The sequence below is a fragment of the Pseudidiomarina taiwanensis genome, assembly GCF_003987435.1.
Lineage (GTDB): Bacteria > Pseudomonadota > Gammaproteobacteria > Enterobacterales > Alteromonadaceae > Pseudidiomarina > Pseudidiomarina taiwanensis.
Map to the genome: position 1 here is coordinate 57238 of NZ_PIQG01000003.1, position 57290 is coordinate 114527.

Genomic DNA, 57290 nt, shown 5'->3' on the forward strand with positions numbered 1-57290 from the left:
AACGGTGATCACTAACTTTTGGTTCAAGTCGTCTTGGTGAATCCGCAGTCGCACATAACCCGAATCCGTATATTTAAATGCGTTACTGATCAAATTATTAAGGATTTGATTCACCCGCTGCGGGTCCGTCACAATGGTTTGGTTCACATTGTTAGAGACCGCGACCGTCCAAGTAAGGTGCTGTTGCTCAGCTAACGACTGATAGAGTCGCTCGGTTGCCTGAGCCTGTTGGCGGATGTTCACTTCTTCAATGTTCAATTTAAACTTACCGAAGTCCAGCGCGGATAAATCGAGCAAGTCATTCAGTAGGTCCATCAACTGTCGAGCTGAAGTCGCAATAATTTCTAATTTCTCATCAAACTCGGGCTCTTTGTTATAGATCCGCAGCACATCAGTCAGACCAATAATCGCGTGCAGCGGGGTGCGAATCTCATGGCTCATATTGGCGAAGAACTGTGCTTTCGCATCACTCGCTTCCTTTACTTTTTCGAGCGCATCGTTCAGATCTTGAGTGCGCTCTAATACCCGCTGTTCGAGTTCTTGATTGACTTGAGTCAATTTACTATTGAGGCGTTTATTGTGATCTGCCGTAAGGGTCAGGTTTGACATGGTGCGAACAATTACTTCCGCAAAGCTAATAAAGTCTTGCTCGAGCTGGCGCAGTTCGACCACATAAGTTGCTGAACCTGGTTTAACATTTTGCAGCTCTTTAAAGGCATTACGCTCGATTGTGCCACGCAAACGTTCTTGAAAGTTGCTTAGTGGAAGTAAGAACCAGCGCGACAAACTTGAGACTAAAAGTACCCCCACGACGAGCATGAAGGCGAGGATCACAAATGAGACCGAGACATATTGGTTAAGCTGTTGCTCATAGCTGGAAGCTGATTGTAAAACTAGAATTCGCCAATTAAGGCCGTCTAGCTGAGCCTGTTCAATGATGACTAAATCGTCGCCGTAATCACTAAAGCGTTCACCGCCGCTGACTTGGTTAATGCTGGTAATCGGATAGTCCCGCGCTTGCGCAAGACTTGGAATTTGCATCTGTGGGCTAGCAAAAACGATCGTGTCATTAGCGTCGATGATCATGTAGCGCGCTTCAGGGCTCGGTAAACGATCAGACAAACCTGAGAGCTTCTGTAAATTCAGTGAACCTTCCAAGATCCCCGCAAGTTGACCTTGCCGATAGTAAGGCACGGATAGCGCAACAATTGGATGGGTCCCGAATCCGCGCCCGCGAAAAGCACCGGAGATAAAACTCGGCTCGCCGGCCATAATCTGCCAAAAGTACTCGCGATCAGCGACATTGAAACTATCGGTGCCAACCGGGGCTTGCTCCAGCAAACTTGCTGGGCTTGCTGAGAGCACATTACCGCGCGTGTCGGTGGCGAGCAAAGTCGCAAAATTATCGTACTGCAAATGAACTGCCTTGAGCGCGCGTTGCAGATCGTCGTTACTTACGTCTGCTGCAAATTGCGCTGAGGCTTGTTGCAAGGCAGTTAGATGCGATTGTAAAAAGCCATTGAGTTCGTTTTGCAATCCTGCCGCAGCACTTGCAACGCTCTTGCGGGCCGAATCATAAAGGGACGTATTCACAGACTGCAGCCAAAAATAGGTCAGTATCGAGGCGGGGAATAAAATACAAACCAAACCGAAGTTATACAAAATGGTTTTGACACTATTACTGAAATGAACTCTTGGCTCGATGCGAAAGGCGCGCAGCAGATGGAATACTGAAAACGCGAGAATCGTATTAAAAAGGCCATTCAGCAAATATTTAATGGTAATGCCTTGCACCAATTCTTCGGCATAACCAAGCCCAACAAAATTATAAATCGCATAGACCAGTGGCCAGCCCAAAGATAGCCAATAAATCATCGGCCACAATAAGATGCTGCGTTGGCGGCGCAAGGCGATATAGAAAATAGCGACTTCAAGCGCAAAAATTGGAACGACCAGAAAATGTTCGAAGTTTAAATAGGTGAGGCTATTTGCCGTGACCGACACGAGCAAACCGAATGGCAAGCCATAAATCAGTGCTGCGACGATGGCGAAGGCATTGCCAACATAAATTTGATCTGGGTCGAAAAAAGGTAGCGGGAACAAGTTCGCAATAATGGCAAGCGCCCACAGGCTTGCCATCACCCAATAGCGAGGTTGACGTTCCCGATTTACGATCCGTTTCATAAACTTAAATCACCCAGTAACAATTTGTTTAGTATAGAGATACCTAGGGTGAAGTTCGAGTTATTTAAGCTTCTGCTGCCATCATATAGTTCAGCGGCATTTGAATGCGTGCAACGCCAGACGCCACCGCGGCCTCTGCAACAGCTTTCGCAACCCGAGGTTTCAAACGTGGATCAAGTGGTTTTGGAATAATGTACTCACGGCCAAACTCGAGCTTTTCAACCCCTGCTGCCACTAATACCGCTTCGGGTACAGGCTCTTTTGCTAGGGTGCGAATGGCCTCGACCGCTGCTAACTTCATCTCGTCGTTAATCATGCGAGCGCGTACATCAAGTGCACCACGGAAGATAAACGGAAAACACAGCACATTATTGACTTGGTTTGGGTAGTCCGAACGCCCGGTAGCGATGATCACATCATCACGCGTCGCTCGGGCAAGTTCCGGTTTGATCTCCGGATCAGGATTCGAGCAGGCAAACACCACAGGGTTGGGGGCCATCCGCGCGAGCAAATCTGCTGGCAGTAAGTCAGGTCCAGAGACGCCAATAAAGACATCCGCTTCATCGATAACATCGGCAAGTGTGCGTTTGTCTGTGTTATTGGCAAACAAAGCTTTGTAAGCATTAAGGTCGTCACGGCGGGTGTGAATCACGCCTTTGGAATCGAGCATGTAAATATGCTCGCGTTGAGCCCCGCATTTGATCAGCAATTCCATACACGCAATTGCCGCAGCGCCAGCACCTAAGCAGACGATTTGTGCTTTGGCAATATCTTTACCTTGCACTTCAAGTGCATTTAACAAACCGGCTGCGGTGACAATTGCGGTGCCATGCTGGTCATCATGAAAAATCGGGACTTGGCACCGTTCAATCAACTTTTGTTCAATTTCAAAACAGTCTGGTGCTTTGATGTCTTCAAGGTTAATGCCGCCAAAGCTGTCGGCAATATTGGCAACGGTATTAATAAATTCCGCGGTCGTGGTGTGCGTCACTTCAATATCAATCGAATCGATATCAGCAAAGCGTTTAAACAGCAGTGCTTTCCCTTCCATCACAGGTTTGGACGCCATCGGACCAAGATTGCCAAGCCCCAAAATTGCGGTGCCATTTGAAATGACCGCGACGAGATTTCCTTTTGCGGTGTATTTGTAGACATCATCGGGATTTTCGGCGATCGCGCGAACAGGTTCGGCCACTCCGGGACTATAAGCAAGAGCCAAATCTTTATGGGTTTCAGCTGGGGTGCTGATCTCAATGGTGATTTTCCCAGGCGTTGGGAGGGCGTGGTAATCCAGTGCCTGTTGACGAAAGTCTGACATGAAAATTGGCGTCCTTTTTTCTACAAACGAATCTACGAGAGTGAAATAAACATAGCAGTATAGCGAATATCACGCTACTGAATAATCGCTATTGTAGCGCTTCTTCGGCGATCAACAGATCATACCTGCTTGATATCATCATTAATCGTTATTATAGGCTTTATCGAACCCAAGATATTTTCAATTGTGTGAATTGCCACCATCGATAAATTCAATAAAAATCGGGGTGATAGAGATGTAGGCCATAAAAAAAGGCGCCTTTTGGCGCCTTTTTTAAAATTCGGTGTAAAGAGTCTTATTTTATTAAGACTTTTTCTTACCCAACACGCTGAAACGCTTGTTGAATTTGTCAACGCGACCACCGGTGTCCATGATACGCTGTTTACCAGTGTAGAATGGGTGACACTCTGAACAGACGTCCAAGTGCAATTCGCCGCCGCGAGTTGAGTGAGTGACGAAAGAGTGGCCACATGAGCAGCTAACTTTCATCTCTGAATAATTAGGATGAATACCTTGTTTCATTTGGGGTTACCTCAGTTAGGCCGTATCGCCATCCGACCCGAAGTCGAACACCATACGTGGTTAGTCGAAAAATAGGCGCGCATATTAGCCTAAAGCGCGCCACTGATCAAGCTTGCGTGAACTGAGTTCGCACCGCACAATAGCCGATCATGACCAAAGCACAGCACGCCAACCTAGACTATCGAGTTTCTGTGGCACTTCCGGTCCCGCTTTATCGCTGTTTCGATTACACGGCAAGCGAGCGGCCGCAGGTGGGTGCGCGCGTGCTCGTACCCTTTGGACGGCGGCAAATGGTTGGGGTTTGTATTGCCGTTGAGCGTTATCAACAGCGCGCCGATGAAACCTTTGCGTTAAAGCCAATTGTTGAAATTCTAGATGACGCGTCACTCTGGCCGAAACCCTTATGGGCGATTTTGGAGTGGGCTGCGGATTACTACCAGCATCCTACCGGGGATGTGTTACAGCAAGCGATGCCGGTACTGTTACGACAAGGGGCAGCGGCCAGCTATCAAACCACCACGCGCTATACGCCCACGGTAAGTGGGCAACAGCTCGCATTAGATGAATTAAAGCGGGCGCCAAAACAACAACAGTTATTGGCTGCGTTGCAACAGCGCCCGCTGCTGCGGCGCGACTTGGTGGCGGCGGAATATTCGTTGTCGGCACTGAAAGCATTGCAAGATAAAGGTCTGGTTGATGGGATTGAGCATGAGCCCGCAGCGAAAGATTGGCGCTTTCAAATCGGTGCTGAGCCGCTGCGCTTAAACGCCGAGCAAGCGATCGCATTAGCAGCCATCGCCGCAGCTCCTAAACCCCAAACCTATTTACTGGATGGGGTGACCGGCTCGGGTAAAACCGAAGTTTATTTACAAGCCATGGCGCAAGTGCTGCGCCAGGGTAAGCAGGTGTTGGTGTTGGTGCCTGAGATTGGCTTGACCCCACAAACCTTACGCCGTTTTCAAAAGCGTTTTGCGGTGCCGATTGTGATGCTGCACTCTGCCTTGACGGATCGCGAGCGCCTCGATGCCTGGCTTGATGCGCGTAACGGCAGCGCCGCCATCATTATTGGAACACGATCGGCAATTTTCACACCGTGCGAGCAACTTGGCATGATCATCGTTGATGAAGAGCACGATAGCTCGCTCAAGCAACATGAAGGGTTCCGTTATCATGCGCGTGACCTTGCGGTAGTGAGAGGCCAACATGAGCATGTGCCCGTTATTTTAGGCAGTGCCACCCCCTCTTTTGAGACCTTAAGTAATGCCCAGCGCCAACGTTATGCTTGGTTGCGGTTACAAAAGCGGGCTGGCGCCGCCAAGCCTGCTCGCCATGTGGTCCTCGATATTAAAGGCTTGGCCTTGCAAGCGGGGTTATCGCAACCCTTACTGAAATTAGTCGAGGCCGAACTCGAGCAAGGCAACCAAGTTTTGCTCTTTTTAAATCGGCGCGGGTTTGCTCCAGCGCTGCTTTGTCATGAGTGTGGTTGGTTGGCCGAATGTAAGCGCTGCAGCGCACACTACACAGTGCATCAGGGGCGCGGCCAATTAATTTGTCATCACTGTGGCAGTGAGCAGCGCATTCCAGCGCAATGTCATGACTGTGGTTCAACTCAACTGATCGGCCGTGGAGTGGGGACAGAACAACTTGAGCAGGTTCTGGCTGAGCGTTTTCCTGACTATCCGGTACTTAGAATTGATCGCGATAGCACCCGCCGTAAGGGGGCCTTGAGTGCACACCTTGAAGCCGCTGCCGAAAATCGTTATCCGATTTTAGTCGGTACCCAAATGCTGGCCAAAGGTCACCATTTTCCAGACGTGACTTTAGTGGCCTTGTTGGATGTGGATGGGGCGCTTTATAGCAGTGATTTTAGGGCGGCTGAACGGCTCGGCCAATTATTCACTCAAGTTGCGGGGCGGGCTGGACGAGCCAGTAAACCGGGCACTGTGGTGTTGCAAACCCATCATCCGGAACACGAGTTGATTCAAGACTTAGTCAACAACGGTTACAGCCATTTTGCCCGAACCGCGTTGCAAGAACGGCAAGCAGTGCAACTACCGCCCTACTCACAATTGGCGCTATTTCGCGCTGAGGCAACTCAGGTCGAACTGGTTCAACAGGCACTGCAAGCGATTGCTCGGTTGATTCCAGAACGTCCAGATATTCTCTTGCTTGGACCTTTGCCGGCTGCACTTGAACGCCGCGCCGGTAAATATCGTTGGCAGTTGTGGCTGCAATGCGATACTCGAGCGCTGCGCAGTCAGTTATTGCGACATATTCTGCCGCAACTAGAAGATCTGCCCGAATTGCGGCGGGTCAGATGGTCTTTAGACGTCGATCCGCAGGACGTAACGTAGTAAACTTGCAGCCTATTGTATGTCCCTGGCTTTTGATCCCTTTTGATACGTGTAGGTTGGTCGATGAAAGAGCAGTTAGAATCCCTTTTAGCAGACGCGGTGGCGTCGTTACAGCAACAACAGATTTTACCGGCGGAGTTAAGCCCGCGGATCCAACTCGACCGCCCTCGTGATAAAAGCCATGGCGACTTTGCCACTAATTTAGCGCTGATGCTGGCCAAGCCTGCGGGGAAAAATCCGCGCGAACTGGCGCAAGCTCTCATTGCGGCCTTACCGGACAACCAAGTGGTGGCCAAAGCCGAAATCGCTGGTCCTGGCTTCATTAACTTTACGGTCAGCCAAGCACAACTCCTCGAGCAGCTCGAACACGCCTATCAAGACCCTAAAGTGGGGGTTGAGCCAGCTGCGCAAGCGAAGCGGATCGTGGTCGATTATTCGTCACCTAACCTGGCCAAAGAAATGCACGTGGGTCACTTGCGCTCAGCGATTATTGGCGATGCTGTGGTGCGCACGGCTGAGTTCCTCGGTCATACCGTGATCCGCCAGAACCACGTCGGCGATTGGGGCACCCAGTTTGGGATGCTGCTGGCACACATGGAAGAGCTCGACGCCGCCACCATGGAGCTTGAGCTCACCAACCTTGAGACCTTCTATAAAGCGGCGAAAAAGCGCTTCGATGAAAGCCCTGAATTTGCCAACCGCGCGCGTGAATTGGTTGTTGCGTTGCAAGGTGGAGATGCGAAGTGTCGGGCCTTATGGCAACAATTTATCGAGGTTTCGTTAAGTCACTGCCAAGAAGTTTATGACCGCTTAGGGGTGACCCTGCAACGCGGCGACGTGATGGCCGAAAGTGCCTACAACGATGATTTACCGCAAGTGATTGCTGATCTTGATGCGCAAGGGTTGTTGGTGGAAGACCAAGGCGCGAAGTGTGTCTTTTTAGATGAATTTAAGAACAAAGAAGGCGAAGCACTGCCGGTGATTGTGCAAAAATCAGGAGGCGGTTACTTATACGCCACCACGGATCTTGCCGCCGTACGGTACCGTCAAAATGTGCTGCATGGCGATCAACTGATGTACTTTGTTGATCAGCGCCAAGGCTTGCACTTCCAGCAAATTTTCACCCTTGCCAAGAAAGCCGGATTCGCTCGCCAAGATCTCGAAATGGACCACTATGGTTTCGGTACCGTGATGGGTAAAGACGGTAAGCCGTATAAGAGTCGCGATGGCGGTGTGACCAAGCTGGCAGATTTGCTCGATGAAGCAGAGAAACGCGCACTTGCGTTGGTGCAAAGTAAAAATCAGGATTTCGATGCCCAGACGCAAGCGCATATTGCGAAAGTCATTGGCATCAGCTCGGTGAAATATGCCGATCTAAGTAAGAACCGCACCAGCGATTACATCTTTGATTGGGATACGATGCTCAGCTTCGAGGGCAATACCGCTCCGTATCTGCTGTATGCCTATACCCGCGTTAATAGTGTGTTTGCCAAAGCCGGCGTAGAGCGCAATGCTTTGACCGGTAGCTTTGTTCTTGAGCATGAAAAAGAGCAAGCACTTGCTAACCTGCTCGTGCGCTTCAATGAAGTGGTGCATACGGTGGCGAATAAAGCTATGCCGCATTTCCTCTGTGGTTATTTGTTCGAATTAGCCGGGGCGTTTTCAAGCTTCTATGAAGCCTGTCCGATTCTCGCGGCCGAATCCACTGAGCAACAACAAAGCCGCTTGAAGTTGGCCGCATTAACCGCTAAAACCTTGCAACAAGGGTTAGCGCTGCTTGGTATTGATACCCTCGAGAAGATGTAATTAGGAGTCCCATGGATTACGCCAATCGCGGTCGGCCGCCACAAAAGAAAAAGCCGCAGAAAAAGCGCACCAGCAAAAGCCGAGCGAAAGCACCGGCGCGTCCGGCGGTACCTTGGTGGTTGGTGATCCTGGCGATTGTGTTGGTCGTTGCTTTAGTTTTGGGATTGCGTTTTATTTCTGGTAAAGGGGAGCAACAGGCGCAGCAACCTAGCGCACAGCCGTTGCCGCAGCAACAGACCACAGCCGAAGACAGCGAGGCGTTACCTGAAAAACCAGAAGAGCGCTGGCAATATATTGAAGAGCTGGAAAACTTCGAAGTCGAGGTGGACGTTCCTGAGCGTGAACTTGGCCCCCCTAAACTGATGCAGTGTGGCTCGTTCCGCCGCGAAGCAGATGCGCAAACCTTAAAAGCGCAAATCGCGATGGTTGGCCTTGAAGCACAAGTGCGCGCGACGAATGGTTCGAATGGGCTTTGGTATCGCGTCATTCTTGGCCCCTACGAGACCAAGCGTGATGCCGAGCGTGATCGCCATAAATTGCAGCGGGCTCAGGTGTTTGGCTGCCAAATTTGGAATTGGAACCTATAACCCCATTGAAAATGTCAGATCTGCCCTCATAACTGCTGTATCGCAACACACGATAGCAACAAGAGGACAGGCGTGTGACTACAATCGTATCGGTCCGTCGCGGTGACAAAGTCGTCATCGGTGGCGATGGCCAAGTATCTCTCGGTAATACCGTAATGAAAGGCAACGCGCGCAAAGTGCGTCGTCTCTATAATGATCAAGTACTGGCAGGCTTTGCCGGTGGTACTGCAGATGCCTTTACCCTATTCGAACGCTTTGAGAGCAAGCTTGAGCAACATCAGGGTAATTTAATGCGCGCAGCGGTTGAGCTTGCCAAAGATTGGCGCACCGACCGTGCCTTGCGTCGCTTAGAAGCACTGCTAGCCGTAGCGGATAAACATACCTCGTTGATCATCACTGGTAACGGTGATGTGGTGCAGCCTGAGCGCGATCTCATCGCGATTGGCTCGGGTGGTCCATACGCCCAAGCAGCGGCTACGGCAATGTTGGACACCACCGATTTATCGGCGCGGGAAATTGTTGAAAAAGCACTGACCATTGCCGGTGAAATTTGTGTCTTCACTAATACCAACCAAACCATTGAAGAACAGGAGTCAGTGACGAATGTCTGAAATGACCCCACGTGAAATTGTCGATGAATTGAATCGCCACATCATTGGCCAAGATAATGCCAAGAAAGCCGTTGCAGTCGCTTTGCGTAATCGCTGGCGGCGGATGCAATTAAACGATGAATTGCGCCCTGAAGTGACTCCGAAAAACATCTTGATGATCGGTCCAACCGGGGTCGGTAAAACTGAAATAGCGCGCCGTTTAGCCAAACTCGCCAACGCTCCTTTTATTAAAGTTGAAGCAACGAAATTCACCGAAGTTGGTTATGTTGGTAAGGAAATTGAGTCGATCATCCGCGATCTTACCGATACTGCAGTAAAGCAAACCCGCGAGCAGATGATGCAGAAAGTCCGTTTTCGGGCCGAAGAAGCAGCTGAAGAGCGCATTCTTGATGCCTTGTTGCCGCCTGCCAAAGGTTGGGCTGATGCCGATAATGCCAAGCAAGAAGAGCAAAGCCATACTCGGCAGATCTTCCGTAAGAAGTTGCGTGAAGGCCAGCTTGACGATAAAGAGATTGAGATTGAATTAACCCAGCCGCAAATGGGTGTTGAAATCATGGCCCCACCGGGCATGGAAGAAATGACCTCGCAGCTGCAGAACATGTTCCAGAATATTGGCAGTGGCAAAGCTAAGCCGAAGAAGCTGAAAATCAAAGATGCATTTAAGCAACTGGTTGAAGAAGAAGCGGCGAAAATGCTCAATCCTGAAGATGTGAAAGAGCAGGCCCTGCAAGCCGTTGAACAAAACGGCATCGTGTTTTTGGATGAGATCGACAAGATCTGTAAGCGGGGTGATGTCAGTGGTCCGGATGTTTCGCGTGAAGGCGTACAACGTGACTTACTGCCACTTGTTGAAGGTACGACGGTTTCGACCAAGCACGGGATGGTGAAAACAGACCACATTCTGTTTATTGCATCGGGCGCATTCCAAATGGCGAAGCCATCGGATTTGATCCCTGAGTTACAAGGGCGTTTGCCGATTCGCGTCGAGCTCAATGCGCTGACCAGCAATGACTTTGTCCGTATTTTAACCGAGCCAAATGCAAGCTTAACCACTCAGTACAGCGCCTTGATGGCAACCGAGGGCGTCAAGGTTGAGTTTACCCGAGACGGCATTCAGCGTATCGCGGAAACCGCGTTCCACGTGAACGAAACTACCGAAAACATTGGTGCGCGACGGTTGCATACGGTGATGGAGCGACTGATGGAAGAAGTCTCATTTAAGGCCAGTGATTTAGATGGCGAGACGATTATCGTTGATGCGGCCTATGTTGATCAGCATTTAGGGCAGCTTGCCCAAGACGAAGACCTCAGTCGCTTCATCTTGTAAGCCATTGAGGAGCAAAGTCTGAGGTGTGGGTTCTACTGTCTTAACGCTGCAATAGGGGTTATACTGACAAGGTCACTCACAGCAGGGGAACGACAATGGAATACAACACCTCAGAACTTTGCGACTTGTATCCAGATATGGTCGACGTAGTCGAGCCAATTTTTATCCATTATGGCGGACGCTCGTCGTTTGGCGGTCAGATCGTCACGATTAAATGTTTCGAAGATAAAGGTTTAATCGAAGAGGCGGTGCAAGAAAATGGGCTGGGCAAGGTGTTGTTAGTCGATGGCGGCGGTTCAGCCCGACGTGCCTTGATTGATATCGGGATTGCCGAAACAGCGTTTGATAACGACTGGGAAGGCATCATCTGTTACGGCGCTGTGCGCGATGTCGATGCGCTTGATGAGCTCGATATGGGCATTATGGCGATGACCTCGATTCCAGTGGCCGCGATTAGCGAAGGTATCGGTGAGAATGATGCGGCGGTGAACTTCGCGGGCGTGACCTTCTTACCTGATGATCATATTTATGCTGATAGCACTGGCGTGATTCTGTCGCCAGAAGCACTCGACGTTGAGTAATTCTCTATGCTGCTGCAGCCTGTTGAACCAAGCCATTGGTTAAAGCCTCGGCAAGGTGAGCAGCGGCTTGGCGAGCAGCTCCATTACCTCTCTGCCTGTAGCGATTACGCCGCCTATCAAGCGGCTGTGACCGCTGCCGCTGGGGCCGGGCAAAAGGTTGCAATATTAGCTGCGCCTGAAAGTATCGGACCACGCGCCAACCTTGGTCGCGGCGGCGCCGAACAGGGCTGGCAAGCCTGTTTAAAAAGCCTACTTAATTTACAAGCCAATGCACTTATCAAGGCGGACGAAATCGTTATGATTGGCGCTGCCGAGCTATCCGATCTAAGTGCCAGTGCAGAATCCCTTGATGCCAATGATGCCAATGACTTAAACCAATTACGCGAGCTGACTGCGGCCATCGACGAACGTCTTTATGCGTTGCTGGTGCCCTTGTTTGCAGCGAATTTCAAGGTGATTTTAGTCGGTGGCGGTCACAATAATGCGTACCCGTTATTGCACGCTTTGAGCCATAGCAAAAAGCAGGCGGTTGGGGCATTAAACCTTGATCCACATGCTGATTTTCGGGCCACTGAAGGTCGCCATAGCGGCAATGGTTTTCAGTACGCTTATCAGCATGGCTATCTTAAGCATTACCACGTGCATGGCCTGCACCCGCTCAAAAATAATCAAGCAAGCCTTGCTGCACTGCACGCTGCCGGCTTTTCCTATAGCTCGGTGCATGATCTGTATTTGACAGCAACTCCAAGTCGTTTAATCGAGGCCGATGTTGCGCTGGCGCATAGTTGGAATTGTCCAATTGGAATTGAAGTCGATGTCGATGCAATTCAGGGGATGCCCGCAAGTGCATACAATGCGAATGGCATCAGTACGGCCCATGCGTTCCAATGGGTGCATCAGCTTGCTGAATTACCGACAGCAGAGTATTTGCACTTGGCCGAAGCGGCACCGAGTCTTCATCCAGCGGGTTTTGCCGCGGGCGAGATGGTAGTTGGCCAGGTGCTGAGTGAGCTGATTCTGGCCTTTCTAATCGCCCGCTAGCGCCTCACTTGGCACGACTCGCTGCGTTTTTACTTCGGTTAAATTATCCCAAACAAACTGCAAATCACCTGCGTTGTAGCCACGCGGCATTCTCTCACTTGGGATTGCTTTAGCACCACTTGCATCCATGGCTGCGACCGCATGGGTAAAGGCATAAGCCCCTTCGAACCCCATTCGTAAATCAGCGATGAGTAACCGATCTTGAGCGTTATAGGCTTTAATGAAGCCGCGGGTAAACCAATCTAAGCGTTGCACCGCCCACACCTGTTGTGCTTGTTCAAGTAGCGCGTCACCGCGGTCGAAACGGTTAAATTGAATCGTTTGCTGTGGTGACAGGACCGAATAAAAGCCCTCGTAATAGTCGCCTTCAGTGCGCACGACAATGCGCCACAACAAGGTATTAAATGGAGTTGGCGTGCTGAAAGTGCGAATTGACTGCCCGGCAAATTGTTGCGCAGCTTGCTGCTCGACCATGATTTTCCCGACCCAAGACCAGCTTAAATACACTGTACTGGCAATTAATCCGAAGCGTACCAATTTTTGTGTGGTTTGCGCCCGGGGTCGAATAAGTAGAGCGACCATCGCTATCAATAACGGCAGGGTGTAGAGCGGATCAATAATAAACAAGGTACTCCACGACTCAGGTGGCCTGGTCAGTGGCCAAAAAAGTTGGGTGCCATAGGCGGTGTGGGCATCGAGAATGGGGTGCGTGACTAAGGCAAGACTGATCCCTGCCAACCACTGTTTGGGAGCTTGTTTGACGACATCGGTGAAACGCCATAACAGCGCCCATAAAAACACCGAAAACGGCAACAGCACAAAGAGCGAATGGCTAAAGCCACGATGATAGGTAAAGTCTGCGACCGGATCGCCATAGTCTAGCACCACGTCCAAATCGGGCAACGTCCCCAAGGCTGCGCCAAGTAAGGCGGCTTTACGGCGTGATTGTTTCGGTACGCAGGCCGCTGCAAGGGTTGCGCCTAGCGCGATTTGAGTCACAGAATCCAAGCTTTACCTCATTGCCATCAGATCATCTTGCCTCACTATACGGGCAGATGCTGAAGAAAGTTTTATCGGCGAATGCCCGCGGCCCAACAGCCGAGCAAGCGCTGGCCACCAAATTGATAGGTCAGTTCGCTCGGATCATGGCAATCCCACCAGCAAATATCTGCGCGCATCCCTACTTGCAGAGCGCCGCGGTCGTTAAGGCCTAGCGCTTTTGCGGCATTAATGGTCACCCCGCGTAAGCATTCTTGCGGGGTCATACGAAACAGCGTAGCGCCCATTTGCAGCATCAGTTGCAGGCTTAAAATAGGCGAAGTGCCAGGGTTGGCATCCGTTGCAAGGGCAAGGGGCACCTGATGTTTGCGCAATAATTCGAGCGGGGGTAACTGGGTTTCGCGTAAAAAGTAAAAGGCTCCAGGGAGCAATACCGCCACGGTTCCGGCAGCGGCCATTGCTTTCACTCCAGCTTCATCAAGATATTCGAGGTGGTCACAGCTGAGTGCTTGATAGCGAGCGGCGAGCGCAGCTCCGCCTTGCAAGCTCAATTGTTCTGCATGCAATTTGACGGGTTTGCCGAGCGCTTGCGCGGCGGCAAAAACGCGTTCCGTTTGCGCTGGGGTGAAGCCGACATTTTCGCAAAAAGCATCAACGGCATCGACCAACCCCTCAGCGGCAAGCTGCGGTAAAATATCGCTGACGATATGCTCAATATAGCCATCTGCATCATCGGCGAATTCGGGTGGCAGAGCATGCGCTGACAGTAAGGTGGTGACGATATCGACCGGATATTGCGCCGCGAGCTGGCGCGCAGCGCGTAATTGCTTGCGCTCGTCGGTAAGGCTCAAGCCATACCCAGATTTGATTTCGACTGTGGTCACGCCCTCGTTCATCAGCGCGAGCAAGCGCGGTACCGTAGCTTGCACCAGTTGCTCTTGAGTCACCGCCCGGGTCGCACGGACGGTTGCGGCAATGCCACCACCCTGGGCGGCGATATCGGCATAGCTAGCACCATGTAAACGTTGTTCGAATTCAGCCGCGCGGTTGCCAGCCCAAACTAAGTGAGTATGGCAATCAATTAAGCCTGGCGTGACCAGTTTGCCTGCGCCATCGATGCTCTCATCGGGCTCAAATTCAGGCGCCTCGGCTTGCGGGCCAGCGTAGCGGATCCGACCATCTTGCAACTGCAACTCGGCCTGCTCAATCAGGCCATAGCCGTCATCAAGCAAAGTGGCCAGGGTTACATTAAAAAGCCGAGTCGCCATAAATACCTCTTCGAACACTTGTATATACAATTAACCTTCACTACACTTTAGCACAGCTTAGCAATGAAACAAGGGGATGCGCTATGGCGAAGTTCTCAGCAATCAAGCAACACATCTATCGTAAAATTGCGTCCGGCGATTGGCCCGAGCATCACCCAGTGAGCTCTGAAAACGCCCTGGCCGAACAATTTTCTGTGAGTCGGATGACCGCGCGGCGCGCTTTGCAAGAGCTCGCTGAAGAGGGGCTGGTTGTTCGCAGTAAGGGCTCCGGAACCTACGTCGCGCCGATTAAATCACAAACCAGCTTTATGGCGATTCGCAACATTGCCGATGAAATTCGCCAACGTGGTCATGAGTATTCTGCTCAAGTGCATGTGCTTCGCCACGAACGTGCCACCGCGCAAGTTGCTGATATGTTGCAAGTGCGCGAGCACACCCAAGTGTTTCATTCAGTTATCACCCATTGCGAAGATGGTATTCCGGTACAGGTCGAAGAGCGTTATGTGAACCCTGAAATTGTGCCGAAATACTTGCGCCAAGATTATCGCCAGATCACTCCCCATGAGTACCTTTGCGCGATTTCTCCGCTTACTGAAGCGAGCCATGTGATCGAGGCGGTAACTCCTAGCGCAACAGTGGCGCAGTGGTTGCAGTTGGACAAAGCAGAGCCCTGCTTGCGAATTCAGCGGCGTACCTGGAGCGAACAAGGCGTGGTCACTTATGCCCTGCTGACCCATCCAGGCTCACGTTTTACTTTGGGCGGTCATTTGCAATTTACCGCCCAACCTCATTCTTCAAATACTCTATAGACGAGGTTGTTATGTCGTTTACCCGGTTAGATACCAGTCGTTCGATTAAAGCCGATCATGGCAGCACCTTAACCACCTGCAATTGGCAGGTCGAAGCAGCCAAGCGGATGCTTATGAATAACCTCGATGCAGAGGTTGCTGAGCACCCTCATGCACTCGTTGTGTATGGCGGCATTGGTCGTGCCGCTCGCAGTTGGGAAGCGTTCGATAAAATTGTCGAAGTCCTCGAGCGGCTTAAGCCAACTGAGACCTTATTGATTCAATCCGGTAAGCCAGTGGGTGTGTTTCCAACCCATGAAGACGCGCCTCGGGTGTTATTGGCGAACTCTAATTTGGTGCCAGAATGGGCGACCTGGGAGCACTTTAATGAGCTCGATAAGAAAGGTTTGATGATGTATGGCCAGATGACCGCTGGCTCATGGATTTATATTGGCTCACAAGGGATTGTCCAAGGCACTTACGAGACCTTCGTCGCCGTCGCGAAAAAGCACTTTAATGGTGAAACCAAAGGGCGTTGGATCCTAACCGGTGGTCTGGGTGGCATGGGCGGCGCGCAACCTTTGGCAGCAACCATGGCCGGCTATTGTATGTTGGCGGTTGATGTTGATGAGTCGCGCATTGATTTTCGTTTGCGCACCCGTTATCTCGACCATAAAGCGACAAGCTTAGATGAGGCACTGGAATTGATCGAAACGGCACGTGCTGAAGGCCGAGCTATTTCTGTCGGGCTCTTGGCCAATGCTGCGGATGTCTACGCTGAGTTGGTCGAGCGCAATGTCACCCCTGATGTGGTCACTGACCAAACCTCTGCGCACGACCCACTGCATGGTTATTTACCCCAAGGGTGGACGCTGGAGCAGTATCATGCCGAGCAAGAGCAGCACCCAGAGGCCACAGTACAAGCGGCGAAACAATCGATGGCGGTGCAAGTTAAGGCGATGCTGACGCTACAGCAGCGCGGCGCAGCCACGCTCGATTATGGCAATAATATCCGCCAAATGGCGAAAGACGTTGGAGTCGAACATGCGTTCGATTTCCCCGGCTTTGTGCCGGCTTATATTCGTCCGCTATTTTGTCAGGGAATCGGGCCGTTCCGTTGGGTGGCGCTTTCAGGTGATCCAGAGGATATCTACAAAACCGATGCTAAGGTCAAAGAACTTATTCCAGATGATCCGCATCTACATAATTGGCTCGATATGGCCCGCGAGCGGATTAGCTTCCAAGGTTTGCCAGCACGGATTTGTTGGATTGGCTTGAAAGACCGGGCGCGGATTGCCAAAGCCTTTAACCAAATGGTGGCGAATGGTGAGCTGAAAGCGCCGATTGTGATTGGGCGCGATCATCTTGATTCTGGCTCTGTGGCAAGCCCGAATCGTGAAACTGAAAGCATGCTCGATGGCTCAGATGCAGTATCCGATTGGCCGCTGCTGAATGCCCTTTTGAATACTGCCGGTGGGGCGACTTGGGTCAGCTTGCATCACGGCGGTGGTGTGGGCATGGGCTATTCGCAGCACAGCGGTGTGGTGATTGTCGCCGATGGCACTGCAGCTGCGGAAGCGCGGCTTGGTCGGGTCCTGTGGAATGACCCGGGCACTGGTGTCATGCGTCATGCCGATGCGGGCTATGAGATTGCCAAAGACTGCGCCAAAGACCAAGGTCTTGATTTACCGATGTTGGAGGACTAAGTCATGCAGAGCAACGTATTACATCCAGGCGCACTGAGCCTTGCTGATTTGCGCGAGTGTTGGCAGCATGCAGTACCTTACCAGCTCAGTACTGAAGCCCATGAGGCACTGGCGCGTTCAGCGCAAACCGTGGCTGACGTGTTGGCGGCCGGTAAGGTTGTGTATGGTATTAACACCGGGTTTGGGCTACTCGCGAATACTCGCATCCCACCTGAAAAACTGGAAGATTTGCAGCGTCGCATTGTGTTAAGTCATGCCGCGGGCACGCAGGACCTGATGAGTGACCAAGTTGTGCGCTTAATCTTGCTGCTGAAGATTAATTCCCTGAGCCGCGGCTACTCTGGCATTCGCCCAGAAGTGGTCGAAATGTTGTTGGCGATGTTTAATGCCGAGCTCTACCCGTGTGTGCCGAGCAAGGGCTCGGTTGGCGCCTCGGGCGACTTGGCCCCACTCGCCCACTTGGTTTTGCCTCTGTTGGGTGAGGGTGAAGTGCGCTATCAAGGCGAACAGATGGATGCCCGCACCGGGCTTGCAAAAATTGGCCTCACACCGATCGCGCTGGCGCCGAAAGAGGGCTTGGCGCTATTAAACGGCACTCAAGCCTCAACGGCCTTGGCATTGCACGGCTTATTCCAGATTGAGCGAATTTTTAATGCCGCCTTGGTCAGTGGGGCGATGGCGGTTGAAGCAGCGATGGGTTCGCGCGCACCGTTTGATCCGCGTATTCATGAAGTGCGCGGTCAGCCAGGGCAAATTAAAGTTGCCGCAGCACTGCGCGACTTACTCAATGAAACCTCTGAAATTGCTGAGTCACATGTTGATTGCGAAAAGGTTCAAGACCCTTATAGCTTGCGCTGTCAGCCGCAAGTCATGGGTGCGGTTTGGGACCAGATTGAACATGCCCAAGCGATTTTGACGCGTGAAGCCAACGGTGTCACCGATAACCCGCTGGTGTTCAGCGACAACGGCGATATCATTTCAGGCGGCAACTTCCATGCTGAGCCGGTTGCTATGGCCGCAGATATATTGGCGATTGCAGTGAGTGAAATTGGCGCCCTGTCTGAGCGTCGCAGTGCGCTTTTAATCGACCAGCACTTATCAAATTTACCGCCGTTTTTGGTCAATGATGGTGGGGTAAACTCGGGCTTTATGTTGGCCCAGGTGACCGCAGCAGCCTTAGCTTCGGAAAATAAAACCTTAGCCCATCCAGCTTCGGTAGATAGCCTGCCTACCTCGGCTAACCAAGAGGACCATGTGTCGATGGCGACATTTGCTGCAAGACGCTTGACCGATTTGGCCAAGAATACTGCTGATATCGTTGCGATTGAGTTGCTCGAGGCAGCCCAAGGGTTAGATTTCCGCCGGCCTTTGCGGGCTTCGGCAAAAGTTGAGCAGGCCTTTGCGCGGACTCGAGCGGTGGTGGCGTTTTACGACCAAGACCGTTATTTCGCACCGGACATTGCCGCGGCCTCGAATTTGATTCAGGCGGGGGAACTGCACGATCTCGTGGTGCTCGCGGACGCTTAATCGCGCGGTGCTAACACCACAAACTTGCCGATAAACTCGGCGACCACTTTATCCTCATCGAACACTTCAGCGGTGAGGGTAAGGTGGGCGTTTTGCCCTTCGCGCAGCGGCGCAAACTCACCTTCCAACTTATTCATATGGGAAATCGCATAAGGCTCGTTTTTCAGGGGTTTGCGGTATTCAATTTGCCCATCCGCGAGGACGATGCCGCCGCTTAAGTCGCGCTCTTTCAACTGCAAATGCAGTAGCCCCCAGCAGGTCAGCGTGGCAAGTGAATAAATACTGCCTGCAAACATGCTTTGATGGACATTAATGTTGCGCGAGAGCGGCGCACTTAGGGTAATCTCGCGCCCTGTGTATTGGTCGATACGGATCCCCATCGCTTCAGTAATCGGGATCTCCCGATGCCAGGTTTGTTGCAGCTCTTGGCACCAATTCGGCCGGTAGGTAATTTTATTCGCTTCAGTGAGTGGCTTACGTAGTTGATGCTCGGCTTGCGGGCGTCTGACGGTGTCCGCTTCTTCGGTCAGCTCATAACCGCAACGCAGGTAAAAGCCGAGCGTATTATCGCGCGAATTAATAATGATATGCTTTGCGCCCTGCTCCCGTGCAAGCTTTTCGAGCGCTTCAACAATCGCAACACCTAGCCCTTCACCGCGGCGCTCCGGTGCGGATGCCATAAAGCGGATCTGGCCTTCAGTCGGCGAGTTAAAATGCAGCCGCCCCACAGCGAGTGCTTGGCCTTTCGAATCGACCACCATGCGATGCTGACCGACTTGGTCATAAGCGTCTTGCTCCGAACCGCGCGGACGCTGAAAAGGCTTCCGCAATACTTCCCAGCGCAACTGGTAGTAGCGTTCCCATTCGGCATTAGTGCGTGGCTCGATCACTTTATACATGGTGTTATGGTTGTCCGCTGCTGCGGCTGATTAGAGCCGCTGATATTTATGGCTATCGAGTAAAAAGGTCATGGGTCCATCATTGACGAGGTGCACTTGCATGTCGGCACCGAACTGGCCGGTTGCCACAGTGAGACCTAACGCTCGAAGTGAGCTGACAAATGTAGCATATAACTGCTCCGCTTGTTCGGGTTTCGCCGCAGTGGAGAAACTTGGCCGGCGTCCGCTATTGGTATCTGCGGCTAGGGTGAATTGACTCACCACTAACAGTTCACCACCGATGTCGGTGACGCTCAAGTTGGTCTTGCCCTCTTCATCAGCAAATAAGCGATAGCCCGCAACCCGCTCAGCCAGCTTTTTTGCGCTGGCTTCATCGTCATGATGTTCAACGCCAAGCAAGACCACCAGACCTTTTTGAATAGCGCCCATAGTTTGCTCGGCAACAGTAACTTTGGCTTCAGTGACTCTCTGTAGTAATGCTTTCATGGGTCTCTTTTTGTTTTTGCTGCTCACTAAACTCTTCGATACTGGCGGTCAATTCAGCGCCGACCAGAACAATATTCCATGACAAGAAAATCCAGAGTAACAGAATTGGAATTGCGGCAAGGGCGCCGTAAATGGCTTCATAGGATGGAAAAGCGGTGATATACGCGGCAAAACCACGTTTGGCCAGTTCAAATAGAATGGCCGCCAACAGCGCTCCCCAAATGGCGTGACGAATTTTCACCACCCGGTTTGGCATCATCACGTACAGCAATAAGAAGGCAACGCCCGAGGTGACAATCGGCACCACCCCTAATAAAAATCCGCGCAAGCCACTGATATATTCTTCTGCGGCGACACTCAGCGAGATAATGTACGAAGTGATGGCCATGCCCGAACCCATCAGAATCGGACCTAAGGTCAAGATCATCCAATAAACGGCTAATGCCACAGAAATGCGACGTTTACGCTGATTGCGCCAAATCCGGTTCATGGTGGTGTCGATGGTGGAAATTAGATTCACCGCCACCAAAATCACGAAAATCACCCCGATGGTGGTCATCTTCGAGACGTTGCCGATAAAGGTATTGAGATACTGTGAAATGGTCTCGCCCGAGGTCGGGATTAAGTTCGCAAACAAGGCTTGCTCGAGTTCGCCCCGTAACTCTTCGAACATCGGAAAGGCCGAGAAAATCGAGAACATCACCACCAGCATGGGGACCAAAGCCAATAGGCTGACGAAGGTGAGGTGACCGGCAATCACAGTGACTTTATCTTCCGCGCAGCGTTTACCGAAATACTTTAAAAAGCCCCAACTAAGCTGGGCGCGTTGCTGCCATTGTTTGAGTTGTAATTCGGCCATAGTGGCTCCTGCGCGATTGATTCTAGCGTCAGTATAATCCCAAACCCTTGATTATTCGTAAAGTGATTGTACTGATTCAAACATTTTAGCGTAGGAGAATGCCATGATTGTTGTCATTGGAGCCAGCGGCGGCTTAGGTCGAGCACTTGCCGAGCATGCTTTAGCGCAAGGCAAACAGGTCCTTGCGATTAGTCGTGGTAGCAAGCCCAGCGACTTTGGTGGCGATTGGTTTCAGGTCGAGAGCTACCAACCCGCACACCTCACCGATGCCATCTCTTACCTAAAAAACCTCACCACCATGCAGGGGCAGCCCCTCTCTGAAAAAGGGGCAGCCCCTCTTAAAACAGGAGGGGCAGCCCCTTCTGAAAAATCTCTGGTTTTGGAGGGAGTGATCAGCGCCATCGGTGTACTCCACACAAAAAACTATATGCCAGAGAAGAGGTTAGAAGATGTGAATCTTGAGCAGTTGGTCGATCAATTCGTCATAAACGGGGGGCTGCCCCTCCTCTTATTGCAGCAGTTGAAGCCGTTGTTACCGAGAAAGACGCCATGTTATTTCGTTCAATTGAGTGCCAAGGTGGGGTCGATTACGGACAACCATTTAGGGGGCTGGTACAGCTATCGAGCCAGTAAGGCGGCGCTCAATATGCTGCTTAAGACGGCTTCGATTGAATTCAAACGAACGCACAAACAACTCACTATTGCAGCAATTCATCCCGGCACCACAGATACTGAGCTATCCAAGCCATTCCAAGAACGCTTGCCGGCGGATAAGCTCTTTACCCCAGAGTTGTCGGCACAACGAATTTGGCAGGTGGTCGAAAACCTGAAACCTGAGCAAAGCGGTGACTTGTTATTCTGGGACGGAGAGCGTCTCCCTTACTAGCCTAACTGGCTCAACTCGGCAAAATGGCGTAAGCTGATAACCAATTAGGGAGGATTCTTATGCGTTATTTGCTCGCCATTTTCTTACCGCCGTTGGCGATATTGACCACTGGTCGCATCTTTCATTTTATTCTCAGCATTATTCTATGCACGACAGTGATTGTGTTGAGTGTGGTGTCGCTGTTAACTCTAGCGTGGTTGTGGCTGATTTGTATTATGCACGCTGCGTTTGTCATTGATGGCTACCACAAGCGTCAAATCGAGAAATCAGGAGCGAACTTATGAAAACTCGAATTCTGAGCGTACTCGTGTTCGCTCTAATACTCACTGGATGTCAAAGCGCCTACTACGGTGCCATGGAAAAGATGGGCATCCCCAAACGCGAAATCCTGGTTGATCGAGTCGATGATGCCCGTGATGCACAAGCCGATGCGCAAGAAGAATTTAAGTCAGCATTGCAGCGACTGGATGAACTTTTGCAGTTCGATGGCGGAGAACTCGAGCAACGCTATGAAGCGCTAAACGATGACTACGAAGCCAGTAAAAAAGCTGCTGACCGTGTGTATGATCGGATCGAAGCGATTGATGATGTCGCTGAAGCCCTCTTCGATGAATGGCAAGACGAACTCGAGCGGTACAGTAGTGATAAGCTTCGCAGAGAAAGCGAGCGCTCACTTAGAGACACCCAGCGTCGTTACACCTCGTTACTCCAGAGTATGGAGCGTGCGGCCGATACCATGCAGCCGGTGCTCGATAAGTTGCAAGATAACGTGCTTTATTTAAAGCATAACCTAAACGCTGCAGCGGTGGATGCGATCCGTGGTGAGTATCGTGATTTGCAAGCCGATATCGCTGATTTAATTCAAGAAATGGAAACTGCGATTGCAGAATCCGACAAATTTATCGAAAGTTTACGTTAAGCTGGGAACTAAAAGAGTACACGTGTACTCTGAAATTGTATAAAATGGCAACAATTGCCATGGAGGTCAGCCATGAAAAACGAAATTGACCATCGCCTGGTGCTCGATGCATTTGAGAAAATTCATCAGCACGGCAAAGCCGAACAAGGTAAACATGTGCTCGAAGGAATTACCGGCTATACCGATTACGATGGTTACACCGTGTTCCTTGAAGGGCATAACGTGAAAATGCGACTCGAGTTTCACAATAAGTACCATTTAGATTATGAAAGCGAGCGCGATGCGGAATTGTTCTTGAAGAAACTCAAGCAAATCAGCCGCGATTACAGCACTAAGAGTATTGATGAGTAAGAAAAACGCTTATAGCAATGAAGAAGAAATCGCCCATGCATTAACCCATGGTATTGGTGCTGTCGCCAGTATCGTTGGCTTAGTCTTTATGCTGGTGTGGGCGGTGCGTTATGGCGATGTCTGGCATACTGTCAGTGCAGCCGTCTACGGCACGAGCTTAATCCTCCTTTATTTAGCTTCGACGCTGTATCACGCTTTCCCGTGGCCGAAAGTGAAAGGCTTTTTCCAACAAATCGACCATGCTGCGATTTACCTGCTCATTGCCGGAACCTACACCCCATTTTTGCTGGTAAGCCTTCGGGGTGCCTGGGGTTGGAGCTTGTTTGGAGTGATTTGGACCATTGCTATTACCGGCGTCATTCTTGAGGTGGTCATGAAAGAGCGCAAAAAATGGCTCTCATTGACCCTCTACCTCGGCATGGGGTGGATGGCTTTGGTTGCGATCAAACCCATGCTTGATCAAGTTGCCGGGCAAGGTTTGCTCTTACTCCTAGCGGGTGGCTTAGCGTATAGCTTCGGGGTGATTTTCTACACCTGGAAAGGGCTGAAGTACCACCACGCAATTTGGCATGTATTTGTGTTAGCCGGCAGCGTGTTGCACTTTTTCTCGATCTTCTACTACGTACTCCCTCAGCCCGCGTTAAACTTCTGAATCCAACTTTCAGCCTGGTCAAGCGGGAATGGTTTGGCGTAGTAGTAGCCCTGCAGAACGGATACGCCCAGCTCTTCTAGGGTGGCAATCTCATCCGCCGACTCAACCCCCTCGGCAACGGTCTCAAGGTTGAGTTCTTGGGCCAGCATCACAGCAATTTGCACCACTTTTTTGTGAATATCATTGTTGTGGATATTGCGCACAAACATCCGATCTATTTTTACCTCATCAAGAGGAAGAATGGTTAATTGCCCAATCGATGCAAATCCGGTGCCGAAATCATCGAGTGAAAGACGCACACCACAGGCATGATAAGCATGCAAGAATTCACGGATAACCTGCATATTTTCGAACGATTCCGTCTCGAGAATCTCCAAAGATAAAGACTGCATCAGTTCTGGATGAGCCTTTGCGAGCTCTTGCACACGATGCAAAAATGATAAATCGCATAACTGCTTCGGACTAACATTAATACTCAAACTGAGCTCAGGATAGTTCGCCAGTTGTTGCTGCAAAATAGCGATGGCTTGCTCGACCACAAAGCATCCAAGTTCGCGATCAGCGTACGAACCAGCAACTTGAGGCAAAAAATCTCCGGGCGGGATTACGCCACGGTCAGGATGGTGCCAACGCAGTAACGCTTCAAACCCAACCAGCTTACGTGATTGTGTCGTTACTTTGGGCTGCAAATAAAGTGTCATATGACCTTTGTCGATTGCTTCGGAAACTTGCTGAATCAGTTTTAGTTTTTGTTTATGCAGTTGTTCTGATTCATCGTCGTAAATCACAGACTGGTCACCACCTTGTTTTTTTGCTTCGATACAGGCTTGCAGCGCGTTGCGCAAAATTTTATCAGGCGTGTTAGTGTCAAGGTTGGTGTAGCAGGCTCCAATGGCAGCACTGATGTGGAGCTTTCGCCCTTCAACAGTAAATGGCTGCTGAAATAACGCTTCAAACAATTGCAAGGTATCAAAACTTGCATCAGCTCCAGAAAACGCTAAATAAAATTGGTCACCACCAGTATAGACTGTGCCGTTATGTTGCTCAGCAGTGCGGCGCAATTCAGCTGCTATCGTCTGCAAAGCAATATCACCAAAGGCTTCACCGAAGCGCGCGTTGACTGCACTAAAGTTATCTAAGTTGGCGATACATAATAAAATCTCGGAGTGTCCCGAGTTGCGCTGAAAAATATCAGTAATGGCGTCGTAAAAATCTTTAAACATAAATCTAGCCCTGCAGCTTCCATTGCTTCATTTTGCGATAAAGAGTCGACGGACTCACTTCGAGTATTCGGGCCGTTGCACGAATATTGTAATTGCATTTTTGCAGCGCCCGTTCAATCATCTGCTTTTCAACCAGCCACAGTGGCTGAACGAGACCATTATCTTGAGGGTTACTCGCCTCGACCGATACCCCAGCGGTGTTCTGTAGAGCCGTGTTTGTTGCTGCGGGACGAATCAATTCCGATGGCAACATCCGAGCGGCAAGAATCGGACCGTCATTTAAGGTCACCACTTTACGAATAACGTTAATTAACTCACGAACATTGCCGGGCCATGAGTAGTCATGCAACAGGGTCTCAGCGGTTGCCGAAATTGCATTAAAAGCTTTACCCTCTTGCACAGCAACTCGTTTTAAAATTTGTTGCGCAATTAATGGGATATCCTCAGCCCGCTCCCGCAAAGGTGGAATAATAATTGGTATGACACTTAAGCGATAATATAAATCTTCGCGCAGCTGCCCTTTTTTAATTGCATCAAGAGGGTCGCGGTTGGTTGCGCAGATAAAGCGGACATCCACTTTCGTCGTGCGGTCACTGCCTACGGGGGTGAATTCGCGGCGTTCGATAAACCGCAGTAATTTACTCTGCAATTCATACGGTAACTCACCTAATTCATCTAGGAACAAAGTGCCTGAGTGAGCGCGTTGGGCGGCCCCGGTACGGTTGCTATTCGCTCCAGTAAAGGCACCTTTGACGTGACCGAATAACTCAGATTCCAACAATTGGTGAGGAATCGCCGCACAGTTGATTGCAACAAACGGTCGGTTACGACGTTTACTTTCGAAATGAACGGCTTCCGCAAATAGCTCCTTACCGGTACCGCTCTCGCCGGTAATGAAGAAACTAGCGTCGCTTTTTGCTGCTTTTCGAACGACTTCAAAGAGTTCGAGCATTGGTTTAGACTGAGCCACCATGCCGTGGAAAACTTGATACACATTAGGCTGACTAACCGCGTTTAGTTTGCGTTTTAACTCAAGTTGTTGAATTGCATTGTTGACCGTGACGAGAAAGCGAACTTTTTCGACGGGCTTTTGCAAATAATCCGTGGCTTGATGCTGCATTGCGGTTAAAACCAGTGAGCTATCTGCTTTTGAGGTGACGATGATAACTGGGATCTCGCGGTCAAACTGGCGAATCTGTCGCAATAATTCAAGCCCATCGGTATCAGGCAGGCCAATATCGAGAAGTATCAAATCAATGGGCTCGCTGCGCAGCCGTTCTAGAGCATCTCTGCCTTGACTGACGTGTTTAACGAGCGCCCGGTCTGCCAGAAAACTCTGATAAATTAACGCGGTCGTTTTATTATCTTCTACAATGAGAATGGTCGGCTTTGCGTTGTTTTCTAGCATAAAAAATTAATGGTTATCCTTCATAAAAAACTGGGTTATTGTGCAGCAAGTGCACAATAACCCAGAAAGCGGTAAGACGGGAGATCTTCCACTCTAGTTCATTAAGCAAAATGCGTGCCAATTTTAAACATAGTAGAGATATGCAGGTTTTCCAGTGGATTTAGACTATTCTGAGAAATCTCCGACGTAAAATTAAGTTATAAGCGTTTAATAATGAGACAAGTTCGACCCATAAAGAAACAGTCGTTTCAAAATGAGTCACTCCAGTCCAATTATTGCACAGTTTTGCTAGACAAGAATCCCAAGATCGATAAACTAAACTTTCGTTATAGATTGTCATCTTGTTGTAACTAAGCATTTTGTACTGATAAGAGTAGATGGACCTGTGCAAATCATTATTGTTGACGATAATTCAGTAAACTTACTGCTGCTCACTGAAACCCTTAAGATAGCTGGCTATACAGCTGTTGAGAGCTTCTCACATCCACATGCGGCACTTGAATTTGCAGCAAACCATGCCATTGACGTCGCACTCATTGATCAAAATATGCCCGATTTGACTGGACTTGAACTGTTTGCCCGTCTCAAAGCAAATCAAACTCAACCGATTATTGCGTTTCTGGTGACCGCACTTACCGATAAAGCGTTATATGAACAAGCGTTGCAGCAAGGTTTTACCGGCGTGATTAGTAAACCATTTGAAGTAGCGAAGGTGATTCAAACCCTAAAGCAAGCGCTCGGTAAGAGAACGGCTTAATTAGCCGTTGTCAGCAATGAACTGCTCAAGTTGCTGTAAGGTTTCAGCGGCAACTGCAAATACTTCCGCTTGCGTCTGTTCTTGTACTTGCTTCAACTCAGCTTCATTTTCGAGTCGTTTTAAAACATCAGCCAAATGAGTTAAGCGCACTTGTGCCGCAGCACCATACATCGCGTGCGCGAGCTTCTCGATGGTACCTGCGTGTTCAGGTTGGGGGGATAAGCGGGCTAACTCAACGCAAAACGCATCAAGTTCTTGCATACAGGCAGAAACAACGGCCACACAAAGGTCTGTGTGGCCATTTAATTCATTAACAAACTCTTGTTGATTCCAAATCACCATGGAAAAAGAGTTTAGTCCTCTTTCGTGCGACTTGCACGTTTACGTTCATTTTCGGTCAGCAAACGCTTACGCACTCGAATCGACTTCGGCGTGATTTCAACCAACTCATCGTCATCGATAAACTCAAGCGCTTGCTCAAGCGTCATGCGAATCGGTGGGGTTAATAGCAAGGCATCATCAGTACCTGCGGCACGGATGTTGGTCAACTGCTTACCTTTCAAACAGTTCACGGTAAGGTCGTTTGAACGGCTATGAATACCAATCACCATGCCTTCATACACTTCTTCACCATGGCCGATCATCAAGCGACCGCGCTCTTGCAAGTTAAACAAGGCATAGGCAAGGGCTTTACCTTGTGCATTTGAAATCAACACACCGTTATTGCGCTGACCGATGTTGCCGCCTTTGTGCGGACCATAGTGGTCGAAACTGTGATACAACAAACCGGTACCCGAGGTTAAGGTCATGAACTCGGTTTGGAACCCGATCAAGCCACGACTTGGGACGATAAAGTCGATGCGAATACGGCCTTTACCATCCGGTTGCATATCGGTCATCTCGGCTTTACGCAAACCAAGTTTTTCCATCACCGCACCTTGGTGCTGCTCTTCGATATCAACCGTGAGGTTCTCAAACGGCTCTTGTTTGACGCCGTTTTCTTCATGAATAATTACTTCTGGGCGCGATACTGCGAGTTCAAAGCCTTCGCGACGCATGTTTTCAATCAATACGCCTAAGTGCAATTCACCACGGCCGGACACCCGGAAACGATCTGGACTGTCGGTTTCTTCCACGCGCAGTGCCACGTTGTGTTTCAACTCTTGCTCTAGGCGCTCAAGAATCTGCCGCGAGGTGACAAACTTCCCTTCTTTACCGGCAAACGGCGAAGTGTTGACCTGGAAGGTCATGGTCACGGTCGGTTCGTCAACGCTCAAAGCAGGGAGTGCTTCAACCGACCCTTGCGCACAGACGGTGTCCGAGATTTTCAATTCGCCTAAACCCGTCACGGCAACGATATCACCTGCGCTGGCGCTGTCCGTTTCGATACGGTCTAAGCCCAGGTAGCCAAAGATCTGGCCAACTTTACCGTTGCGCTGACTGCCATCGGCGCCAACAATGGTCACTTGCTGGTTTAGCTTTAAGGTGCCACGTTTGATTCGGCCGATCCCGATCACGCCCACATAGCTTGAGTAATCAAGCTGAGAAATTTGCATCTGTAACGGGCCATCACGGTCCGCGTCTGGTGCTGAAACATGCTCAAGAATCGCTTCAAACAGCGGGGTCATGTCGTCGCTTGACTCGTTGTAGTCAAGGGTCGCAAAGCCGTTAAGTGCTGAGGCATAAACAATTGGGAAGTCGAGCTGCTCGTCGGTTGCGCCAAGGTTATCGAACAAATCAAAAACTTGGTCTACCACCCAGTCAGGGCGTGCCCCTGGACGGTCAATTTTGTTCACGACGACGATTGGCTTCAAGCCATGGGCAAAGGCTTTTTGCGTTACAAAGCGGGTTTGTGGCATGGGGCCATCAACGGCATCGACCAGCAATAATACTGAGTCTGCCATGGATAGAACCCGCTCAACCTCACCACCGAAGTCGGCGTGGCCCGGGGTATCAAGAATATTGATGCGATAGTCGTTGTAGTTGATGGCGGTATTTTTCGCCAAAATCGTAATACCGCGCTCTTTCTCAAGATCATTTGAGTCCATGATGCGCTCTTCGACCCCACCACGACTTTCAAGCGTGCCTGACTGCTGTAGCAGTTTATCAACCAAGGTGGTCTTACCGTGGTCGACGTGCGCGATGATGGCGATGTTGCGCAACTTATTGATATCAGTAGAAACGATCTTATTACTCATGCAAATTTATCCAGTTCAGTCAGGCAAAGCTAAAAAAGAGCGCGGATTATACAGGCATCAACGCAGAAAAAATAGCCAAATCACTGTTTAACTGCGTTTCAGGCGCTTGCGCCAACGCTGCTGGGCGTAGTGACGTAAGCTGGGGATAATATCGGTCTCATCCATGATGGGTTGGCCCAAGATGGTCTCGATAATATCTTCGAGGGTGATCAAGCCCATCCATGACCCATGTTCATCGTAAACTAAGGCCATATGCTGGCGAGTTTCCAGTAAACGGGTCATAACCACTTCCACATTCACCGTTTCGGCAACGATTTCAGCTGGGCGGGCGAGCTCGCGAACTTCATGATTCAACTCCGCTTCGAGTGCTTCATTGCGCAAAATAATGCCGTGCGGCTCTTCGTTATCATCGATAACCGGGAAGCGCGAATAAGGCAAGGTCTTCACTTGTTCAACGAAGTCTGCGACGGTTTGCTCAGGATGGACGGCTTGGCAGACGGTGCGTGGGGTCATGACATCGCGCACCCGAATCGTATGCAAATCGATAATGTTCGCGATCACTCGGCGCTCATCGGCATCGATCACGTCTTGCTCACGACCGAGCGCAGCAAGCGCCTTAATCTCAGCACGCAAGTCGATATCACCTTCGCCACTGCCACCAATACGCTGGGTGATTTTGTCTGAAAGCCAAATAAATGGGCGCAGGATTAAAATTAAAAAGTTAAGGGTTGCCGGCAGTATGGGAGCGAGATTACGCCAATATTTTGCCCCAATCGTCTTTGGGACAATTTCTGAGAGGACCAGAATCAAAACTGTCATCACGGCTGAGGCAAGCGCGAGATACCCATCACCAAAGACCACACCCACTTGCGCGCCGACCCCGGCCGCTCCAGCGGTATGGGCGACGGTGTTGAGCGTTAAGATAGCCGCCAAAGGCCGATCAATGTTCTCTTTTAAAGCCGCCAGTTGCGCTTGCAATTTTGGCTTATTCTCTTTTTGCTGAGCAATAAAACTGGGAGTAATCGACAGCAATGCCGCTTCTAAAATGGAGCAAATAAACGAAATGCCCACCGCGATAAAAGCGAAAACAATCAGCAAAACCATAAGGGTCTCTCAGTGACTAACCGACCGCCATTGTCGTCAAATTTCGATTCTCTGTCTATGCTTAGCATCATGATGTTGCGGATGACTGAGCTTGATTTTCTATAAAATAATTCGCATAATCCTATTTTAGAAAAATACGAAATAGTCCGTTAGGAGAAAATATATGGTCATGCGGTCATTTTCAGTTGTTGCACTTACCCTGTTCTCGAGTTGGTTCGCAGCGACAGTTCACGCGACTGAGGTCACAGTTCAAACCAGCACAGTTGCGGAGATGATTCATGCGCAAGGCGTGGTCGAATCGACCAATAGCGCAACCATTTCAGCGCAAGTATCCGGTCGTGTCGAGCGAGTCTTTGTGGATGTTGGCGACCAAGTTGAAGCTGGAGCAAGCCTGCTCACAATCACCTCAGTCGAGCAATATCAAATGCTCACTCAAGCGCAAGCACAAGTGGCCGCAGCGGAAGCAACTTTGGTTGCCGAGCAGCAAGAATTCGCCCGCGTTAGCAGTCTAGTCGAACGGCAATTAGTACCGGTGGCTGAATTAGACCGGGCGCAAGCACGTCTTGATAATGCTAAAGCACAAGTGCGCGCGGCCAAAGCTGCTGCCAGTCGCGCCGAAGAGCAACTCTCCTACACCGAAGTCCGCGCGCCATACGCAGGCATTGTCAGTGAGCGTTTGGTTGAGCCAGGCGAATTAGTGCAGCCGGGCACCCCGTTGATGTCAGGCTTTGACCCGAATGAATTACGTTTGCATGTTGACTTGCCCGCCAATTATGCCGCTGGCGCAGGGCAATTTTCACAAGCCCAAGTGGATGGTATCCAGCCCACTGAATTCCAACTCTTCCCAACCGTACACAGCCAAAGTAGTACAGTACGACTGCGCTTAATCTTGCCAAGTGATAGTGGTTTTGTGCCAGGTGAGTGGCAGCCGGTTGCAGTTAAAGTGGGTGAGCACCAAGGTATTTTAGTGCCACAACAAGCGATTCGTCACCAAGGCGAACTCACTCTGGTCCGCTTGGCGGACCAAAGTTGGCGTGCAGTGCGCTTAGGTACACAGAACGGCGACCAAGTTGAAGTGGTCAGTGGCTTAACTGCGGGTGAGGTTATTGTTTATGAGTGAGCAAAAACCCCTTGGCATAGCCGGCCGTTTCGCCGCGTGGGGTGAGCGCTCACAGCTGACCCCATTGCTCGCGTTATTCGGCTTGGTCCTCGGTATCATGGCGGCTTTGATTACGCCGCGTGAAGAAGAGCCACAAATTGATGTGACCATGGCTGATGTGATGGTCGCTTTCCCGGGCGCAGATGTGGGTCAAGTTGAACATCAACTCGCCACTCCGCTTGAGCAACACTTCTCGCGGATGCCTGGGATTGAGCATATCTACTCAGTCTCGCAACCGGGCCAAGCTCTGGTGACCGTGCAGTTCGAGGTCGGTATTCCGCGCAGCCAAGCCTTGGTTGATTTATTTGATACTTTGGCCAGTTGGCAGAGTTTGCACCCAAGTTTCAGTCAGCCGTTAGTCAAAGCGCGCGGCATTGATGATGTACCTATTCTCGGTTTGACCATAACCGCTGATGGGGTCGATTTAAAAGCCATTGCTGACACCCTGAAAGTGCCGTTGCAAAACGTCGCGGGGGTGCGCCAAATTGATGTGATTGGCGCTGAGCCTGAGCAAATTAATGTGACCCTTGATGATAGTGCGCTGGCGCGAGTCGGGCTAGATTTTAATCGCATCGCGCAAGCGCTTGCGAGCCAGAACGTGAGCGGTCAAGCGGGTTACCGGTTGGCCCAAGATCAAGCGATTCCAGTCCAAGCGGGGAGCTTTATCGATAGCGTCGAAAGTTTGCGCAACTTGATTGTTGCGTCGGTCGATGGCAAGCCGGTGCGCTTATCGCAAATTGCAGAGGTAACCGAGACCGCCGCGGCACCCTCGCGCTATGTCTGGTCGCGCAGTCGTGACGGAGAACTCCAGCAAGCAGTAACCTTGGCGGTGACCAAAAAAGCCGGCGAAAACGCTGTGGTGGTTGCGCAAGATGTATTGGCTCGGCTTGAAACCTTAAAAGCCGAATGGTTGCCACCAGAAGTTACCATCGATGTGACCCGCAACTACGGTCAGACTGCCGACGAGAAAGCCTCGAAGCTTATTCAAAAACTGATTTTTGCGACCATCTCGGTGGTGGCTTTAGTTCTCTTTACCTTAGGTCGACGCGAAGCATTCGTGGTCGGCGCCGCAGTTGTTTTGACCCTCGCAACGACGTTATTTGCATCGTGGGCATGGGGCTTTACCCTCAACCGAGTCTCCTTGTTCGCGTTGATTTTCTCCATCGGTATCTTGGTGGATGATGCGATTGTGGTAGTAGAGAACATCCACCGCCATCTAGGTTTAGGGAAATCCCTCAAAACCGCCATTCCACGGGCAGTTGATGAAGTGGGTGGACCAACAATTTTGGCAACCTTCACCGTTATTGCCGCGTTATTGCCGATGGCTTTCGTCAGTGGTTTGATGGGCCCTTATATGAGCCCAATCCCGATTAACGCATCGCTTGGGATGTTGCTGTCGCTCTTGATCGCGCTGACCGTGACGCCGTGGTTAGCCCGCCGCTTCTTAAAAGACGAGCATCACGAAACGGCGCAAAATAGCAAATTGCATCGCTTCTTTAATAAGATCATGAAGCCGTTGCTTGAGCATCGCAAACGTCGTTACTTGATGGGCTTTGGCTTAATCGGTCTGATTGTCGCCATGATGGGGCTGGCTGTTGTGCAAGCGGTCGTCATGAAAATGCTGCCGTTTGATAACAAGAGCGAAATCAAACTGGTTCTTGATATGCCAGAGGGAACGCCGCTTGAAACCACCAATGCAGTCTTGGTCGAACTAGCGCAAGCGCTGGATCAAGTCGAGGAAGTTGAGGCCACCCAAATTTACGCCGGGACCGCCTCACCGATTGGTTTTAATGGCTTAGTGCGACAGTACTATTTACGCCAAGGTGCGCACATGGGGGATGTCCAAGTGACCTTGCAGCATGCCTCAGAGCGTGATCGCGCGAGCCATGAGATTGCACTGTCAGTGCGACCTTTGCTGACCCCGATTGCGGAAGCGATGGGCGGTTCACTGAAAATCGTTGAAGTGCCACCTGGACCTCCAGTACTGGCACCAATTGTGGCCGAAGTTTATGGGCCATCACAGCAAGCGCGCGAAGAAGCCGCGGCAAAAGTGCTGGCACAACTGGCGCAAACCGAGGGTGTGGTTGATATTGATAGCACTTTGGTGGCGGATCGCAGCGAAGAGGTCTGGGAAATCAATCGCGCGCGGGCGGCTCAACTTGGGGTTAGCAATGAGCAAGTGGTTGGGGTATTGCAAACTGCACTTGGCGGGATGCATGTGACGTATCTCGCCCTGCCTGAGCAAACCCAGCCGGTGCCAGTGATTTTGCGTTTACCTGCTGATTGGCAAGGTCAGTTGACCCAACTCGAGAGCTTAACTGTGACCAGTCAGACCACGGGTGCCGCAGTCCCACTGAGTGAGTTGATTGAGCGGGTGGAACAACCGTATGCGCAATGGCGCTATCACAAAGATCTACGGCCAGTGGTTTATGTAACCGCAGATATGGCTGGTAAACTTGATAGCCCGCTTTATGGCTTGTTTGCCGCAGCCGGCGATATTGACGTGCCGCAGACCTATATCTCGCAGCCAGATACTTGGAACGAAGCTGCGCTGAAATGGGATGGTGAATGGCAAATCACTTACGAGACCTTCCGTGATATGGGCTTAGCGTATGCCGTGGGCTTGCTGCTGATTTACCTGCTGGTGGTCGGTCACTTTGGCAGCTACATGGTGCCACTGGTGATCATGGCACCGATTCCATTAACGCTGATCGGTATTATGCCGGGTCATGCCATTTTGGGGGCGCAGTTCACCGCCACCTCAATGATCGGCATGATAGCGCTCGCGGGGATCATCGTGCGCAACTCGATCCTGCTGGTTGATTTTATCAAAGAGCAAGTGGCCGAGGGCAAGGCGCTTAACGATGCGGTGATTGAATCCGCCGCGGTGCGGGCACAACCGATTGTGTTAACCGCAATCGCGGCCATGCTTGGGGCCTTCTTTATCTTGGATGACCCCATCTTCAATGGCTTAGCGATTAGCTTAATTTTCGGCATCGCGGTGTCGACGGCACTCACCTTGGTGGTGATTCCACTCTTGTATGCCTCGCTCCTACGGCGGCAAATGCACTAGCATGGTGCAATAATTTGCATTATAATGGTGCAAATTAAGGTGATGCCTACAGATAAAAAGCGGCCTTGTGCCGCTTTTTTCATATCTAGCGAGGATTTACGCCAGACCTAAAAGTTGGCACAGCTTTTGCTTAGTTGTGGAGGTCTATTTAATTCTGGTTTTTTGACCGACTGCGCGATTGTGGAGGACACTATGTCAACGCCTAAAGAAGTCATGGCTTTTATCGAAGAAAACGACGTTCGTTTTGTCGACTTACGCTTTACCGATACTAAGGGTAAAGAGCAACACGTGACGATTCCTGTTTCAGCTGTAGATGAAGACTTTTTCGAAGACGGAAAAATGTTCGATGGTTCTTCAATCAGCGGTTGGAAAGGCATCAATGAATCTGACATGGTGCTCATGCCGGATTGCAGCTCAATCGTACTTGACCCATTCACTGACGAAGTGACCCTTAACGTGGTCTGTGACATTCTTGAGCCAGACACCATGCAAGGTTACGACCGTGACCCGCGTTCAATCTCTCGTCGTGCAGAAGCTTACCTGCAAAGTTCAGGCATTGCCGATACAGCCTTCTTTGGCCCAGAGCCAGAGTTCTTCCTGTTTGATGACGTGCGTTTCCACACCGACATGAGTGGTTCGTTCTACAAAATTCAAGCAGACGAAGCCAAGTGGAATTCAGGCAGCGAATTCGAAGGCGGGAACAAAGCCCACCGTCCAGGCGTAAAAGGCGGTTACTTCCCAGTTCCACCGGTTGATTCTGCGCACGATATCCGTAGCACCATGTGTACTGTCATGGAAGACATGGGCTTATTCGTTGAAGCACACCACCACGAAGTTGCGACCGCTGGTCAGAACGAAGTGGCAACGCGCTTTAATACCTTGATGAAAAAAGCCGACGAGATCCAAATCTACAAGTATGTGGTGCACAACGTTGCCCATTCATACGGTCAAACCGCAACCTTTATGCCGAAGCCACTCGTTGGTGACAACGGTTCAGGTATGCACGTGCACATGAGCTTGGCAAAAGACGGCCAGAACTTGTTTGCTGGTGACCAGTACGGCGGTTTGAGTGAGACTGCATTGTATTACATTGGCGGTATTATCAAGCACGCCCGTGCAATCAACGCGTTCGCAAACCCATCAACCAACTCTTACAAGCGTTTGGTCCCTGGTTTCGAAGCGCCAGTTATGTTGGCTTATTCAGCGCGTAACCGCTCGGCATCGATTCGTATCCCAGTGGTCCCAAGTGCGAAAGGGCGCCGCATCGAAGTACGCTTCCCTGACCCAGCGGCAAACCCATACTTGTGCTTCACTGCCTTGTTGATGGCGGGTCTTGACGGAATTAAAAACAAGATCCACCCAGGTGATGCAATGGATAAAGACTTGTATGACTTGCCAGCTGAAGAAGCTAAAGAGATCCCAACTGTGGCGGAATCACTCGAGCAAGCGTTGCAAGCATTGGATGCGGATCGTGAGTTCTTGAAAGCCGGTGGCGTCATGACTGATGACATGATTGATGCCTATATCGCGTTGAAAAAAGAAGACGTGATGAAGCTGAAAATGACCACGCACCCAATTGAGTTTGACCTTTACTACTCTGTTTAAGGTGAGGTCATGCGTGGGTTGGTAGGGCTTGTTGCGACGCTACTCCTGGCATTTTCTGCAGGGGCGTCAGCACAAATCTACAAACACTGTGATAAAGACGGTAACTGCCGTTACAGTGACCAACCCACTCAAGATGCTGAAAAAGTTGAAGTCGAGACGGTGGTGAGTGAATTCACCACCGCTCGCAAAACCACTCCTGAACAAGCCGATGCAGCAGCTTCGCAAGTGATCACCAGTGATGGCCTCGATGCCGTTGAAGCCAACGCTTATATTCTCTCGCCCAGCCAAAAAGAAACCATTCGCGCCAATGATGGCCGCTTCGATGTAAGTTGGGGCGCCGATATTATTGGGCTTGCCAGTCAGCCGATTTATCAACTCTGGGTTGACGGCAAAATGGCCTATTCAGGCCCTCTCACGCAAGTCACTCTTAACAATGTCGACCGTGGCGAGCGGCGCTTGCAAGTCCGGGTGACGGCGGCCGATGGCACTGAGTTGGCTCGCTCTGACGTGACCGTGGTGTATGTGATGCGGGCGTCGGTGATTAATCCTGCGGGTGCCGCGCAAAATGGCAGTTAAGGTCGCACCTGAAGCTGATTGCACCAACATGGTGCAACACTTGCTTGATTTACAAATCACCGCTGTGGTGGCGCTTGATCGGACCTTGACCATTCAATATATGAACGCCGCTGCCGAGGCCTTACTTGATGGCAGTCGCAAACGCCTCACTCACACCCCTTTCTTTAGTTTATTCGCGTTTATCTCGATTGATCCTGTGCTGCTGCAAGAAGCTATGGACGAGGGCCAAAGTGTCTCGGATAGCGAGGTAGTTGCGATGTTTCATGATGAGCATAAAGTCACGCTCGAATTCACCGCGCAGCCGATTCAGCTTGAGCAGACGCCGCACATTTTGTTGGAGCTGCGGCAGATTGACCAAATTAAACGCATCAACCAAGAGACCTCGCAGCAACAGCAACTGCAAGCGGCGCAAAGTATGATCCGCGGGCTTGCCCATGAAATTAAGAACCCGCTCGGGGGCTTGCGCGGTGCGGCTCAATTACTCGCTAGTGAGCTCAAAGAACCCGAATTACGTGAATATACAGACTTAATCATGAGCCAAGCGGACCGCTTGCGGGTGCTCGTGGATCGGATGCTCGGCTCGCACCGAATGCCAACGCGACAAACCGAAAATATCCACGCGTTGCTGGAACGAGCGGTGCAAGTTGCGGCATTGAGCGTGAACGATAATGAGCAAAAATCAATTCAGTGGCAGCGCGATTATGATCCCAGCTTGCCCGAATTGTCAGTGGCTGGCGATGCCATTGAGCAAGCGTTTTTGAATATTCTGATGAACGCCGTGGAGGCCATTAGCGAGCAGGGAACCATTACCGTTAAAACGCGAATTGTCCATCAACAAACTCTTTACGGCAAGCGCTACAAAGCGTGCGCTGTGATTAGCATTCGCGATGATGGCCCGGGCATCCCGACAGCGCTTAAAGACACCTTATTTTACCCTATGGTCAGTGGCCGTGCGGAGGGCACCGGGCTTGGGCTTTCGATTGCGCAAACCATTGTGCATCAGCATGCGGGTAAAATCGAAGTGCAAAGCGAGCCCGGGGCGACCGAGTTTAGCTTGTACTTACCTTATGTGGAGACCTTGATATGCAACTAGACCAAGCCTCTGCGCAAGTGTGGGTATTAGATGATGATAGCTCGATTCGTTGGGTTTTAGAGCGTGCGTTAGCACGGCTCGATGCGCAGATACAAAGCTTTGAAGACGCCGATAGCCTGTATCAAGCCCTTGCCAATGCCCAACCACAAGTGTTGCTCACCGATATTCGGATGCCGGGTGAGGATGGTTTGCAGGTACTGGCCAAAATGCAAGAACAGTATCCGCAAGTGGCGGTGATTGTAATGACCGCGCACTCAGATCTCGACTCAGCCGTAAGTGCTTTTCAGGGCGGGGCATTTGAGTATATTGCCAAACCTTTTGATATTGATGAGCTACTGCAAACCGTGCGCCGAGCACTTGAGCGCAGCCAAATCGAAGCCGCCCCAAGCAGCGCGCCAAGCTCACCCCCAGAAACCGGAATTATCGGCAACGCACCGGCAATGCAGGACGTGTTCCGCGCCATTGGGCGGCTATCGCAATCAAGTGTGACGGTGCTGATTAATGGCGCATCGGGGACAGGTAAAGAACTGGTTGCACGCGCTTTGCACCAACATAGCCCGAGGGCGAAGAAGGCGTTTATTGCGCTTAATATGGCGGCGATTCCAGCAGAGCTGATTGAATCTGAGTTGTTTGGGCATGAAAAAGGCGCATTTACCGGCGCCACCCAACGTCGCCACGGGCGCTTCGAGCAAGCCCATGGAGGCACGCTATTTTTAGATGAAATTGGTGATATGCCGATGCCAGTGCAAACGCGGTTATTGCGGGTGTTGGCCGAAGGGCAGTTTTACCCTGTTGGCAGTTATCAGCCGGTGCAAGTCGATGTGCGGGTGATTGCTGCGACCCATCAAAACCTTGAGCAGCGGGTCAGCGAAGGCCTATTCCGTGAGGATTTGCTGCATCGGCTCAATGTGATTCGTTTAACCTTACCGCGCCTTGCTGAGCGCCGCAGTGATATCCCGCAGTTGGCGCAACACTTTATGCAGCGTGCTGCAGAAGAGCTCGGGGCTGAGCCGAAACAACTCAGTAGTGCGGCGCTCGAGGTCATGCAAGCATTCGATTGGCCAGGTAATGTGCGGCAATTAGAGAATACTTGTCGCTGGCTCACTGTGATGGCGCCAAGTAATCGGATTGATGTGAGCGACTTGCCAAACGACATCAAATCAGGCTCAAACGACATGGTTAGCGCGTCAAATGACATCAAAGTCGCTGATAATCATGTCGTTTGGCAAGATTTGTATCGGCGCCAACTCCGCCAACAATTTGCGGCGGGGCAAGCAGGGCTGCTTGCGGCGCAACTTCCCACCCTCGAAGCCATCGCATTACACGAAGCCCTCGAATTTAGCGGTGGTCACAAACAAGACGCGGCCAAGCTGTTAGGCTGGGGACGCAACACCTTGACCCGCAAGCAAAAAGAGTTGGCCCCGCTGCTCGCCCAGCTCGCCAAGGCAAAGTAAAGATAAGGTAAATCAGCTGCGACACTAATGCAGTTAGGCAAGATATGCTTATTATCGTATCCTACGTCTTAACATTGCAAAGGCAGGGGTAAACGGCCATGACCAAATTGTTACTCGTCGATGACGATGCTGAACTGAGCCAAATGCTCGAACAAATTCTCACCCGCGAGGGCTATCAGCTGACACTCGCCGCCGATGGCGAAACCGGACTTGAGCGTGCTTTAAGCGGCAGCTACGACTTGATTCTACTCGATGTCATGTTGCCAGGTATTGATGGCTTTCAGCTGTTGCAGCATTTACGCCAGCAATCACGCAGTACTCCTGTGATCATGTTGACCGCCCGTGGTGATGATGATGACCGCGTTGCCGGGCTTGAACTTGGCGCCGATGATTATCTACCGAAGCCGTTTAATCCACGTGAGTTAGTGGCGCGTGTAAAAGCCTTATTGCGCCGAACGCCAAATACCACTGTACGCCCTGAGCCAAGTGAGTATGCCGGTTTTTATGTGGACCCGCTCAATAATCAAGTGCGCTGCGACAAGCAGCAGTTAGACTTGACCCCAACCGAGTTCGATATCCTGCGCGCTTTAGTGCAAGGGAAAGGACAGGTGGTGAGTAAAGACCAGCTTTCGGTTGCGGCACTTGGGCGCCAGTTAGCGCCGTTTGATCGCAGCCTTGATGTACATATCAGCAATATCCGCAAGAAGATCGATCACAATCCCGAGCGCATTCAGACCGTGCGTGGGCGCGGTTATCGATTGCTGCAGTTGGCTTAACCTATGCGCTGGTACCACTCGCTAAGTCTGCGCTTATTGCTGCTGTTTTGGGCCCTGTTATTTACGGTGGCCAGCAGCGGCTATGTGCTGGCGTTGTGGTTTAGTACGCCGATTACAGCAAGTCCATTAGAGCCAAGCATCGAACGTTCACTCACGCCTTTGCTCAGTGACCCACAAACGGTGCGCTCACTGGCGCCTGGGCGCCTCGTTGCCGGTGATTATCGGGTGGTGGCGAGCTATGTTGAGCGTGGTAGCGACCCACTTAAACTCGATACCGTGCTGGCGACCACGCATCAGCGGGTGTTACTGAAACAACTGGATGCGACTCAAGCCGAGCAACTGCCAGTAAAAAGTCTGATGTTGCTGGGACCCTTTGTGTTAAATCATCCAGAGCTTGGCGAGAAGCGGGTGCTGTTAAGTCGCCCTCTAACCGCTGCCGAGCAGGTCGATAAGGCCGTGAATGAACAGCAAGCCCAACAAGCACAAACCTATGCGTTGTTAGTTGGCAGCGGCATCATCGCGGTCTTGCTGGGTATTTACTTAGTCAAGCCACTCAAACGGCTAACCCAAGCTACCCGCGAAATAGCTGAGGGTAGCGCTGAGCCGGAGCTACAACGACTGCCTAAACGCACCGACGAGTTGGGCTTGTTGGCCCGTGCGCTACAAACGACAGCTCATGACCTAGCAGTGTCCCGAGATGCGCAGCGGCGCCTATTAAGTGATGTTTCGCATGAACTAAGATCGCCCTTAGCACGTATGCAAGTCGCGCTTATGTTAAGCCAAGATGAGAGCGATGAAGGAGCGGATAACCCGCATCTAAGTCAGTTAAGCCGCGATGTCGAACGCTTAAGTGCCATTATCGAACGAATTTTGTCGTTATCGCGACTTGAAAATGGTTTGGTTGCCCTTGAAACCAGCACCATTGATACCCGCGCGTTAGCTGAAACCTTAGCGGCTGATTTGAGCTATGTGGATGCCGCGCACGGCCAGCGCGTACAGGTGCTTCCGCTCGATGGCCAAGGTGATTGGCCGACCATTGAGAGTGACCCTGAGCTGCTGCGTTTGGTAATCGAAAATTTGGTGCGAAATGCACTGCAATATACTGACGGTAAGGTGGAATTGAGTTGTGAGCAATGCGATTCCGATTACTTCACCATACAGGTTCGTGATTATGGCGAAGGTGTTCCGGAAGATGTTCTTGAGAAGCTTTTTGAGCCTTTCTACCGGGGCGATCCATCACGCCATCACAAAGCTGGAGTCGGTCTTGGTATGGCACTCAGTTTACGTGCCGCGGCAGTACTCGGTGGCAACGTGAGTGCGACCAATCATCCTGAAGGCGGCTTAGAGGTAACCATTCAACTGCCACTACCAGCATCATCCGAGCAACACAGTAGTACGGAGTTGACCAATGCATGAGCAATTTGATGCTTTTTGGCATCAGCACGTTGTCGAGTATCCAATCGAACGTCCCGATGGCTTGACCTTAACGTCTTATTTGTACTTGCCCGAGCAGCCACGTGCGGTGCTGTGGGTCAGTCCTGGCCGGTTAGAAGCTGGAATCAAGTATCAAGAGTTAGTCTACGAACTCGCTCAGCAGCAGTATGCCGTGGCGATACTTGACCATCGCGGGCAAGGCCATTCGGAGCGTGAAAGCGATCATCCGCAACGGGGGCATATCAACGACTTTAACGATTTTGTCGGTGATTTCGAAGCATTCGTCGACATGATGTCTGCAAAGTTGCCACAAGATCTTCCAGGGGTCATTCTCGGGCATTCAATGGGCGGTGCCATCGCTGCGCTTTACTTGGCGGCAGGCAAAGCGCCGGCGAGCATTCAAGCGGCGGTATTCTCAGCGCCTATGATTGGGATTAATACAGGCGCAGTGCCGCGCTGGTTGGCGCATCTGATTGCTAGTGCAGGAGCTTATTTAAATCGCTGGCTGAGCCCGAATAAGCCCTGGTACTTTTTCGGCAGTGGCGATTACGACCATATTCCGTTTACCCGTAATCAGCTGACTCATAGCGAAGCACGCTACAACTGGTTCCGCCATTTATATGAAACCCACCCCGATATCAAACTTGGTGGGCCAACGTTTAATTGGGTGCGGCAAGCTCTGGTCGCCTGCGATAAAGCAGAAATGATTGCCCACGAAATCACGATTCCGGTCACTGTGATCCAAGCGGGCGGCGATAAAATTGTCGATTTAAAAGCACAAAAGCGCTTTGCCGCTATGCTGCAACATCCGCGCAGTCGCTTGTTAATGATTCCGAATTGTCGGCACGAAGTATTTATGGAAGCGGACGTGTTTCGTCGTCCGGCCCTAGAGGCGTTGCTTGATCAGCTTTATCTGGTACAACGGACTGTGGATCCATATGCAGAATAACGTCGGTTTCGGGGAATAAATCGGCGATATCTTTTTCAGCTTTATCGGTGATGTCATGGGCGGCCAACAAGGTTAAGTGGTCGTCCAATTCGATGTGCGCTTGGACAAAGCGGGTTGGCCCTGCCGCACGAGTTCTTAAGTGATGATAGCCACGAATTCCAGGGGTATTGTCGAGCACTGCAATCACTTGCGCGCGCTCTTCAGGTGGAAGCTCATGGTCGAGCAAATGATGAAAAGCATCCCAACCAATCCGTGCGGCGCCTATGGCTAAATAGCCGGCAATAATCAGCGCAAAGACACTATCTGCCCAGATAAAACCATACGCACTCAAGCCGAGGGCTAAAATTACCGCCGTATTGAGCAGCAAATCGGAAGTAAAATGCAGCGAGTCTGCAGCAATAGCTTTCGAACCTGTTTTCCGCACAACTAGATTCTGCAAGGTCACCAGACCGAGGGTTAACACGATCGCAAACAGTGAGACGTAAACCCCATAAATCGGCACATGCACAGGGTTTTCGTGCCACCATTGTGTTGCGGCATGAAAGATCAGTAAGCAGGCCGAGCCAATAATTAAAGCAGACTGCACCAAGGCGGCCAGATACTCGGCCTTGCCGTGCCCAAAACGGTGTTCATTGTCAGCAGGAACCACGGCATAACGCACTGCGAAAAAGGTGAACAGGGAGGCCACGCTATCGAGCATCGAGTCCGTCAACGAGGCCAACATACTGGTCGAGTCGGTATACCACCAAGCGACAAACTTTGCCGCAATCAACAGCAGCGCCACCGTCACTGAAGCGCGGGTCGCAAGTTTTACCCAAAAGGCATAGTCGCGGTGTTTAGTCATGAAATGCTACGGGTCCTATTGGCCGTGAACAAAGTCGTTTTGACGCCAAGCCTCGTAGCTTACCAGAGCGACGCTGTTGGATAAATTCAAAGAGCGATTATTTGGCATCATGGGGATGCGCAGCCGCTCGCTCGGGGCAATTTGGGCCATGACATCCGGCGCGAGACCGCTGGTTTCTGAGCCAAACAAGAGCACATCACCGGGCTGAAACGCTACCTCGGTATAACTACGGGTGCCTTTGGTGGTGATCGCGTAAATAGGTCGGCTCCCCATCGCTGTTTTAAAGGCGGTAAAGTCTGGATAGCGCTCGACCCGACTTAAATCATGATAATCCAGCCCGGCCCGGCGTAATTTTTTCTCTTCGAGGTCAAAGCCCAAAGGTTCGATTAAGTGCAAAGTACAGCCGTTGTTGGCGCAGAGGCGGATAATATTCCCTGTATTCGCCGCCATCACAGGGTTAAATAATGCAATATGGAACATGATTCAGATACTCATTTCGATTACAGCGCATCAGCCTCAACGGGCAATAAGTTCACTTGCCCTGCTTCACTTAATTCGCGCATGCGGGCATCAAACCAACGCTTTAGTTTGCGCCCGGTTAGATTATTTTGAAAGGCTAAATGCAATGGCAGTGAATCGTGCAACTGCTCAAGATAATAGGTTTGGCGGATGCTGGCGGGTTGCTCGTTCGCGTATGCGATGACACCAGCCACACGTTTCATATTGAGCAAATTGAAGCAATCAAACGCTGTATCTGCACGATAAAAGTTTATGGTGTTGGGTAAAAACTCACGCACGCCATAGCCACTGGCATAACAGATCGGGCGGTTAGATTCCCCCGCTTTGGTTTGCGCCAACATGTCTGAATCTAAGGCGAACAGATAGCGCGGCTGATCATAGGCAAAATGAACCCGTGAAACCAAGCTCTCCGCTGGTTGGTGACCCGCATAGACCCCGACTAAAATATCATGATGACCCTCAATAAAGCCGGAGAAGGCTTTTTGGTGGGTGTAGGTGCGTAGATTCAAGCTCTCAGTCATAGGAGTAAGAACTTGTTCGAGCACTTGCCAATATTGTCCCGTGCCGTCGGCATTGAGCAAGCCGGGTTGATAGCCTGCAGCAACCTCAAGGGTTGGCACTGCGCTGTCAGGCAGCTCGCCATGCGGGGGGGCCATGACGACATTGTGTTTGCGCAATAAATCACCGAGCACTCCAGCATCGTGCAAGGCATAAAGCTCACGCTCTAAAAATGGCACCAAAGTGCGATACTGATTATGGAGATAGTGGTAGCCATTGCTTTGTAGCATGGGGTTCGCGATGAGATGACGATCGTCAAAGTAACCCAGCTCACGCGCTTCAAAGTCATTGATGAGCACGGCATCGACCCGTCCGCTGGTAAACATCTGGTGGAGCTGGTCGATATCATTTAACGCCACGGTTTCGCCCTGATAATCGTGCTCGCGAATGACCGCTTCGACCGAGCGCATGCCATTGATGTAGGCAAAATTTTGCACCTGACTTAAGCTACACGCGCCACAGTTTTTGCGCCGCGCGACTAAGACTAATTCGAATGAGAAAACCGGGAATTCAACCCGAATTAAATTAGGGAACTCTTCGGCAATTTCTGGCACCCGCCCTAATTCACCGGCGAGGCGGCCTTCATTGGCTTCAGTAAGACTGCGGCTGCGCGGCATCTCGACATAGTTTAAGCGATAGCCCATATTGGCATAGGCCAGCTCGATTAACTCTTTCACATAGTCGGTAAATGGGCCTTGATAGGGGGCGCGAAAGGTCAGCATCTGGCTCTCATCAGTGGCCGCGGGTGCTTGAATGAGTTCAATGGCTTCGGCGGTGGGGGCTTGCTGAGCATACAATGATGCCGAGCTCAGCAGCACTAAGCTGAGCATAAAGGTCATGAATACAAACGCTGCTGGATTCATTCGTTGCCACTGCATAAGCACCCCCAAATTGAACCTATGCGAAAAATAACGGCCTTATGATACCACAAAAGCCTGCAACAAAATGCTAGACTGAAGGCAGTGAAATTAAAGGAGAACTGAGATGCTACGAAGTGCCGTCAAACGGGTGTTGATCCCAGTTGCCATGCTGGCGAGTGCGCCAAGTTTAAGCCAAGCTGATGCGATGTCAGGCCCCGAGTATCAATTGGTGCTGAATGGCAGTGCGCTGGCTCTATGTAGCAGTATGGCGCCACAAAATTGTCTGAATACCGATTGGATTGATGTGAAGACCATGCGCTCGCAGCGCTTTTTGAACCTGACCGATCGCTACGTCAAGCCGATGTTGGATGATAAGAACTGGCCGTATAACCGCCGCGAGATCCGCGATCGCGTCGCCGGTGCCATTGACCTGATTAAGCAACGCATTCAAGACAACACCATTAACGAGCGAGTGTTCCAAGAAGAGTTTACCCGCCGGGCGTTGCAAGATTTATACAACAACCTCTCGGATACCGAGTGGAACTTGATCCTCGATTCACTCGAAACACCGCTGCCCGATAGCTTGCAAGAGCAAGTAAACCTGCGCGAAACCAAAGCACTCGCGGAGCGCCGCTTGCTTGATACCTTTATCGGCCAAGCCGAGCGAGCCGCTGCGGCCAATGGCAATGACGGCAAGCCGCGAGTCTTGGTGGTCAATGCTGGAGCACGCGACCCTTATAACCAAGTCGACTATTACTTAAATGTATTTCGTGCCGCTGGCGCTGAAGTGAGCTGGTTACCGGTTGATGCCGCTGTTTATCAAGCGCAATTACAAGGCAAGTGCGGCGAGCTGGCGCAAGTGCGCGAGGAAGTTTTAAAAAGCTGGCAACGGGAGCGAGTGTTCCCGGCCAAGCACGCTGAGCAGGTTGAGTTCTGTGGCTCAGCGGCAGCAGGTGTCGAGATGGTGCGTAATGCCGATGCGGTGTACTTCGCTGCGGGCGATGCCCATCTGATTCGTAAAGCATTAGTCAATCCAGTGGGCCAGCCATCCCCGCTGTTGACCGAGCTTTACTTGCGCAATAACGCCAATAAATTGGTCATCGGTGCCGCCGGTGGCGCGGTTGCTGCGCTTAGTTCACAAGTGATGCTCAGTAATGGGACCAGCGCCGAAGCCTTAGCAAGCGGTGCGATTGCCGCTGATGCACCGGCGCCGGGCTGTGATATTAACGCTACCTGTGGGCGCGATTTAACCGCTGATAGCCTGACCTACCATCCACTTGGGGGGCTAGGCTTATTCGATTACGGTATTTTGGATAGCGAGTTTTCGGGGAATGGCCGCCAAGGTCGGTTATTGCGCCTTGCGGCAACCACTTCGGTTGCACTTGGCATTGGCGTTGACCATGCCACCGCACTGCTGGTGAACGTGAACCGCAACACCTTCCGCATTGCCGGTGAAGGTGGGGTGTTCTTCGCCCAAGGCGCGCAACAAACCGATACCGCGGTGGCCTCAGGCTTTAGTTATTTAATGGCAGGAAGTTCAGGCCGTTTCGAAGCCGGTGCACCGGGCCAATATGATCTTGCAGATGTGAGTTTTGCTAGCACCGGTACTGTGGTTACCGAAACGCCCACTAATGCTTTTTTGGATAACCGTGGCATGATCGATTCATTGCGCTTGTTCTGCCAAGATGCGACGAACTTTGAATTACTACAAAGTGCTTATAAATTGGTGGCGATGCGGGATGACAATACCCAGGTGCAAAAAGCAGGTGGCGAGTGCCAAGTGCTAAACGCCCGGGTTGGCATTGTCTACCAACCACAGGCGCAATTCTAAGCGGCTAGGCAATACCGTAGGTCGCGCGATAAGCCCGGACCTGGTCTAAATACTCGGCCAGCTCTGGGCTATCTTGTAAGTAGGTAATCACATCGTTAAGCGAAACAATGCTAATCACTTTCGCGCCAAAGTCGCGTTCAACTTCTTGAATCGCGCTTAATTCACCCTGGCCTTTTTCTTGTCGATCAAGCGCAATCAGCACGCCCGCAAGCTCAGCTTGGTTCGCTTGGACAATTTCCATCGACTCGCGAATCGCGGTCCCGGCGGTGATCACATCATCCACCAACATGACTTTGCCTTTAAGGGGTGAGCCAACTAAGTTGCCGCCTTCACCATGAGTTTTGGCTTCTTTGCGGTTAAAGCAATAAGGCACGTCTTTTTGATAGGTGTCAAACAGTGCAATGGCGGCAGCTGTGGCAATAGGGATGCCTTTATAGGCTGGGCCAAACAGCATGTCGTAGTTGACCCCACTGTCTTGCAATGCAGCGGCATAAAAGCGGCCCAAACGCGCTAAATCTGCGCCTTGATTAAATAGGCCAGCGTTAAAAAAGTACGGACTTTTGCGCCCTGACTTTAGCGTAAACTCGCCAAATTTCAGCACCCCACGGGCGATGGCAAAATCTAAGAATTCTTTTTGATAAGGTTTCATTTAAGTACCGTTATTCGTTATTCGTTATTCGTTATTCGTTGTTCGTTAAGGCTTAGGCTAGGGCTGCTTTTTGCAGGTCCATTAGCTCGCGAATGGCATGACGGGCCAGTTCCAGCATCTCGGTCATTTCTTCTAAGGCAAATGGCTCGCCCTCGGCGGTGCCTTGCACTTCGATGAATTTACCCGCTTCGGTCATCACCACGTTCATGTCCGTTTCGGCTTTTGAATCTTCTGGGTAGTCCAAATCAGCCACCACTTGGCCATCGAAAATACCGACCGAAATCGCCGCCACCAAACCTTTCATTGGGTTGGCTTGAATCAGGTTACGCGCACGCATCCAGCTAATTGCATCGGCAAGGGCGACACAGGCACCGGTAATTGACGCCGTGCGGGTGCCGCCGTCTGCTTGAATCACGTCGCAGTCAATCACAATGGTGTGCTCGCCAAGCAGTTTTAAATCCACACAAGCGCGCAAGCTGCGGCTAATTAAGCGCTGGATCTCGAGGGTGCGGCCACCTTGCTTGCCACGGCTGGCTTCACGGTCCATACGGCTGTGGGTCGAGCGCGGTAACATGCCATATTCAGCGGTCACCCAGCCTTGGCCTTTACCTTTTAAAAAGCGCGGCACAGTGCGGTCCACACTGGCGGTACATAAGACTTTAGTGTCGCCAAACTCGACCAATACCGAGCCTTCAGCGTGGCGAGTAAAGTTACGGGTAATGGTTACCGGACGAATTTGATGGGCGGTACGGCCGCTTGGACGCATGCTAGGCTCCTTTGCTTGGATTCAGGCGATGAATGTAATTGCGGCGGCGATTATAACAGAAAATCTTGGCGCTAGCTTTGCTTGAATACCCGCAGGTAAACATCAACAGTGAGGGTGAGCTGATGTAGTGCTTCGGCGCGTGCTCGTCCGGCACTGCTGGCGCGAAACAGATGCGGCGTCATTAACAGTAAATCGGCAATGGCCTGCTTATTGGGCAAAGTCACCTCGAAGGTGAGGCGCTGCTCTTGTTGTAGCGTCCAGTTCTCGTTTTTGAGCGGCAATTGATAGGGCTTTTCACGCACTTCAGGGTAAATAATCTGCTTTAGTTGGTGTAAGTGCTGCGCGGCCGGATCGACCATCAACAGGTGACCCTCAGGTGCAAGCACCCGAGCAAACTCGTCTTCAGCAGGGAAGCCAAATAGGCATATTAAGCAGTCGATGGTGTGATCGGGCAGTGGCAGATGATGGTTCGAGGCCACCATATAAGTTGCCCGCTTATCGGCTTTCGCCGCAGCAAGGGTGGCCCATTTTGAGATATCGAGTGCTGCCACTTGGAGTGAGTGTGCCGAGTGCTCAAGTTGATCCAGCAGCTGGCGCAAATAATAGCCCTCGCCACAACCGGCATCGAGTAACCGGCTCGGCTGGAGGGCTTGAACCGTCGCGGTGATTGCATCCGCCAGCGGCTGATAATAGCCTTGGCTTAAAAACCGCGCCCGCGCCTGCACCATGGCTTTACTGTCGCCTGGGTCGCTCGAGCGCTTGCGCTGCACCGGTAGCAGGTTCACATAGCCTTGCTTGGCACAGTCAAACACATGCCCGTGCGGACAACACCAACTGCGATCGTGACGCGTTAACGGCTCACCATCGATAGGGCAGCATAATTGGTCAAAGCCTTGGATCATCGGCTAGGGAATCTCATCGCTTTAATGTGGTTGCCCGCCAGTGTAATCATTCACCGCGAAAAAAGCACGGCAACGGCCATATTTGCGGGGGCGAAGTTTCTGCATTAGTCGAATCGATGGTAAACTCAGTGCATTACTGATGTTGAGGAATAACCATGATTCAAAGTATGACCGGCTATGCGCGCCACGAACTTAAAGCCGACTGGGGCACAGCGGTGTGGGAAATGCGCTCGGTAAATCAGCGCTTTTTAGAAACCTACTTTCGCTTACCCGAATCGTTTCGCAGCTTAGAAAACCCATTGCGCGAGCGCCTGCGCAAAGCCTTGCAGCGCGGTAAAGTAGAGTGTGGCCTGCGCCTGCATATCGAACATGGCACACAAACCGCATTGGCGCTCAACGAAGAGCTAGCGAAGTCTGTCATTGCTTCAGCTAACTGGGTTGCCAACCAAGCCTCGAGTGCAGTGCTGAACCCGCTAGACGTATTGCGATGGCCAGGTGTAGTGGCGCAACAAGAAGAAGACATGGATACCATCCAAGCGGACGTGATCGCTGCGTTTGAGACGACTCTTGTAGAGTTTATCGAAAACCGCGGCAGCGAAGGTGCCGCCCTGCGCAAAATGCTCGAAGAGCGCCTTGATGGAGTGGCCGAGCGCGCCAGTTTTGTGCGTAAGCGCATGCCCGAAATCATGCAATGGCAACGGGATCGGTTACTCACCCGTTTTGAAGAAGCCAAAGTCGAACTCGACCCGCAGCGTCTTGAAGCCGAGATGGTAATGCTGGCACAAAAAGTGGACGTAGCCGAAGAGCTCGACCGGCTCGACACCCACGTGGTTGAAACCCGCAAAATCCTCAATAAAGGTGGCGCCTGCGGCCGCCGCTTAGACTTTATGATGCAAGAGTTTAACCGCGAAGCGAACACCCTCGGCTCGAAGTCGATTAACGCTGAAATCACCGCTGCCGCGGTGGATTTGAAGGTGTTGATTGAGCAGATGCGGGAGCAGATCCAAAACATCGAATAGTTTTTTTACCCGTCCAAGAATGTCTTAAAAGCCCTGTTATTTGCTTGAAAATACAGGGCTTTTTTATTTTCCCCGTCCAAATCGGTTTGCAGATGTCCGTTACCAGTTGCTGTTTAAGTGGTGGGCAAAATGGTGGGCAAGACCTGTTTTTTTGACTCAATAAGCAAAAAGTCAAGGTATCTGGTGAGCAGATTTTTGCATCTATCTCACCACCGCCTTATGCCATCTCCACTTATCGTGCTGCTTGCAGATTGTTCAATCACTCAACTATCGAACCAATCGATAAACAAACAGTGGTGGGCAATGGTGAGCAAATTTTAACGATTTCTTAGGAATATAGAGTAACAAACGATGGCAAAACTAACCGCAACTCAGGTGCAGTCTTATGCTCGCACCGCAACAGCAAACAAAAAATACAGTGATGGGAATGGCCTATATTTTTGCGTAAGAAAATCTGGCATGCCGTATTGGATGCTAAGGTATACCAGCCTAAACGGACGACGAGAAGCCACGCTCGGTCAATATCCAAGCATGACCTTAGCAGAGGCTCGACTTGAGTCATCTAAAATGCAGCTACAACTTCAGCAAGGTGAAGACCCATTAGCAATCCGTGCTATTGAAACCATCCCAGAGATCCAAAATGTCAGTCAGCTGTTTCAAGACTGGTATGCCAAAGACTTAAGTCGCCGATTAAAGCACCCGAATATACCCAAACGTGTTTTTACCAAAGAAATTGCACCAGTGATTGGTCAACTTCCTATCCAAGCCGTGCGGCCAACACATGTACGTGAAGTATTGGAACGCATTCGAGAAAGTAACCGCCCTACCATCGCCAACGATACCTTGATGTACATGAAGCAGCTGTTTCGACATGCGATAAAGCTCGACTTAACGCTGAACAACCCCGCCGCAGCATTTACCGTGGACGATGCCGGTGGTGTGGAGTCCAGTAAAGACAGGATGCTCAGCAAAGAGGAAATTCACTACGCCTTTAGCGTGTTTCATACCCATATCAATAGCTTTGGCCGCGACAACTACCTCGCTTGCTGCCTGTTTTTGGTATTGGGCGTGCGCAAAAGCGAACTGTGCGAAGCCATGTGGCGTGAAATGGATTTAACCACGGGCGTATGGGACCTACCCAAGGAACGAAGTAAAACTGGCGTGCCAATCAGCATTCCCTTACCACGCCAAGCCATTGCCTGGTTTAACGAGCTGCAAATCCGCGCTTGTGGCTCACCTTATGTTTTCCCAGCCAGACGAGCAAGCCATCGTCCACATATGGGGCCAGATACGCTAAACCGCGCCATTTCTAAACTCTTTGGTCGCGAGCCTGGGCGCAAAAAACAGCCACCGAATAAAATGGGCAAGCTTGAACACTTCACCGTACACGATCTGCGCCGCACCTTTCGCAGCCTTGCCGCCTCTTTGGGCATTGCAGGCAATGTGGCCGAACGCTGTCTTAACCATAAGCTAAAAGGCGTTGAGGGTATCTACGACCGCCACGATTACTTTGAAGAGCGCCGAATTGCCCATCAAACCGTAGCTGATGTGGTTGAACCACTGGTGAACTTTGAGCACTCTTCACAATACCACACAGGAGGGCGTTAACATGCAACGGTGTAGGAGAGGAATAAAGTTTCATACTAAGCAGTCAAGTAACCCTGTTTGTACCGTTTTAAATGATACTCACCCAGAAATAAAGATTCATACTAATTCCTACTACAAAGTCTGAGTCACGCTACAACTGAGTAATAAAGTATCATACTGGTTGTCTTGGGCATCCACAGATTGAGCGGTCCCATTCAAACACGTTTCTGGACATTTATTGGTTAGAGTAAAGATTCGATGCATCGAAACCTTCATGGAACAATGAAAATACTTATTCACCTTAAATGAATAGGCACTCGGATATAAATAATTTACCTAATCATCCACAACTTCAATCGTTACATGCTGAGCACCAAGGTAAGTACCTTCATCCACTTCATAGCGCAAGGTTTCATCACAGTGTGGGCAGTCAAAGGCTTCGTTTGGCTCGATGCACTCATCTTCGAGCCAATCCCAGCCAATATGCTTTTCACAAGTTGGGCATGTCATTCAACAATCCTTACTCATTCAAATACAGCTCCGCCATTCCATCTAAACGGGCTTTTACTGCTTTCCAATTAGGCATCACGCTTGTTAATAAGCGCCAGAATTTCTCACTGTGGTTGTGCTCAGCGATATGACAAAGCTCGTGCAGAATCACGTAATCAATACACTCTTTAGGCGCTTTAATTAGATGAATGCTCCACAAAAGGTTTACGGAAAGCTTGGTGGCAGCCCAAGCAGCTTTCCTGCACGTGGGCGAATGATTGGATCACCGCCTTGCCGTCGCTGCTCGCAGCAGCCAGCTTCATGGCCAGCGCCGCCTCGTGAGTCTGCGCGTCAAAGTTTCTGAACTTGGTCGCATCAGCGCCGAGGTAAGCAAGGATGCGCATTTTTTCAGTAAGCGGTGGCTCGGGGTGTGCAGCAACTTTTGGGGCGAGCTGAACGACCTGAACCCATTCCTCCTGCGAAATCGCACCGGTAATAGCCTGCATGTTGCGCCCGAGTTCCTGCATGATCTTGCGTAGCGCCAGTGGCTCAACCTGGGTAGCGTCACCAGCCCAAGCTGGCAACTGAAAACCCCATAAAGCAGGCAGGCCGTAACGGTCAGGGTGATAGTTCCAAATGCGTGGCTGTGTTTGCGGTGGGTCATGAAATTCTCCTGTAATTCAATCGTTCTCTCATTCGAACTCCCGCCCTTCGCCAGCTTCCTCATGGGTCACGCCGTCGCGGATGTGGTAGATGCGCTTGAATGTGGGGATGATCTTTTCGTCATGGGTGACGACGATGATGGCGGTCTCGAACTTCCGGGCCATGTCGTTGAGGATGCGGATTACAGCCATGGCGCGCTCGGAATCCAGCGGCGCAGTGGGTTCATCGGCCAGGATCACCGGCGGACGATTGACCAGTCCGCGCGCGATGGCGACCCGTTGCTGCTCGCCACCGGAGAGTTGCGAGGGCATTGCGCGAGCTCGGTGTTGCACATCAAGCGCTGTGAGCAATTCCAGTGCCTTCGCGCGCGACTCTCCATTCGCGACGCCTGCAAGCATCGGCAGCAGCGCCACGTTGTCGGTGACATCGAGAAACGGAATCAGGTACGGCGCCTGGAAAACGAAACCGATCTTGTCACGCCGTAAGGCGCGCAGGTCGCGGACTTTCCAGCCATCGGCGTAGATCACTTCATCGCCCAGCGTCATGCGACCGGCGGTCGGTTCGATCACCGCACCCAGACACTTGAGCAGCGTGCTCTTGCCGGACCCGGAAGGGCCGATCAGTCCCACCACTTCACCAGGCGCAACATGCATATTCACGTCTCTCAAGGCAAAGACAGCGGTGTCACCATCGCCATACCGCTTGCTTAAACTTTCGATGTGTATCCCTTTGCCACTCATCTCAACCTCCAATGGCTTCGGCCGGATCGACCTTGAGTGCCATGCGAATGGCGACGAGGCTAGCTAGAACGCAGATCACGAGCACGGCAAAAAAACCGGCGACAGAATCCATTGGCGTGAGCAGGACATATTTTGGAAAAGCCGGTGCTGAAAAGGTGGCTGTGATCTTGCCGACCACGAAGCCAATCACGCCCAGGGCGAGCGCCTGCTGCATGATCATCGCGGCGATGGTTCGGCTGCGTGTGCCGATGAGCTTCAACACCGCGATCTCACGGATTTTGTCCATCGTCAGCGAATAGATGATGAAGGCAACGATGGCCGCGCTAACGATGGCCAGAATCACAAGGAACATGCCGATCTGCTTGGCTGAGGTGGCGATCAGTTTGCCGACGAGGATGTCTTCCATCTGTGCCCGGGTGTAGACCGTCAAACGCTTCCAGCGCTGGATGGATTCGGCAACCTCGTCCGGCGCATGACCAGGTTTCAGAGTGACCAGCACGGCATTGACGAACGCGTTGCTGCTCTGTGAAGCAATCACGGCATCCAGCAAACCTGGATCACCGGGTCGATTGAAGACCGGGTTGGCTTCGGTGCGACGCCGGCTTTGCCAGATGGCATCGTTGTCCTTGAGGAACTGGGCCTCCTGGGCATCTTTGAGCGGAATGAATACCATCGGGTCGCCGCTGGACGACACCATGCGCCGTGTCAGCCCCACGACGGTGTAATGATTGCGGCGAATGGCAAGACGATCTCCCAGTTTGAAGCCGGTGGCGATGTCGGCCACAGCCTCGTAGTGACCGCGCGTGATCTGGCGTCCAGCGACGAGATAAGGAGGCCATCCGGGTGTAGCCCCCAACGCACCGGGCGCGATGCCGACCACCATGGTGCGTACATCACTCTCGCCCTTGCGTACCTGCATGGTCAGGTAGGTCGCGTTCGCTGCCTGTGAGACTCCCGGCATGGCGAGAATGGCGCGATACACGTCATCGTTGAGGCTGGACGACTCCGCATAAGGACCCAGAGTATCCTTTTGCACCACCCAAAGGTCAGCGCCACTGTTGTCGAGCAACGCCTTGCCGTCGTCCACCATGCCTCGGTACACCCCAGCCATGACTAGGGTGACGCCGATCAGCAGACCCAGACCGATGCCGGTGAAGACGAATTTCCCCCAGGCATGGAGAATGTCGCGGCCGGCCAGGCTGATCATCGTGAAACTCCCGGGATATGCTCGACCACATGGATGCGGCTGCGCGCCGTCAGTGCCTTTTCGCTATAGGTCACAACCTGGTCCCCATTCTTGAGCCCTTCGCGCACCTGCACGTAACCATTGAGGTCGGAAGTGCCGAGCTTGACCGGGGAGAAATGCAGATCACCATCCACGATTTGCCAGACACCAACTTTATCGCCTTCACGCTGGACGGCAGCGTTGGGGATCAGTGGAGCGGCCGGGAGCGCCGGCAAGTCAACCGTGACTTCGGCCAGTTCACCCACTGGTGGCAAAGGTTCTGGTTTGTTATCGAATGTCACCTTGGCAAGCGTTTCCTCGGTTACCGCGTCGGCCTTGGGTTCCACCCGCAGCACGCGACCTTTCAAGGTCTGGCCACCACGCGAACGCAGGACGATATGAGCCGGCAGCCCCCCAGCCAGCCCCGATGCGCTGATCTGGTCGAAGCGCACATTGATCCACAAACTCTTGGGGTCGATCACTTCCACCACGGCCTGGCCCGCGACGATGGTCGTGCCGGGATCGGCATCGCGCACGGTGACTACACCATCGACCGGCGCGATCAGGCGCAGATTGCTCCGCTGCGCGAGGAGTACTTCGCGGTCGGAGCGTGCCCGGGCAATATCTTCCCGAGCGGCGGATAGGGCGGCATCGGCGATCTGCAGTTCCTGCCGCTTGGTGGTGACGATTTCCTCGCTGGTCAAGCGCACCGCAAACAATTGCTCATAGCGGCGCGCCTGGGTTTGCGCGTAGGCTTGCCGGGCTTCTGCCTCGCGCAAAGCCGCTTCCGCCCGCTTGAATACAGACTCCTGTGAGCGCACCCGAGCATCAAGGTCGACCGGCTCCATCTCGCCGAGCACCTGTCCGGCCTTGACCTGGTCGCCTACATGCACCTCCAGGCGTTTGACGCGCCCGGCAAACGTCGGCCCGATCTTGTAGGTGTAGCGCGCCTCCACCGTGCCGATGCCGAACAGCGCCGGTGTGATAGCCCGTGATTCCACGCTTGCCACCGTCACAGCGACCGGGGCGAGCGGCCCTGATCGCAGACCGACATAAATAAAAAGCACCAGCAAAGGAATGATGACGGCAAGCAGTGCCAGGGTGCGGCCTTGCAAGGGTAACTTTTTCATTGCGCACTCCTTATGCCACGCCGATAAATTGCAAAGACGCGCGGCACATCGCGGTGCATACGTCCCACATCACCCGCCAACAGCGATTGCATGACCAAGCCCTGGATCGTGCCAATGAACAGCGTTGCCGCCGCCTCGTTGTCAAGCGAGGGAGACAACTCGCCGCTGGCCTTGCCTTTCTCGATGAGACGATGCAAACGTTCGCCGTAGCGCTGAATCAAGGTTTGCACCATGCGCTTGGCCGGTGTCGATTCGGCACGCTGAAGCTCACCAAACATCATTCTTGGCACGCCTGGGTGCTCAGCTACGAATTCGATGTGACTCATGAACATCGCCTCCATGGCTGCCAAGGGCGACTCGATTCCTTGTGCGGATCGATCGATTCTGGCTAATAGGCGCTCTGCTACCCACTCCATGACCGCCTGCCAAATGGCTTCCTTGTTCGGGAAGTGCCGAAACAGCGCACCCTGGGTCAAGTTCATGTGTTTAGCGATAGCCGCAGTGGTTATCTCGCTTGGGTTTTGTGAACCGGCAAGCGCCACGACGGACTCGACAGTTACGGCACGACGTTCATCGGCCGGCAGATGCTTTGGATGGGTGTCCACGAGCACTCCTTGTAAGATAGTAATTGATTACTATCTTACCACAAGAGGCAACTCAAACAAGAGAAAACCCGACGTACTCGTCAATATCTAGAGTCTGCAATGGGCTTAACGTGCTTTATTTTCCGTTTTCTGAGACGTCCCCAGTACTCGATTGCCGACTACCAGCTTGCGATTAAACTGCTTAGGATTCCATGAATAATGAACGGATGATGGTATTTGAGTGCTTTCACCTGAGAGGCTTTGCAGAGATAGGTTGTCCATCTCAAAATCGACCCCTTTCATCTTTAATATCTCACGCATCAGGGCATCGCTTCCCCCTGGGTTAGTAGGCATGGGTCTGTGTAATCCCCTCGAAAAATCGGAGCAGTTATAAGTAGAAAATTTCGTTAAACTAATACGATGTAAACAATTAATCACCATTAT

At 51.5% G+C, this 57290-nt stretch carries 54 protein-coding genes (1 of these 54 running past the window's edge); 28 read left to right on the forward strand and 26 right to left on the reverse strand.

Annotation, left to right across the window (positions count from 1 at the left end; genetic code table 11):
- From CWI83_RS07015 to rpmE, 3 genes are all read right to left on the reverse strand, one after another.
- Positions 1-2184, reverse strand: partial view of an ATP-binding protein gene (locus CWI83_RS07015; RefSeq protein WP_126827534.1) — the 5' portion only. The gene continues 240 nt to the left of window position 1, outside the view; 2184 of the gene's 2424 nt are visible here — the first part of the coding sequence; it begins with the start codon at positions 2182-2184; the stop codon falls past the left edge of the window.
- Between the two features lie 64 nt (positions 2185-2248).
- Positions 2249-3502: a malic enzyme-like NAD(P)-binding protein gene (locus CWI83_RS07020; RefSeq protein ID WP_126827536.1), complete on the reverse strand. Its 1254-nt coding sequence runs from the start codon at positions 3500-3502 to the stop codon at positions 2249-2251.
- A 303-nt stretch (positions 3503-3805) separates the two neighbouring features.
- A complete protein-coding gene (gene rpmE / locus CWI83_RS07025) occupies positions 3806-4024 on the reverse strand; it encodes a 50S ribosomal protein L31 (RefSeq protein WP_126827538.1) in 219 nt (72 codons plus the stop codon).
- Between the two features lie 149 nt (positions 4025-4173).
- Between rpmE and priA the strand changes: the two genes are divergently transcribed.
- The 7 genes from priA to CWI83_RS07060 all read left to right on the forward strand — a co-directional run bounded on the left by priA (position 4174) and on the right by CWI83_RS07060 (position 12331).
- Positions 4174-6378: a primosomal protein N' gene (gene priA / locus CWI83_RS07030; protein WP_126827540.1), complete on the forward strand. Its 2205-nt coding sequence runs from the start codon at positions 4174-4176 to the stop codon at positions 6376-6378.
- A 63-nt stretch (positions 6379-6441) separates the two neighbouring features.
- Positions 6442-8184 (forward strand): arginine--tRNA ligase, encoded by a 1743-nt coding sequence (argS, locus tag CWI83_RS07035; RefSeq protein ID WP_126827542.1) that lies wholly within the window; start codon positions 6442-6444, stop codon positions 8182-8184.
- Positions 8185-8195: 11 nt separating this feature from the next.
- Entirely contained in the window at positions 8196-8771 is a 576-nt protein-coding gene (locus CWI83_RS07040) for an SPOR domain-containing protein (RefSeq protein WP_126827544.1), read from the forward strand.
- Positions 8772-8845: 74 nt separating this feature from the next.
- Positions 8846-9382 carry an ATP-dependent protease subunit HslV gene (hslV, locus tag CWI83_RS07045; protein ID WP_126827545.1) on the forward strand — a complete coding sequence of 179 codons (537 nt, stop codon included), beginning with the start codon at positions 8846-8848 and terminating at the stop codon, positions 9380-9382.
- Positions 9375-10709, forward strand: coding sequence for an HslU--HslV peptidase ATPase subunit (hslU, locus tag CWI83_RS07050; protein ID WP_126827547.1), 1335 nt, complete (start codon positions 9375-9377; stop codon positions 10707-10709). The genes hslV and hslU overlap by 8 nt, the downstream gene beginning before the upstream one ends.
- Before the next feature lie 95 nt (positions 10710-10804).
- Positions 10805-11290: a ribonuclease E activity regulator RraA gene (gene rraA, locus CWI83_RS07055; protein ID WP_126827549.1), complete on the forward strand. Its 486-nt coding sequence runs from the start codon at positions 10805-10807 to the stop codon at positions 11288-11290.
- A gap of 6 nt (positions 11291-11296) precedes the next feature.
- Positions 11297-12331, forward strand: coding sequence for an arginase family protein (locus tag CWI83_RS07060; protein ID WP_126827551.1), 1035 nt, complete (start codon positions 11297-11299; stop codon positions 12329-12331).
- Here CWI83_RS07060 and CWI83_RS07065 read toward each other — a convergent pair.
- Both CWI83_RS07065 and hutI read right to left on the reverse strand, forming a co-directional pair.
- Entirely contained in the window at positions 12317-13330 is a 1014-nt protein-coding gene (locus CWI83_RS07065) for a metal-dependent hydrolase (protein ID WP_241969911.1), read from the reverse strand. The genes CWI83_RS07060 and CWI83_RS07065 overlap by 15 nt on opposite strands.
- A 71-nt stretch (positions 13331-13401) precedes the next feature.
- The gene (hutI, locus tag CWI83_RS07070; RefSeq protein ID WP_126827555.1) at positions 13402-14598 is read right to left on the reverse strand and encodes an imidazolonepropionase; all 1197 of its coding nucleotides are present in this window, start codon (positions 14596-14598) and stop codon (positions 13402-13404) included.
- Between the two features lie 83 nt (positions 14599-14681).
- Here hutI and hutC point away from each other — a divergent pair, with 83 nt between their 5' ends.
- From hutC to hutH, 3 genes are read left to right on the forward strand one after another with little or no spacing between them, the layout of a single operon-like run.
- On the forward strand, positions 14682-15407 hold the full coding sequence (gene hutC, locus CWI83_RS07075; protein WP_126827557.1) for a histidine utilization repressor: 726 nt from the start codon (positions 14682-14684) through the stop codon (positions 15405-15407).
- An 11-nt stretch (positions 15408-15418) separates the two neighbouring features.
- Complete coding sequence (gene hutU / locus CWI83_RS07080; RefSeq protein ID WP_126827559.1) at positions 15419-17092, forward strand: urocanate hydratase; 1674 nt, start codon at positions 15419-15421, stop codon at positions 17090-17092.
- 3 nt (positions 17093-17095) lie between these two features.
- Complete coding sequence (gene hutH / locus CWI83_RS07085) at positions 17096-18619, forward strand: histidine ammonia-lyase (protein WP_126827561.1); 1524 nt, start codon at positions 17096-17098, stop codon at positions 18617-18619.
- Here the strand turns inward: hutH and CWI83_RS07090 are convergent.
- From CWI83_RS07090 to CWI83_RS07100, 3 genes are read right to left on the reverse strand one after another with little or no spacing between them, the layout of a single operon-like run.
- Positions 18616-19518: a bifunctional GNAT family N-acetyltransferase/hotdog fold thioesterase gene (locus CWI83_RS07090; protein WP_126827563.1), complete on the reverse strand. Its 903-nt coding sequence runs from the start codon at positions 19516-19518 to the stop codon at positions 18616-18618. The genes hutH and CWI83_RS07090 overlap by 4 nt on opposite strands.
- 30 nt (positions 19519-19548) lie before the next feature.
- Positions 19549-20004: a D-aminoacyl-tRNA deacylase gene (dtd, locus tag CWI83_RS07095; RefSeq protein ID WP_126827564.1), complete on the reverse strand. Its 456-nt coding sequence runs from the start codon at positions 20002-20004 to the stop codon at positions 19549-19551.
- Positions 19976-20863, reverse strand: coding sequence for a virulence factor BrkB family protein (locus CWI83_RS07100; protein WP_126827565.1), 888 nt, complete (start codon positions 20861-20863; stop codon positions 19976-19978). Before CWI83_RS07100 ends, dtd begins: the two co-directional genes overlap by 29 nt.
- A 103-nt stretch (positions 20864-20966) precedes the next feature.
- Between CWI83_RS07100 and CWI83_RS07105 the strand changes: the two genes are divergently transcribed.
- The 5 genes from CWI83_RS07105 to trhA all read left to right on the forward strand — a co-directional run bounded on the left by CWI83_RS07105 (position 20967) and on the right by trhA (position 23671).
- Complete coding sequence (locus tag CWI83_RS07105) at positions 20967-21749, forward strand: SDR family NAD(P)-dependent oxidoreductase (protein WP_126827567.1); 783 nt, start codon at positions 20967-20969, stop codon at positions 21747-21749.
- Positions 21750-21808: 59 nt separating this feature from the next.
- Entirely contained in the window at positions 21809-22033 is a 225-nt protein-coding gene (locus CWI83_RS07110) for a YqaE/Pmp3 family membrane protein (RefSeq protein WP_126827568.1), read from the forward strand.
- A complete protein-coding gene (locus CWI83_RS07115; RefSeq protein ID WP_126827570.1) occupies positions 22030-22668 on the forward strand; it encodes a DUF2959 domain-containing protein in 639 nt (212 codons plus the stop codon). Before CWI83_RS07110 ends, CWI83_RS07115 begins: the two co-directional genes overlap by 4 nt.
- Positions 22669-22740: 72 nt before the next feature.
- On the forward strand, positions 22741-23019 hold the full coding sequence (locus tag CWI83_RS07120) for a DUF3081 family protein (protein WP_126827571.1): 279 nt from the start codon (positions 22741-22743) through the stop codon (positions 23017-23019).
- On the forward strand, positions 23012-23671 hold the full coding sequence (gene trhA, locus CWI83_RS07125) for a PAQR family membrane homeostasis protein TrhA (protein ID WP_126827573.1): 660 nt from the start codon (positions 23012-23014) through the stop codon (positions 23669-23671). The genes CWI83_RS07120 and trhA overlap by 8 nt, the downstream gene beginning before the upstream one ends.
- Here trhA and CWI83_RS07130 read toward each other — a convergent pair.
- Positions 23650-24894 carry a putative bifunctional diguanylate cyclase/phosphodiesterase gene (locus tag CWI83_RS07130; protein ID WP_126827574.1) on the reverse strand — a complete coding sequence of 415 codons (1245 nt, stop codon included), beginning with the start codon at positions 24892-24894 and terminating at the stop codon, positions 23650-23652. The genes trhA and CWI83_RS07130 overlap by 22 nt on opposite strands.
- Positions 24895-24898: 4 nt before the next feature.
- A complete protein-coding gene (locus CWI83_RS07135; RefSeq protein ID WP_126827576.1) occupies positions 24899-26302 on the reverse strand; it encodes a sigma-54-dependent transcriptional regulator in 1404 nt (467 codons plus the stop codon).
- 385 nt (positions 26303-26687) lie between these two features.
- Between CWI83_RS07135 and CWI83_RS07140 the strand changes: the two genes are divergently transcribed.
- Positions 26688-27059: a response regulator gene (locus CWI83_RS07140; protein WP_157980379.1), complete on the forward strand. Its 372-nt coding sequence runs from the start codon at positions 26688-26690 to the stop codon at positions 27057-27059.
- On the opposite strand, the gene CWI83_RS07145 is transcribed toward CWI83_RS07140, so the two are convergent.
- From CWI83_RS07145 to CWI83_RS07155, 3 genes are all read right to left on the reverse strand, one after another.
- Positions 27060-27401 carry an Hpt domain-containing protein gene (locus CWI83_RS07145; protein ID WP_126827580.1) on the reverse strand — a complete coding sequence of 114 codons (342 nt, stop codon included), beginning with the start codon at positions 27399-27401 and terminating at the stop codon, positions 27060-27062.
- An 11-nt stretch (positions 27402-27412) separates the two neighbouring features.
- Positions 27413-29257: a translational GTPase TypA gene (gene typA / locus CWI83_RS07150; protein ID WP_198677263.1), complete on the reverse strand. Its 1845-nt coding sequence runs from the start codon at positions 29255-29257 to the stop codon at positions 27413-27415.
- An 87-nt stretch (positions 29258-29344) separates the two neighbouring features.
- Positions 29345-30361, reverse strand: coding sequence for a CNNM domain-containing protein (locus CWI83_RS07155; RefSeq protein ID WP_126827582.1), 1017 nt, complete (start codon positions 30359-30361; stop codon positions 29345-29347).
- A 169-nt stretch (positions 30362-30530) separates the two neighbouring features.
- On the opposite strand from CWI83_RS07155, the gene CWI83_RS07160 reads away from it, so the two are divergent.
- The 9 genes from CWI83_RS07160 to CWI83_RS07200 all read left to right on the forward strand — a co-directional run bounded on the left by CWI83_RS07160 (position 30531) and on the right by CWI83_RS07200 (position 42480).
- Positions 30531-31481, forward strand: a complete 951-nt coding sequence (locus tag CWI83_RS07160) for an efflux RND transporter periplasmic adaptor subunit (protein ID WP_157980380.1) — start codon at positions 30531-30533, stop codon at positions 31479-31481.
- Positions 31474-34593 (forward strand): efflux RND transporter permease subunit, encoded by a 3120-nt coding sequence (locus tag CWI83_RS07165; protein WP_126827586.1) that lies wholly within the window; start codon positions 31474-31476, stop codon positions 34591-34593. Before CWI83_RS07160 ends, CWI83_RS07165 begins: the two co-directional genes overlap by 8 nt.
- Positions 34594-34785: 192 nt before the next feature.
- Positions 34786-36198 (forward strand): glutamate--ammonia ligase, encoded by a 1413-nt coding sequence (gene glnA, locus CWI83_RS07170; RefSeq protein WP_126827588.1) that lies wholly within the window; start codon positions 34786-34788, stop codon positions 36196-36198.
- Between the two features lie 9 nt (positions 36199-36207).
- A complete protein-coding gene (locus tag CWI83_RS07175; protein ID WP_126827590.1) occupies positions 36208-36774 on the forward strand; it encodes a DUF4124 domain-containing protein in 567 nt (188 codons plus the stop codon).
- Positions 36764-37867: a nitrogen regulation protein NR(II) gene (gene glnL / locus CWI83_RS07180; protein WP_126827592.1), complete on the forward strand. Its 1104-nt coding sequence runs from the start codon at positions 36764-36766 to the stop codon at positions 37865-37867. The genes CWI83_RS07175 and glnL overlap by 11 nt, the downstream gene beginning before the upstream one ends.
- On the forward strand, positions 37858-39321 hold the full coding sequence (gene ntrC, locus CWI83_RS07185) for a nitrogen regulation protein NR(I) (protein WP_126827594.1): 1464 nt from the start codon (positions 37858-37860) through the stop codon (positions 39319-39321). The genes glnL and ntrC overlap by 10 nt, the downstream gene beginning before the upstream one ends.
- A 98-nt stretch (positions 39322-39419) precedes the next feature.
- Positions 39420-40097, forward strand: coding sequence for a response regulator transcription factor (locus tag CWI83_RS07190; RefSeq protein WP_126827596.1), 678 nt, complete (start codon positions 39420-39422; stop codon positions 40095-40097).
- Between the two features lie 3 nt (positions 40098-40100).
- Positions 40101-41513: a sensor histidine kinase gene (locus tag CWI83_RS07195; RefSeq protein ID WP_126827598.1), complete on the forward strand. Its 1413-nt coding sequence runs from the start codon at positions 40101-40103 to the stop codon at positions 41511-41513.
- Positions 41506-42480 (forward strand): alpha/beta fold hydrolase, encoded by a 975-nt coding sequence (locus CWI83_RS07200; protein ID WP_126827600.1) that lies wholly within the window; start codon positions 41506-41508, stop codon positions 42478-42480. Before CWI83_RS07195 ends, CWI83_RS07200 begins: the two co-directional genes overlap by 8 nt.
- On the opposite strand, the gene fieF is transcribed toward CWI83_RS07200, so the two are convergent.
- The 3 genes from fieF to CWI83_RS07215 are packed head-to-tail and all read right to left on the reverse strand — an operon-like array spanning position 42386 to position 45279.
- A complete protein-coding gene (gene fieF, locus CWI83_RS07205) occupies positions 42386-43324 on the reverse strand; it encodes a cation efflux pump FieF (protein WP_126827602.1) in 939 nt (312 codons plus the stop codon). The two genes, CWI83_RS07200 and fieF, sit on opposite strands and share 95 nt — an antisense overlap.
- A 15-nt stretch (positions 43325-43339) precedes the next feature.
- On the reverse strand, positions 43340-43804 hold the full coding sequence (locus tag CWI83_RS07210; RefSeq protein ID WP_126827604.1) for a tRNA (cytidine(34)-2'-O)-methyltransferase: 465 nt from the start codon (positions 43802-43804) through the stop codon (positions 43340-43342).
- 20 nt (positions 43805-43824) lie between these two features.
- Complete coding sequence (locus tag CWI83_RS07215; protein ID WP_126827606.1) at positions 43825-45279, reverse strand: substrate-binding periplasmic protein; 1455 nt, start codon at positions 45277-45279, stop codon at positions 43825-43827.
- 106 nt (positions 45280-45385) lie between these two features.
- On the opposite strand from CWI83_RS07215, the gene CWI83_RS07220 reads away from it, so the two are divergent.
- Entirely contained in the window at positions 45386-47092 is a 1707-nt protein-coding gene (locus tag CWI83_RS07220) for a type 1 glutamine amidotransferase family protein (protein ID WP_126827608.1), read from the forward strand.
- Positions 47093-47096: 4 nt separating this feature from the next.
- Here the strand turns inward: CWI83_RS07220 and pyrE are convergent, their stop codons facing one another.
- The 3 genes from pyrE to CWI83_RS07235 all read right to left on the reverse strand — a co-directional run bounded on the left by pyrE (position 47097) and on the right by CWI83_RS07235 (position 49409).
- On the reverse strand, positions 47097-47741 hold the full coding sequence (gene pyrE / locus CWI83_RS07225; protein ID WP_126827610.1) for an orotate phosphoribosyltransferase: 645 nt from the start codon (positions 47739-47741) through the stop codon (positions 47097-47099).
- A gap of 52 nt (positions 47742-47793) precedes the next feature.
- Positions 47794-48507 carry a ribonuclease PH gene (gene rph / locus CWI83_RS07230; RefSeq protein WP_126827612.1) on the reverse strand — a complete coding sequence of 238 codons (714 nt, stop codon included), beginning with the start codon at positions 48505-48507 and terminating at the stop codon, positions 47794-47796.
- A 71-nt stretch (positions 48508-48578) separates the two neighbouring features.
- Positions 48579-49409, reverse strand: coding sequence for a putative RNA methyltransferase (locus tag CWI83_RS07235; protein WP_126827614.1), 831 nt, complete (start codon positions 49407-49409; stop codon positions 48579-48581).
- Between the two features lie 155 nt (positions 49410-49564).
- Here CWI83_RS07235 and CWI83_RS07240 point away from each other — a divergent pair, with 155 nt between their 5' ends.
- Together CWI83_RS07240 and CWI83_RS07250 are read left to right on the forward strand one after the other, a co-directional pair.
- A complete protein-coding gene (locus CWI83_RS07240; RefSeq protein WP_126827616.1) occupies positions 49565-50428 on the forward strand; it encodes a YicC/YloC family endoribonuclease in 864 nt (287 codons plus the stop codon).
- A 351-nt stretch (positions 50429-50779) separates the two neighbouring features.
- Entirely contained in the window at positions 50780-52036 is a 1257-nt protein-coding gene (locus tag CWI83_RS07250; protein ID WP_126827618.1) for a tyrosine-type recombinase/integrase, read from the forward strand.
- 315 nt (positions 52037-52351) lie between these two features.
- On the opposite strand, the gene CWI83_RS10600 is transcribed toward CWI83_RS07250, so the two are convergent.
- The 7 genes from CWI83_RS10600 to CWI83_RS07280 form a co-directional block, all read right to left on the reverse strand.
- The gene (locus CWI83_RS10600) at positions 52352-52525 is read right to left on the reverse strand and encodes a hypothetical protein (protein WP_004394002.1); all 174 of its coding nucleotides are present in this window, start codon (positions 52523-52525) and stop codon (positions 52352-52354) included.
- Between the two features lie 10 nt (positions 52526-52535).
- Positions 52536-52724, reverse strand: a complete 189-nt coding sequence (locus tag CWI83_RS07255; protein ID WP_241969904.1) for a M48 metallopeptidase family protein — start codon at positions 52722-52724, stop codon at positions 52536-52538.
- A complete protein-coding gene (locus CWI83_RS07260) occupies positions 52702-53031 on the reverse strand; it encodes a cytochrome c (protein WP_241969905.1) in 330 nt (109 codons plus the stop codon). The genes CWI83_RS07255 and CWI83_RS07260 overlap by 23 nt, the downstream gene beginning before the upstream one ends.
- Positions 53032-53196: 165 nt before the next feature.
- Positions 53197-53907, reverse strand: a complete 711-nt coding sequence (locus CWI83_RS07265; RefSeq protein ID WP_004393997.1) for an ABC transporter ATP-binding protein — start codon at positions 53905-53907, stop codon at positions 53197-53199.
- Position 53908: 1 nt separating this feature from the next.
- Complete coding sequence (locus tag CWI83_RS07270) at positions 53909-55114, reverse strand: ABC transporter permease (protein WP_064663435.1); 1206 nt, start codon at positions 55112-55114, stop codon at positions 53909-53911.
- Positions 55111-56262: an efflux RND transporter periplasmic adaptor subunit gene (locus CWI83_RS07275; protein WP_064663436.1), complete on the reverse strand. Its 1152-nt coding sequence runs from the start codon at positions 56260-56262 to the stop codon at positions 55111-55113. Before CWI83_RS07275 ends, CWI83_RS07270 begins: the two co-directional genes overlap by 4 nt.
- On the reverse strand, positions 56259-56867 hold the full coding sequence (locus tag CWI83_RS07280) for a TetR/AcrR family transcriptional regulator (RefSeq protein ID WP_126827620.1): 609 nt from the start codon (positions 56865-56867) through the stop codon (positions 56259-56261). The genes CWI83_RS07275 and CWI83_RS07280 overlap by 4 nt, the downstream gene beginning before the upstream one ends.
- Between the last annotated feature and the right edge of the window lie 423 nt (positions 56868-57290).

What these genes read in the sequence shown, in the direction of transcription:
- CWI83_RS07020 (WP_126827536.1), bottom strand. Translation starts at nt 3,502, where the DNA reads ATGTCAGACTTTCGTCAACAGGCACTGGATTACCACGCCCTCCCAACG.
- rpmE (WP_126827538.1), bottom strand. Translation starts at nt 4,024, where the DNA reads ATGAAACAAGGTATTCATCCTAATTATTCAGAGATGAAAGTTAGCTGC.
- priA (WP_126827540.1), top strand. Translation starts at nt 4,174, where the DNA reads ATGACCAAAGCACAGCACGCCAACCTAGACTATCGAGTTTCTGTGGCA.
- argS (WP_126827542.1), top strand. Translation starts at nt 6,442, where the DNA reads ATGAAAGAGCAGTTAGAATCCCTTTTAGCAGACGCGGTGGCGTCGTTA.
- CWI83_RS07040 (WP_126827544.1), top strand. Translation starts at nt 8,196, where the DNA reads ATGGATTACGCCAATCGCGGTCGGCCGCCACAAAAGAAAAAGCCGCAG.
- hslU (WP_126827547.1), top strand. Translation starts at nt 9,375, where the DNA reads ATGTCTGAAATGACCCCACGTGAAATTGTCGATGAATTGAATCGCCAC.
- rraA (WP_126827549.1), top strand. Translation starts at nt 10,805, where the DNA reads ATGGAATACAACACCTCAGAACTTTGCGACTTGTATCCAGATATGGTC.
- CWI83_RS07060 (WP_126827551.1), top strand. Translation starts at nt 11,297, where the DNA reads ATGCTGCTGCAGCCTGTTGAACCAAGCCATTGGTTAAAGCCTCGGCAA.
- hutI (WP_126827555.1), bottom strand. Translation starts at nt 14,598, where the DNA reads ATGGCGACTCGGCTTTTTAATGTAACCCTGGCCACTTTGCTTGATGAC.
- hutC (WP_126827557.1), top strand. Translation starts at nt 14,682, where the DNA reads ATGGCGAAGTTCTCAGCAATCAAGCAACACATCTATCGTAAAATTGCG.
- hutU (WP_126827559.1), top strand. Translation starts at nt 15,419, where the DNA reads ATGTCGTTTACCCGGTTAGATACCAGTCGTTCGATTAAAGCCGATCAT.
- hutH (WP_126827561.1), top strand. Translation starts at nt 17,096, where the DNA reads ATGCAGAGCAACGTATTACATCCAGGCGCACTGAGCCTTGCTGATTTG.
- CWI83_RS07090 (WP_126827563.1), bottom strand. Translation starts at nt 19,518, where the DNA reads ATGTATAAAGTGATCGAGCCACGCACTAATGCCGAATGGGAACGCTAC.
- dtd (WP_126827564.1), bottom strand. Translation starts at nt 20,004, where the DNA reads ATGAAAGCATTACTACAGAGAGTCACTGAAGCCAAAGTTACTGTTGCC.
- CWI83_RS07100 (WP_126827565.1), bottom strand. Translation starts at nt 20,863, where the DNA reads ATGGCCGAATTACAACTCAAACAATGGCAGCAACGCGCCCAGCTTAGT.
- CWI83_RS07105 (WP_126827567.1), top strand. Translation starts at nt 20,967, where the DNA reads ATGATTGTTGTCATTGGAGCCAGCGGCGGCTTAGGTCGAGCACTTGCC.
- CWI83_RS07110 (WP_126827568.1), top strand. Translation starts at nt 21,809, where the DNA reads ATGCGTTATTTGCTCGCCATTTTCTTACCGCCGTTGGCGATATTGACC.
- CWI83_RS07115 (WP_126827570.1), top strand. Translation starts at nt 22,030, where the DNA reads ATGAAAACTCGAATTCTGAGCGTACTCGTGTTCGCTCTAATACTCACT.
- CWI83_RS07120 (WP_126827571.1), top strand. Translation starts at nt 22,741, where the DNA reads ATGAAAAACGAAATTGACCATCGCCTGGTGCTCGATGCATTTGAGAAA.
- trhA (WP_126827573.1), top strand. Translation starts at nt 23,012, where the DNA reads ATGAGTAAGAAAAACGCTTATAGCAATGAAGAAGAAATCGCCCATGCA.
- CWI83_RS07130 (WP_126827574.1), bottom strand. Translation starts at nt 24,894, where the DNA reads ATGTTTAAAGATTTTTACGACGCCATTACTGATATTTTTCAGCGCAAC.
- CWI83_RS07135 (WP_126827576.1), bottom strand. Translation starts at nt 26,302, where the DNA reads ATGCTAGAAAACAACGCAAAGCCGACCATTCTCATTGTAGAAGATAAT.
- CWI83_RS07145 (WP_126827580.1), bottom strand. Translation starts at nt 27,401, where the DNA reads ATGGTGATTTGGAATCAACAAGAGTTTGTTAATGAATTAAATGGCCAC.
- typA (WP_198677263.1), bottom strand. Translation starts at nt 29,257, where the DNA reads ATGAGTAATAAGATCGTTTCTACTGATATCAATAAGTTGCGCAACATC.
- CWI83_RS07155 (WP_126827582.1), bottom strand. Translation starts at nt 30,361, where the DNA reads ATGGTTTTGCTGATTGTTTTCGCTTTTATCGCGGTGGGCATTTCGTTT.
- CWI83_RS07160 (WP_157980380.1), top strand. Translation starts at nt 30,531, where the DNA reads ATGCGGTCATTTTCAGTTGTTGCACTTACCCTGTTCTCGAGTTGGTTC.
- CWI83_RS07165 (WP_126827586.1), top strand. Translation starts at nt 31,474, where the DNA reads ATGAGTGAGCAAAAACCCCTTGGCATAGCCGGCCGTTTCGCCGCGTGG.
- glnA (WP_126827588.1), top strand. Translation starts at nt 34,786, where the DNA reads ATGTCAACGCCTAAAGAAGTCATGGCTTTTATCGAAGAAAACGACGTT.
- CWI83_RS07175 (WP_126827590.1), top strand. Translation starts at nt 36,208, where the DNA reads ATGCGTGGGTTGGTAGGGCTTGTTGCGACGCTACTCCTGGCATTTTCT.
- glnL (WP_126827592.1), top strand. Translation starts at nt 36,764, where the DNA reads ATGGCAGTTAAGGTCGCACCTGAAGCTGATTGCACCAACATGGTGCAA.
- ntrC (WP_126827594.1), top strand. Translation starts at nt 37,858, where the DNA reads ATGCAACTAGACCAAGCCTCTGCGCAAGTGTGGGTATTAGATGATGAT.
- CWI83_RS07190 (WP_126827596.1), top strand. Translation starts at nt 39,420, where the DNA reads ATGACCAAATTGTTACTCGTCGATGACGATGCTGAACTGAGCCAAATG.
- CWI83_RS07195 (WP_126827598.1), top strand. Translation starts at nt 40,101, where the DNA reads ATGCGCTGGTACCACTCGCTAAGTCTGCGCTTATTGCTGCTGTTTTGG.
- CWI83_RS07200 (WP_126827600.1), top strand. Translation starts at nt 41,506, where the DNA reads ATGCATGAGCAATTTGATGCTTTTTGGCATCAGCACGTTGTCGAGTAT.
- fieF (WP_126827602.1), bottom strand. Translation starts at nt 43,324, where the DNA reads ATGACTAAACACCGCGACTATGCCTTTTGGGTAAAACTTGCGACCCGC.
- CWI83_RS07210 (WP_126827604.1), bottom strand. Translation starts at nt 43,804, where the DNA reads ATGTTCCATATTGCATTATTTAACCCTGTGATGGCGGCGAATACAGGG.
- CWI83_RS07215 (WP_126827606.1), bottom strand. Translation starts at nt 45,279, where the DNA reads ATGCAGTGGCAACGAATGAATCCAGCAGCGTTTGTATTCATGACCTTT.
- CWI83_RS07220 (WP_126827608.1), top strand. Translation starts at nt 45,386, where the DNA reads ATGCTACGAAGTGCCGTCAAACGGGTGTTGATCCCAGTTGCCATGCTG.
- pyrE (WP_126827610.1), bottom strand. Translation starts at nt 47,741, where the DNA reads ATGAAACCTTATCAAAAAGAATTCTTAGATTTTGCCATCGCCCGTGGG.
- rph (WP_126827612.1), bottom strand. Translation starts at nt 48,507, where the DNA reads ATGCGTCCAAGCGGCCGTACCGCCCATCAAATTCGTCCGGTAACCATT.
- CWI83_RS07235 (WP_126827614.1), bottom strand. Translation starts at nt 49,409, where the DNA reads ATGATCCAAGGCTTTGACCAATTATGCTGCCCTATCGATGGTGAGCCG.
- CWI83_RS07240 (WP_126827616.1), top strand. Translation starts at nt 49,565, where the DNA reads ATGATTCAAAGTATGACCGGCTATGCGCGCCACGAACTTAAAGCCGAC.
- CWI83_RS07250 (WP_126827618.1), top strand. Translation starts at nt 50,780, where the DNA reads ATGGCAAAACTAACCGCAACTCAGGTGCAGTCTTATGCTCGCACCGCA.
- CWI83_RS10600 (WP_004394002.1), bottom strand. Translation starts at nt 52,525, where the DNA reads ATGACATGCCCAACTTGTGAAAAGCATATTGGCTGGGATTGGCTCGAA.
- CWI83_RS07260 (WP_241969905.1), bottom strand. Translation starts at nt 53,031, where the DNA reads ATGCAGGAACTCGGGCGCAACATGCAGGCTATTACCGGTGCGATTTCG.
- CWI83_RS07265 (WP_004393997.1), bottom strand. Translation starts at nt 53,907, where the DNA reads ATGAGTGGCAAAGGGATACACATCGAAAGTTTAAGCAAGCGGTATGGC.
- CWI83_RS07270 (WP_064663435.1), bottom strand. Translation starts at nt 55,114, where the DNA reads ATGATCAGCCTGGCCGGCCGCGACATTCTCCATGCCTGGGGGAAATTC.
- CWI83_RS07275 (WP_064663436.1), bottom strand. Translation starts at nt 56,262, where the DNA reads ATGAAAAAGTTACCCTTGCAAGGCCGCACCCTGGCACTGCTTGCCGTC.